The sequence below is a fragment of the Flavimobilis soli genome, assembly GCF_002564025.1.
Lineage (GTDB): Bacteria > Actinomycetota > Actinomycetes > Actinomycetales > Cellulomonadaceae > Flavimobilis > Flavimobilis soli.
In genome coordinates this window covers 459,681-517,351 of the sequence record NZ_PDJH01000001.1, presented here as the reverse complement: position 1 = coordinate 517,351, position 57,671 = coordinate 459,681, and the positions used below count along the sequence as shown (strand labels likewise).

General features: G+C 72.9%; 50 protein-coding genes, 2 tRNA genes and 1 pseudogene (2 of these 53 cut by a window edge). 42 read left to right on the top strand and 11 right to left on the bottom strand.

The genetic code is table 11. The features are described from left to right. A protein-coding gene (locus ATL41_RS02345; protein WP_098457032.1) for a carboxylate-amine ligase crosses the window boundary here: on the top strand, positions 1-587 show its 3' portion. Its footprint begins 529 nt before the window's first position; the window shows 587 of its 1,116 coding nt (coding positions 530-1,116); its start codon lies off the left edge, out of view; its stop codon occupies positions 585-587. A 43-nt stretch (positions 588-630) separates the two neighbouring features. On the opposite strand, the gene ATL41_RS02340 is transcribed toward ATL41_RS02345, so the two are convergent. Together ATL41_RS02340 and ATL41_RS02335 are read right to left on the bottom strand one after the other, a co-directional pair. After that, a complete protein-coding gene (locus tag ATL41_RS02340; RefSeq protein WP_098457031.1) occupies positions 631-1,218 on the bottom strand; it encodes a GNAT family N-acetyltransferase in 588 nt (195 codons plus the stop codon). Continuing rightward, positions 1,215-1,742, bottom strand: a complete 528-nt coding sequence (locus ATL41_RS02335; protein WP_098457030.1) for a YbhB/YbcL family Raf kinase inhibitor-like protein — start codon at positions 1,740-1,742, stop codon at positions 1,215-1,217. Before ATL41_RS02335 ends, ATL41_RS02340 begins: the two co-directional genes overlap by 4 nt. A 131-nt stretch (positions 1,743-1,873) precedes the next feature. Between ATL41_RS02335 and ATL41_RS02330 the strand changes: the two genes are divergently transcribed. The 6 genes from ATL41_RS02330 to ATL41_RS02305 all read left to right on the top strand — a co-directional run bounded on the left by ATL41_RS02330 (position 1,874) and on the right by ATL41_RS02305 (position 10,409). Continuing rightward, on the top strand, positions 1,874-2,674 hold the full coding sequence (locus ATL41_RS02330; RefSeq protein ID WP_098457029.1) for a hypothetical protein: 801 nt from the start codon (positions 1,874-1,876) through the stop codon (positions 2,672-2,674). Continuing rightward, on the top strand, positions 2,671-4,272 hold the full coding sequence (locus ATL41_RS02325) for a DNA polymerase Y family protein (protein WP_098457028.1): 1,602 nt from the start codon (positions 2,671-2,673) through the stop codon (positions 4,270-4,272). Before ATL41_RS02330 ends, ATL41_RS02325 begins: the two co-directional genes overlap by 4 nt. Then, positions 4,265-7,702, top strand: a complete 3,438-nt coding sequence (locus ATL41_RS02320) for an error-prone DNA polymerase (protein ID WP_098457027.1) — start codon at positions 4,265-4,267, stop codon at positions 7,700-7,702. Before ATL41_RS02325 ends, ATL41_RS02320 begins: the two co-directional genes overlap by 8 nt. A 134-nt stretch (positions 7,703-7,836) precedes the next feature. Further along, positions 7,837-8,505, top strand: a complete 669-nt coding sequence (locus tag ATL41_RS02315) for a calcium-binding protein (protein ID WP_169924480.1) — start codon at positions 7,837-7,839, stop codon at positions 8,503-8,505. Between the two features lie 238 nt (positions 8,506-8,743). Then, the gene (locus ATL41_RS02310) at positions 8,744-9,160 is read left to right on the top strand and encodes a spore germination protein GerW family protein (RefSeq protein ID WP_098457025.1); all 417 of its coding nucleotides are present in this window, start codon (positions 8,744-8,746) and stop codon (positions 9,158-9,160) included. Between the two features lie 22 nt (positions 9,161-9,182). Then, positions 9,183-10,409, top strand: coding sequence for an ADP-ribosylglycohydrolase family protein (locus ATL41_RS02305; RefSeq protein WP_143556552.1), 1,227 nt, complete (start codon positions 9,183-9,185; stop codon positions 10,407-10,409). A gap of 83 nt (positions 10,410-10,492) precedes the next feature. Here ATL41_RS02305 and ATL41_RS02300 read toward each other — a convergent pair. Further along, positions 10,493-10,577 (bottom strand) — tRNA-Leu (locus ATL41_RS02300). A 239-nt stretch (positions 10,578-10,816) separates the two neighbouring features. Between ATL41_RS02300 and ATL41_RS02295 the strand changes: the two genes are divergently transcribed. Genes ATL41_RS02295 through ATL41_RS02285 form a run of 3 tightly spaced genes read left to right on the top strand, consistent with a single transcriptional unit; the run spans position 10,817 to position 16,073 of the window. Continuing rightward, on the top strand, positions 10,817-12,568 hold the full coding sequence (locus ATL41_RS02295) for a GAF domain-containing SpoIIE family protein phosphatase (protein ID WP_098457023.1): 1,752 nt from the start codon (positions 10,817-10,819) through the stop codon (positions 12,566-12,568). 35 nt (positions 12,569-12,603) lie between these two features. Continuing rightward, entirely contained in the window at positions 12,604-14,676 is a 2,073-nt protein-coding gene (locus tag ATL41_RS02290) for a M3 family metallopeptidase (protein WP_098457022.1), read from the top strand. 53 nt (positions 14,677-14,729) lie between these two features. Next, positions 14,730-16,073 carry a M20/M25/M40 family metallo-hydrolase gene (locus tag ATL41_RS02285; protein WP_098457021.1) on the top strand — a complete coding sequence of 448 codons (1,344 nt, stop codon included), beginning with the start codon at positions 14,730-14,732 and terminating at the stop codon, positions 16,071-16,073. Positions 16,074-16,112: 39 nt separating this feature from the next. On the opposite strand, the gene ATL41_RS02280 is transcribed toward ATL41_RS02285, so the two are convergent. Then, positions 16,113-16,349 carry a DUF5703 family protein gene (locus tag ATL41_RS02280; RefSeq protein ID WP_098457020.1) on the bottom strand — a complete coding sequence of 79 codons (237 nt, stop codon included), beginning with the start codon at positions 16,347-16,349 and terminating at the stop codon, positions 16,113-16,115. A 93-nt stretch (positions 16,350-16,442) separates the two neighbouring features. Between ATL41_RS02280 and ATL41_RS02275 the strand changes: the two genes are divergently transcribed. Next, positions 16,443-16,793, top strand: a complete 351-nt coding sequence (locus ATL41_RS02275) for a primosomal protein (RefSeq protein WP_098457019.1) — start codon at positions 16,443-16,445, stop codon at positions 16,791-16,793. Between the two features lie 19 nt (positions 16,794-16,812). Here ATL41_RS02275 and ATL41_RS02270 read toward each other — a convergent pair whose 3' ends face one another. Further along, positions 16,813-17,775 carry an aldo/keto reductase gene (locus ATL41_RS02270; RefSeq protein ID WP_098457018.1) on the bottom strand — a complete coding sequence of 321 codons (963 nt, stop codon included), beginning with the start codon at positions 17,773-17,775 and terminating at the stop codon, positions 16,813-16,815. Positions 17,776-17,912: 137 nt separating this feature from the next. Between ATL41_RS02270 and ATL41_RS02265 the strand changes: the two genes are divergently transcribed. Continuing rightward, entirely contained in the window at positions 17,913-18,776 is an 864-nt protein-coding gene (locus ATL41_RS02265; protein WP_098457017.1) for an undecaprenyl-diphosphate phosphatase, read from the top strand. Between the two features lie 51 nt (positions 18,777-18,827). Beyond that, positions 18,828-20,108: a cysteine--1-D-myo-inosityl 2-amino-2-deoxy-alpha-D-glucopyranoside ligase gene (gene mshC, locus ATL41_RS02260; RefSeq protein WP_098457016.1), complete on the top strand. Its 1,281-nt coding sequence runs from the start codon at positions 18,828-18,830 to the stop codon at positions 20,106-20,108. Positions 20,109-20,197: 89 nt separating this feature from the next. On the opposite strand, the gene ATL41_RS02255 is transcribed toward mshC, so the two are convergent. Beyond that, a complete protein-coding gene (locus tag ATL41_RS02255; protein ID WP_098457015.1) occupies positions 20,198-21,145 on the bottom strand; it encodes an LLM class F420-dependent oxidoreductase in 948 nt (315 codons plus the stop codon). A 221-nt stretch (positions 21,146-21,366) separates the two neighbouring features. Continuing rightward, positions 21,367-22,167, bottom strand: a pseudogene (locus ATL41_RS02250) (PAC2 family protein); the annotation flags it as partial. A 168-nt stretch (positions 22,168-22,335) separates the two neighbouring features. Between ATL41_RS02250 and ATL41_RS02245 the strand changes: the two are divergent. Then, positions 22,336-23,070 carry an HAD family hydrolase gene (locus ATL41_RS02245; protein ID WP_098457013.1) on the top strand — a complete coding sequence of 245 codons (735 nt, stop codon included), beginning with the start codon at positions 22,336-22,338 and terminating at the stop codon, positions 23,068-23,070. A gap of 24 nt (positions 23,071-23,094) precedes the next feature. On the opposite strand, the gene ATL41_RS02240 is transcribed toward ATL41_RS02245, so the two are convergent. Then, complete coding sequence (locus ATL41_RS02240) at positions 23,095-24,006, bottom strand: RecB family exonuclease (RefSeq protein WP_281253852.1); 912 nt, start codon at positions 24,004-24,006, stop codon at positions 23,095-23,097. Positions 24,007-24,106: 100 nt separating this feature from the next. Between ATL41_RS02240 and ATL41_RS02235 the strand changes: the two genes are divergently transcribed. The 10 genes from ATL41_RS02235 (at position 24,107) to hisF (ending at position 34,705) form a co-directional block, all read left to right on the top strand. Then, positions 24,107-25,273, top strand: a complete 1,167-nt coding sequence (locus ATL41_RS02235) for a site-2 protease family protein (protein WP_098457012.1) — start codon at positions 24,107-24,109, stop codon at positions 25,271-25,273. A 46-nt stretch (positions 25,274-25,319) separates the two neighbouring features. Beyond that, positions 25,320-26,423, top strand: coding sequence for a tRNA (adenine-N1)-methyltransferase (locus tag ATL41_RS02230; RefSeq protein ID WP_098457011.1), 1,104 nt, complete (start codon positions 25,320-25,322; stop codon positions 26,421-26,423). Between the two features lie 139 nt (positions 26,424-26,562). Beyond that, positions 26,563-28,149: a proteasome ATPase gene (gene arc / locus ATL41_RS02225; RefSeq protein WP_245854864.1), complete on the top strand. Its 1,587-nt coding sequence runs from the start codon at positions 26,563-26,565 to the stop codon at positions 28,147-28,149. Positions 28,150-28,188: 39 nt separating this feature from the next. Beyond that, on the top strand, positions 28,189-29,796 hold the full coding sequence (gene dop / locus ATL41_RS02220; protein ID WP_098457009.1) for a depupylase/deamidase Dop: 1,608 nt from the start codon (positions 28,189-28,191) through the stop codon (positions 29,794-29,796). Positions 29,797-29,873: 77 nt separating this feature from the next. Beyond that, positions 29,874-30,065, top strand: coding sequence for a ubiquitin-like protein Pup (locus tag ATL41_RS02215; RefSeq protein WP_098457008.1), 192 nt, complete (start codon positions 29,874-29,876; stop codon positions 30,063-30,065). A gap of 7 nt (positions 30,066-30,072) precedes the next feature. Beyond that, positions 30,073-30,900 (top strand): proteasome subunit beta, encoded by an 828-nt coding sequence (gene prcB / locus ATL41_RS02210; protein ID WP_098457007.1) that lies wholly within the window; start codon positions 30,073-30,075, stop codon positions 30,898-30,900. After that, positions 30,897-31,592, top strand: coding sequence for a proteasome subunit alpha (gene prcA, locus ATL41_RS02205; RefSeq protein ID WP_098457006.1), 696 nt, complete (start codon positions 30,897-30,899; stop codon positions 31,590-31,592). The genes prcB and prcA overlap by 4 nt, the downstream gene beginning before the upstream one ends. Beyond that, entirely contained in the window at positions 31,589-32,962 is a 1,374-nt protein-coding gene (gene pafA, locus ATL41_RS02200; protein WP_098457005.1) for a Pup--protein ligase, read from the top strand. The genes prcA and pafA overlap by 4 nt, the downstream gene beginning before the upstream one ends. Positions 32,963-32,970: 8 nt before the next feature. Next, entirely contained in the window at positions 32,971-33,921 is a 951-nt protein-coding gene (locus ATL41_RS02195; RefSeq protein WP_098457004.1) for an FKBP-type peptidyl-prolyl cis-trans isomerase, read from the top strand. Positions 33,922-33,934: 13 nt separating this feature from the next. Continuing rightward, positions 33,935-34,705, top strand: a complete 771-nt coding sequence (gene hisF / locus ATL41_RS02190; RefSeq protein WP_098457003.1) for an imidazole glycerol phosphate synthase subunit HisF — start codon at positions 33,935-33,937, stop codon at positions 34,703-34,705. A gap of 6 nt (positions 34,706-34,711) precedes the next feature. On the opposite strand, the gene ATL41_RS02185 is transcribed toward hisF, so the two are convergent. Then, positions 34,712-35,410 (bottom strand): TIGR03085 family metal-binding protein, encoded by a 699-nt coding sequence (locus tag ATL41_RS02185; protein ID WP_169924479.1) that lies wholly within the window; start codon positions 35,408-35,410, stop codon positions 34,712-34,714. Between the two features lie 67 nt (positions 35,411-35,477). On the opposite strand from ATL41_RS02185, the gene ATL41_RS02180 reads away from it, so the two are divergent. The 15 genes from ATL41_RS02180 to pyk all read left to right on the top strand — a co-directional run bounded on the left by ATL41_RS02180 (position 35,478) and on the right by pyk (position 55,216). Next, complete coding sequence (locus ATL41_RS02180; protein ID WP_245854574.1) at positions 35,478-37,322, top strand: ABC transporter ATP-binding protein; 1,845 nt, start codon at positions 35,478-35,480, stop codon at positions 37,320-37,322. Beyond that, positions 37,319-39,166, top strand: a complete 1,848-nt coding sequence (locus ATL41_RS02175; RefSeq protein WP_098457002.1) for an ABC transporter ATP-binding protein — start codon at positions 37,319-37,321, stop codon at positions 39,164-39,166. Before ATL41_RS02180 ends, ATL41_RS02175 begins: the two co-directional genes overlap by 4 nt. A 25-nt stretch (positions 39,167-39,191) precedes the next feature. Further along, positions 39,192-39,614 carry a phosphoribosyl-AMP cyclohydrolase gene (hisI, locus tag ATL41_RS02170; protein ID WP_098457001.1) on the top strand — a complete coding sequence of 141 codons (423 nt, stop codon included), beginning with the start codon at positions 39,192-39,194 and terminating at the stop codon, positions 39,612-39,614. Continuing rightward, entirely contained in the window at positions 39,611-41,197 is a 1,587-nt protein-coding gene (locus ATL41_RS02165) for an anthranilate synthase component I (RefSeq protein ID WP_098457000.1), read from the top strand. The genes hisI and ATL41_RS02165 overlap by 4 nt, the downstream gene beginning before the upstream one ends. Further along, positions 41,194-41,772 carry a Trp biosynthesis-associated membrane protein gene (locus ATL41_RS02160; protein WP_098456999.1) on the top strand — a complete coding sequence of 193 codons (579 nt, stop codon included), beginning with the start codon at positions 41,194-41,196 and terminating at the stop codon, positions 41,770-41,772. Before ATL41_RS02165 ends, ATL41_RS02160 begins: the two co-directional genes overlap by 4 nt. Positions 41,773-41,895: 123 nt before the next feature. Next, complete coding sequence (locus tag ATL41_RS02155) at positions 41,896-42,153, top strand: HGxxPAAW family protein (protein ID WP_098456998.1); 258 nt, start codon at positions 41,896-41,898, stop codon at positions 42,151-42,153. Between the two features lies 1 nt (position 42,154). Continuing rightward, entirely contained in the window at positions 42,155-42,766 is a 612-nt protein-coding gene (locus ATL41_RS02150) for a DUF4190 domain-containing protein (RefSeq protein WP_098456997.1), read from the top strand. Continuing rightward, a complete protein-coding gene (locus tag ATL41_RS02145) occupies positions 42,756-43,217 on the top strand; it encodes a DUF2752 domain-containing protein (protein WP_098456996.1) in 462 nt (153 codons plus the stop codon). Before ATL41_RS02150 ends, ATL41_RS02145 begins: the two co-directional genes overlap by 11 nt. A 131-nt stretch (positions 43,218-43,348) precedes the next feature. After that, the gene (trpC, locus tag ATL41_RS13265; protein ID WP_098458876.1) at positions 43,349-44,176 is read left to right on the top strand and encodes an indole-3-glycerol phosphate synthase TrpC; all 828 of its coding nucleotides are present in this window, start codon (positions 43,349-43,351) and stop codon (positions 44,174-44,176) included. Between the two features lie 84 nt (positions 44,177-44,260). Continuing rightward, positions 44,261-45,508 carry a tryptophan synthase subunit beta gene (gene trpB, locus ATL41_RS13260; RefSeq protein WP_098456995.1) on the top strand — a complete coding sequence of 416 codons (1,248 nt, stop codon included), beginning with the start codon at positions 44,261-44,263 and terminating at the stop codon, positions 45,506-45,508. Next, positions 45,505-46,347, top strand: a complete 843-nt coding sequence (gene trpA, locus ATL41_RS02130) for a tryptophan synthase subunit alpha (protein WP_098456994.1) — start codon at positions 45,505-45,507, stop codon at positions 46,345-46,347. The genes trpB and trpA overlap by 4 nt, the downstream gene beginning before the upstream one ends. Further along, positions 46,344-47,483 (top strand): prolipoprotein diacylglyceryl transferase, encoded by a 1,140-nt coding sequence (gene lgt / locus ATL41_RS02125; RefSeq protein ID WP_342744404.1) that lies wholly within the window; start codon positions 46,344-46,346, stop codon positions 47,481-47,483. The genes trpA and lgt overlap by 4 nt, the downstream gene beginning before the upstream one ends. A gap of 184 nt (positions 47,484-47,667) precedes the next feature. Then, on the top strand, positions 47,668-52,242 hold the full coding sequence (gene gltB, locus ATL41_RS02120; RefSeq protein ID WP_098456993.1) for a glutamate synthase large subunit: 4,575 nt from the start codon (positions 47,668-47,670) through the stop codon (positions 52,240-52,242). After that, complete coding sequence (locus ATL41_RS02115) at positions 52,235-53,710, top strand: glutamate synthase subunit beta (RefSeq protein WP_098456992.1); 1,476 nt, start codon at positions 52,235-52,237, stop codon at positions 53,708-53,710. Before gltB ends, ATL41_RS02115 begins: the two co-directional genes overlap by 8 nt. 72 nt (positions 53,711-53,782) lie before the next feature. Beyond that, positions 53,783-55,216, top strand: coding sequence for a pyruvate kinase (gene pyk, locus ATL41_RS02110; protein ID WP_098456991.1), 1,434 nt, complete (start codon positions 53,783-53,785; stop codon positions 55,214-55,216). Positions 55,217-55,274: 58 nt separating this feature from the next. Here the strand turns inward: pyk and ATL41_RS02105 are convergent. Continuing rightward, positions 55,275-55,348 (bottom strand) — tRNA-Leu (locus ATL41_RS02105). A gap of 140 nt (positions 55,349-55,488) precedes the next feature. Between ATL41_RS02105 and ATL41_RS02100 the strand changes: the two genes are divergently transcribed. Together ATL41_RS02100 and ATL41_RS02095 are read left to right on the top strand one after the other, a co-directional pair. Continuing rightward, positions 55,489-56,163 (top strand): ANTAR domain-containing response regulator, encoded by a 675-nt coding sequence (locus ATL41_RS02100; protein ID WP_098456990.1) that lies wholly within the window; start codon positions 55,489-55,491, stop codon positions 56,161-56,163. 116 nt (positions 56,164-56,279) lie between these two features. Then, positions 56,280-56,966 (top strand): GNAT family N-acetyltransferase, encoded by a 687-nt coding sequence (locus ATL41_RS02095; protein WP_143556551.1) that lies wholly within the window; start codon positions 56,280-56,282, stop codon positions 56,964-56,966. A gap of 28 nt (positions 56,967-56,994) precedes the next feature. Here the strand turns inward: ATL41_RS02095 and ATL41_RS02090 are convergent, their stop codons facing one another. Beyond that, entirely contained in the window at positions 56,995-57,444 is a 450-nt protein-coding gene (locus tag ATL41_RS02090) for a PaaI family thioesterase (RefSeq protein WP_098456988.1), read from the bottom strand. Between ATL41_RS02090 and polA the strand changes: the two genes are divergently transcribed. Then, positions 57,443-57,671 carry the start of a DNA polymerase I gene (gene polA, locus ATL41_RS02085; protein WP_098456987.1) on the top strand. Its footprint extends 2,480 nt past the window's final position, so 229 of the gene's 2,709 nt are visible here — the first part of the coding sequence; the start codon lies at positions 57,443-57,445; its stop codon lies off the right edge, out of view. The two genes, ATL41_RS02090 and polA, sit on opposite strands and share 2 nt — an antisense overlap.

Genomic DNA, 57,671 nt, shown 5'->3' with positions numbered 1-57,671 from the left:
AGAGCTTCCGGTCGCAGGTGTGGTCGCGCTGGCCCACGGCCGGCCCCTCGCGGGAGTTCGGCAGCGCTCAGGCGTACCGAGACGCGGTCGCGTCGCTCGTCGCGACCGGTACCGTGCTCGACGACGCGATGATCTACTTCGACGCGCGCCTGTCGCAGCGGTACCCGACAGTCGAGATCCGCGTCGCGGACGTGTGCCTCGACCCGCGCACACCCGTGATCGTCGCCGCGCTCTCACGCGCTCTCGTCGAGACGGCCGCACGTTCCGCGTCCGCGGGCGAGCCGGCTCCGGGGATACCGACGGAGCTGCTGCGCACCGCGTCGTGGCGCGCCGGCCGGTCCGGCCTGTCGGGCGACCTGCTGTCGCCGACGGACATGCGACCGCGCCCGGCTCACGACGTCGTCGGGCAGCTCGTCACGCACGTGCGCGACGCTCTCGTCGACGCGGGCGACCTCGACCTCGTGACCGACCTGCTCGGCGGCCTGTGGTCGACCGGCAACGGCGCGCAGCGCCAGCGGGCATGGTTCGCCGAGGCGGGCGACCCGGCCGAGGTTGTCGCGCGGGCGCGCGCCGTCACGCTCGAGTGAGCCGGTTCGCGGCCGCCCCGCGAGGCGACCGTCGGCACGGCTGTCAGGAGGTGACGGTGCGGCACATGACGAAGTCGTCGTGCGTCTGGCTGCCGACCACCATGTGCTTGGTGCCCACGACCGTGAAGCCGTTCTTCGCGTAGAAGCGCTGGGCGCGCACGTTCTGCTGGTTGACCCCGAGCCACACCGAGCGCACGCTGCGCGCGGCCGCCTCGGCGACGACGGCCTCGACGAGAGCGGACGCCGCGCCCGTGCCGTGGGCGTCCGGGTGCGCGTAGCACTTGCTCAGCATCACCGTGGGGGTCGGCACCTGCCCGTCCGTGGGCGGTGGGGCCTCGGTCCACACGAGCAGCGCGTACGCGATCAGCGGCAGACGTCCGGTCTCGGCACGGCCGTCGTCTCCCTCGGCGGCGCCCGGCTCCGCGACGAGCACCGTCGTCAGCGGGGACAGCAGGTGCTCCGCGAAGTGGGCCGCCGTCAGGTTGCTGCGGCAGAACTCCTCCACGTCACGCGGGTCGCTGCCCGGCGGGCAGGCGAGCGGGAACGTCAGCTGCGCGAGCTCCGCGACCGCGTCCGCGTCGGCGAGGATCGCGCGCCGGACCCGGGCGACCGGGACCTGGAGGTCGGTCATCGCGCGAACGTCGGCGTGAGCACCGCACGCGCGATCGTGTGGAACAGCGCCGTGAACGCGACCTTCGTCGGGCTGTCCTCAGGGTCGAGACCCAGCGTGTCGACGTCGAGCGCGTGCACTGCGAACACGTACCGGTGCGGGCGGTCGCCCGCAGGAGGCGCGGCACCCTCGTAGCCGAACGTGCCGCCGTCGGCCCGGACGTGGAAGGCCGCCCCCGAGAGCATGAGGTCGCTCTCGCCGTCGCCCTGCTCGAGCGACGTCGTCGTCGCCGGGAGGTCGACGACGGTCCAGTGCCAGTAGCCCGCCGGCGTCGGTGCGTCCGGGTCGAAGCACGAGACGACGAAGCCCTGGGTCTCCGCAGGGAAGCCGCTCCACGCGAGGTGGGGCGACGTGCCGCCGCCGTCCGCGGTGTGCAGCAGCGGGAGCGTGCCGCCGTCGACCATGTCGTCGCTCGTCAGGGAGAAGGAGGGGACGGGCGGGAGCGAGGCGTACGGGTCCGGTGCAACGGGTCGCGTGAGGTCCATGCCTCCATCATGCGTCCTCCGCGCGTCAGGGGCGGGGGCGACAGGCGCACCGGTTCTTCGTTGTCAGGAGCGACGCGTATCATCGAACATGTGTTCGATAGCGTGGCGACGGTCCGGGGAGGTGGTGCGCGATGACTGCGCAGGCGACGGTGGCACCGGACCTGGGACGTGCGGCGCGGGCGCTCGCGGCCCTGCGCCAGGCAGAGCATGCCACAGGCGCTCGCCGCGTCGAGATGCCGGACCGCGCGGCCGCCCCGCTCGGCGTCAGGACGCGCGAGCGCCCCGCCCTGCCGGTCCCGCCCGAGCTCTCCGCGCTGCTCCCGCACGGACTGACCCGGGGCAGCGTCACCGAGGTCACCGGGTCGCTCGCGCTCGTCCTGTCGCTGCTCGCCGAGGCGTGCGGGCGCGTCGACGAGCTGGGGGAGGAGCCGTGGGCCGCGGTCGTGGGGCACCCCCGGGTCGGGCTGCTCGCGGCGGCGCACCTCGGCGTCCCGCTCGACCGTCTCGTCCTCGTCCCCGAGCCGGGTGACGGTGCTGCCGCTGCCGTGGCTGCCCTCGTCGACGGGATGGACGTCGTCGTGCTCGGGGACCTCGCGCTCCTCGATGCCGACCGGAGGCGCCTGACGGCGCGCGCACGCGAGCGGGGCACCGTCCTGCTCAGCACCGCGCCGTGGCGCGGGGCGAGCGCGGTGATCCGCGCGACCGGGGTGCGGTGGCGCGGGCTCGGGCAGGGGACCGGCCGGGTCGTCGCCCGCGAGCTCACGGTCGAGCGCGCGGACCGCGTCCGCGCGCGGATCGACGTCGTGCTGCCGTTCGGCGACGAGCCTGTCGCGGTTCCTGCCGCCAGGCCTGCTGCTGCGCACGTCCCGACGGCTGCGCCGCAGGCCTCGCCCGTCGCCGCTGAGCAGCCTGCGCTGAGGCTGGTCGGATGAGCACCCGCACCACGGCCGTGTGGGTGCCCGACTGGCCGGTCGTCGCCGCGGCGACGGCCGCGGACGTGCCCGCGCACCTGCCCGTCGCGGTGCAGGACGCCCACGCCGTCGTCGCGGTAGGTGCCGTCGCCCGGCGTGCCGGGGTCCGCCGCGGCATGCGGCGGCGCCAGGCGCAGGAGGCGTGCCCCGGGCTCGTCCTCCTGCCCGTCGACGAGCTGCGCGACGCCCGCTTCTTCGAGCCCGTCGCCGTCGCCGTCGAACGTGTCGTCGCCGGGCTCGAGGTCGCGCGCCCCGGACTGCTCCTCATGCCCGCGAGCGGGGCCGCCCAGTTCCACGGCTCGGAGGAGGCGCTCGCGGCAGAGATCGTGACGCAGGTCGCGGACGCGACCGGGCACGAGTGCCAGGTGGGCGTCGGCGACGGCATCCTCGCGGCCGTCCTCGCCGCGCGCGAGAACCGCGTCGTCCCGGCAGGGGAGAGCCGCACGTACCTCGCGTCGCGCCCGCTGGGCGACGTCGTGCACGTCGCGATGAGCCGCGACCGCGTCACGCAGGTGCGTGACCTCGTCGACCTGTGGGACCGGCTCGGGCTGCGCAGCGCGAAGGACCTCACCGCGCTCGACCTCGGCGACGTCGCCTCCCGCTTCGGGGAGCCGGGCGTCTGGGCGCACCGCCTCCTCGCCGGGGAGGACCTGCGCCCGCCCGCGCGCCGCAGGCCGGAGGACGACGTCGAGGCGGCGTGCGAGCTCGACCCGCCCGCGTACCGCGTCGACAGCGCGGCCTTCGCCGCGCGCCGGCTCGCCGAGCAGCTGTACGCCGAGCTCGTCGACCGCTCGGCGTCCTGCACCCGCCTGCGCATCTCCGCCCGCACCGAGGACGGCCGTGAGCACGTGCGCACGTGGCGCACCGACGCCGCAGCGCTCGGCGGCCTCACCGTCGGGCGCCTCACCGACCGTGTCCGCTGGCAGCTCGAGGGGTGGCTCGCCGAGGGCGGACGCTCCGAGTCGGCCGACGGCGGCCTCGTCAGGCTCGTGCTGACCGCCGAGGACCTCGTCGACGTCGGCACCCAGCAGGGCGGTCTGTGGGGCGGTGCCGAGGGCGCGCACCTGCGCGCGGCCCGCGCGCTCGAGCGCGTCCAGGGTCTGCTCGGCGCCCGGTCCGTGCTGTCGGTCCGCCTCCAGGGAGGGCGCGGCCCACGCGACCAGGTGCACCTCGTGCCGTGGGGCGAGGAGGACCCGGTCCGCCGCGACACCACGCCACCCTGGCCCGGACGCCTGCCCGACCCGCCCCCGAGCGAGGTGCTCCCCGAGAAGGCCCCGGTGCGGCTCCTCGGCCCGGCGCAGGAGCCCGTGCTCGTCGACCGCCGGCTCGCGATGAGCGCCGCACCGACCCTGCTCGCCCCGGCGCCCGGAGAAGGCGGCGCGGTGTCCGCCGTGCGCGCCTGGGCCGGGCCCTGGCCGCTCGCGCAGCGCTGGTGGCGCGAGGACGGGGAGCGCAGCGTCTACCTCCAGGTCCTCGTCGAGGAACCCGCCGGGACGAGCCGCGCCCTCCTGCTGTCGAGCGCACGCGGGAGCTGGTACGTCGAGGCGAGCTATGACTGAGCACGTGCCCTACGCCGAGCTGCACGCCCACTCGGCGTTCAGCTTCCTCGACGGGGCGAGCCAGCCCGAGGAGCTCGTCGCCGAGGCGGTCCGGCTCGGCCTCGACGCGCTCGCTCTGACCGACCACGACGGGCTCTACGGCGTCGTCCGCTTCGCCGAGGCCGCGCGCCGCGCCGGCCTGCCCACCGTGTTCGGCGCCGAGCTGCACCTGCCCACGACCGAGGACCTGCTGCGCGGCAGCGACGTCCCCGAGGAACCGACCGGCACCCCGGACCCGCGTGCGACCCACCTGCTCGTGCTCGCCCGCGGGCCGCGCGGCTACCGCTCCCTGTCCGCCGCGATCGCCGACGCGCACCTCGCCGGGGGTCGCAAGGGCGTGCCCCGCTTCGACCTCGAGGATCTCGCCGCGCGCGCCGACGGCGACTGGCTCGTGCTCACCGGGTGCCGCAAGGGCGCCGTGCGCCAGGCGCTGCGCGGCGAGGACTGCCCGCAGCCGGCGCACGCGCCAGCGCCCGTGCCGCGCAGGCGGCGCGCCCAGCCGTGCCCCGTGCACGGGACAGAACCCTGCACGACAGCCCGCACCCGCGACGCCCGCCGCGAGCTCGACCGGCTCGTCGACCTCTTCGGGGCCGGCAACGTCGCAGTCGAGATCACTGACGTCGGCGACCCGTACGACGGGGAGCGCAACGACGCGCTCGCCGAGCTCGCCGCTGCCGTGGGCGTGCCGCTCGTCGCGACGGGCAACGTCCACCACGCCCGCCCGCAGGACGGAGAGCTCGCCGCAGCGCTCGCCGCCGTCCGCGCCCGCCGCTCGCTCGACGACATGGACGGCTGGCTCCCTGGCGCCGCGACCGCCCACCTCAGGTCCGGCGCCGAGATGCTCGCCCGGCACAGGGCTCACCCCGAGGCCGTCGCCACCGCCGCACGGCTCGCCGCCGAGTGCGCGTTCGACCTGCACCTCGTCGCGCCCAGCCTGCCGCCCTACCCGGTTCCCGAGGGCCACGACGAGGGGTCCTGGCTGCGCGAGCTCGTCCAGGTCGGCGCGCGGGAGCGGTACGGGCCGCCCGAGGACGAGAAGGTCGCGGGCGCGTGGGCGCAGATCCACCACGAGCTCGACATCATCGAGACGCTGGGCTTCCCCGGCTACTTCCTCATCGTCTACGACATCGTCGAGTTCTGTCGGCGCAACGGCATCCTCGCCCAGGGACGCGGCTCGGCCGCCAACTCGGCCGTCTGCTACGCCCTCGGCATCACCGCGGTCGACGCGGTGCGCCACGGGCTGCTCTTCGAGCGCTTCCTCGCGCCCGAACGCGACGGGCCGCCCGACATCGACGTCGACATCGAGTCCGCGCGTCGCGAGGAGGTCATCCAGCACGTCTACGAGAGGTTCGACCGCCGGCACGCCGCCCAGGTCGCGAACGTCATCTCCTACCGGCCCAAGTCCGCCGTGCGCGACGCCGCTCGCGCCCTCGGGTACGACGTCGGGCAGCAGGACGCCTGGAGCAAGGGGATCGAGCGGTGGGGCACCCTGCGCGGCACCGAGCCCGACAGCCCCTGGTGGACGATCTCCCGCGCCGGGGCTGTCGCCGCCCAGCCCGCCCCCGAGCCCGCCCCCGAGCCCGTCGCCGGGTCCCGGATGAGCGAGGACGGACGCGACGTCGTGCCCGAGCACCGCCCGCCGTCCGTGCAGGAGGAGGGGAAGGTCCCCGAGGCCGTCATCGACCTCGCGGAGAAGATGCTGCGCCTGCCGCGGCACCTCGGCATCCATTCCGGAGGCATGGTCCTGTGCGACCGGCCCGTCGTCGAGGTGTGCCCCGTCGAGTGGGCCCGCATGCCTGGGCGGACCGTGCTGCAGTGGGACAAGGACGACTGCGCCGACGCCGGCCTCGTGAAGTTCGACCTCCTCGGCCTCGGCATGCTCACCGCGCTGCGCATCGCCTTCGAGCACGTCCGCGAGCACGAGGGTGTCGAGCTCACGCTCCACGGCCTGCCCCCCGACGACCCAGGCGTGTACGACCTGCTGTGCGCCGCCGACACGATCGGCGTGTTCCAGGTCGAGTCGCGCGCCCAGATGGCGACCCTCCCGCGGCTGCAGCCACGCACCTTCTACGACATCGTGATCGAGGTCGCGCTCATCCGCCCCGGACCGATCCAGGGCCAGTCCGTGCACCCCTACATCGACCGCGCTCGCGGCCGGCAGCCCGTCACGTACCTCCACCCGCGGCTCGAGAAGTCGCTCGCCAAGACGCTCGGCGTGCCCCTGTTCCAGGAGCAGCTCATGCAGATGGCGATCGACGTCGCGGACTTCACGCCCGCCGAGGCCGACCAGCTGCGCCGCGCGATGGGCTCCAAGCGGTCGACCGAGCGCATGGAGGCGCTGCACGCGCGCCTCATCGACGGGATGGAGGCCAACGGCGTCGCCACGGACGTCGCCGAGCAGATCTACGACAAGCTCAAGGGCTTCGCCGACTTCGGCTTCCCCGAGTCGCACGCCTACTCCTTCGCCTACCTGGTGTACGCGAGCGCCTGGCTCAAGGTGCACCATCCCGCCGCCTTCTACGCGGGGCTGCTCGCCGCGCAGCCCATGGGCTTCTACTCGCCGCAGTCCCTCGTCGCCGACGCCCGCCGCCACGGCGTGACGGTCCTGCGGCCCGACGTCCAGCTCTCCGGGGTGCAGCCCGTCCTCGAGCCGTTGCCCGACGGTGACAGCACCGCGAGGCCCCGCCGGGACCTCGCGGTGCGGCTCGGCCTCGGCGGCGTGCGCGGCGTCCGCGAGAACGTCGCCGAGCGGATCGTCGCGGCCCGCGCCGACGGTCCGTTCCACAGCCTGCGCGACCTCGCCCGCCGGGTCGATCTCACGGTCGCCCACCTCGAGGCGCTCGCGACCGCCGGCGCGCTCGACTGCTTCACCGGCGCCCGGCGCCCCGCCCTGTGGGCCGCGGCCGCCCTCGCCCAGGAAGGCCCCGACACCCTGCCCGGCGTGAGCGTCGGCGTCGAGGCACCCACGCTCCCTGGCATGGACGACGTCGAGACGTCCGTCGCGGACGTCTGGGCGACCGGCATCTCACCCGAGTCCTACCCGACGCAGTTCGTGCGCGAAGGGCTTGACGCCGCCGGCGTCCTCACCGTCGCGGAGGCGACCGTCCACGAGGCCGAGCGGCGCGTCGCCGTCGCCGGGGTCGTCACCCACCGGCAGCGCCCGGGCACCGCACGCGGCGTCACGTTCCTCTCCCTCGAGGACGAGACCGGCCTCCTCAACGTCGTGTGCAGCCCCGGGCTGTGGTCGCGGTTCCGGCAGGTCGCCCGCACGAGCGCAGCGCTCGTCGTCCGCGGCCGGCTCGAGCGGGCCGACGGCGCCACCAACCTCGTCGCCGAGCACCTCGCCCCGCTCTCGCTCCAGGTGCCGACCAGGTCCCGCGACTTCCAGTGACCCGGCGTGCCGCCGGCACGAGCGGGGTGACGATGAGAGAGGTCTCATCCCGCTCTCCCGAAGACGCAACCTCGCCACGGTCTCCTGGAAGCAGGCGCGGCCGACCGGACCGGCCGCACGACGAGAGGAACACCATGACAGCTCGCCAGCACAAGGTCGCAGCAGGAGTCGTCGCGCTCATGACGGCGTCAGCGTCCGCGCTCCTCGCCCTCCCGGCGCAGGCCGCGACACCGACCGCCGCGAAGGTGCCCACCTGCCACGGGCTGCCCGCAACGATCGTCGGCACGTCCGGCGACGACGAGATCGTCGGGACCGCGGGAAGCGACATCATCGTCGGGCTCGCCGGCGACGACGAGATCGACGGCCGCGGCGGCAACGATGTCATCTGCGGCAACAGCGGCGACGACGAGATCGAGGGCGGCGCCGGCAACGACACCATCTTCGGCGGCGCCGGCCACGACGAGATCGACGGGGAGTCCGGCAAGGACAAGCTCTACGGCGGCTCCGGCTGGGACGAGATCGACGGCGGCCGCGGTGCCGACAAGATCTGGGGCGGCGCTGGCAACGACCAGATCGAGGGTGGCTCCGGCAACGACCGCATCTCCGGCGGCTCCGGGTCGGACCACCTCGAGGGTGAGGCGGGCAAGGACAAGATCTGGGGCAAGAGCGGCCAGGACCTCATCGAGGGTGGGCTCGGCGCTGACCGCCTGTCCGGCGGCAAGGGCAAGGACACGGTCTACCGGCGCCACGCCCCGGACCGCGTCGAGGACCGCTGGGAGCGTGCGCACGGCTTCGACGACTGACGAGCCTTCGACGACTGACGAGCCACGAAGCGCGACGGGACCACGAAGTACCGGGGCACGAAGCGCCGGATGTGAAGCACCGGATGTGAAGCACAGGGCCATGGACCACGGGGCCGGGACGACCGAGGGGTCGCTCCGGCCTCGTGCTGTCCCGTGGCACAAGGGACGGACCCTCGTCGACCTCAGGCTGTCGGTGCGTCAGGATGAGAGGGCGGACGGACAACCGGAGGAGCGATCCATGGCGAACGACGACGAGGTGACCCCTGCGGTGGAGGCGGCGAGTGACGCGCTCACGGTCCGCCGCGCGTTCGGCGAGCCGTACCAGGTCGACGGCGCGACCGTGATTCCTGTCGCGAAGGTTCTCGGCGGTGGCGGGCAAGGACACGGGCACGGCGGCGGCTCCGCGCCAGACCGCCCTCGCAGAGGCTCGACGGCCACCAACGACGGCGCGAGCACGGCCCGCTCGGCGGAAGCCTCCGGCGGCGGGGGCGGCTTCGGCGTCCGCGTCCGTCCCGTCGGTGCGTACGTCGTCAGCGGGGGCGCGGTCACGTGGCGCCCCGCCCTCGACCTCAACCGTGTGATCCTCGCCGGACAGGTGACGTCCGTCGTCGTGGCGCTCGCGGCGATCGCCGCCCTGCGCGCCCGCCGTCGGTGACGAGGACGAAGGCGCACGGACGGTGAGGGTGCTGGGATCGAAGGTCGCGGCCCGCCTGCGTCGCAGGCGACGCGACGTGGGCGACGACGCGCTCCCGGTGATCGCCGAACCTGTCTCGGACCCGGACGACGGCGGTCTCGTCGATCTCGAGCCGGGACCGGTGCCGGACGACGCCGGCCCGGTCGACCTCGCACCGCCGCCGCCCGTGCCTGCGCCGACAGAGGCACAGCTGCGGCGTGCTGTCGGAGCCGTCGTCGCGGCGTCGGCCGGTGACGCGCTCGGCGCGGGGTACGTCGGCAGCGGACCGCTCGGGCCGACCGCCCCTGTGACGATGATCGCGTCGTCCGGCGAGGAGCCGGGGGAGTGGAGCGGGGCGACGGAGCTCGCGACCCCCGTCCTCGAGGTGCTCGCGCGCGGCGGTGACGTCCTCGACAGCCGCGAGCAGGACACGATCGTCATGTCGTGGCTCGACGTGCTGCACGGCGGCCAGCCGCTCGACCCTGCGACGACGGCCGTGCTGCGTCTCGTCTCAGAACAGCTCGAGAGGTCGCCCGGGCTGCCTGCCGCGCAGTGCGCCCGACGCAACGCGCGGCGTCGGCACGAGCGCGAGCGCGGACCCGTCACGAGCGCCTGCATCGTGCCTGCTGCGGCCGCGGCGCTCGGCTTCCTCGGGCCCGAGGACGCGCCCCGCCTCACGCGGGCGGTCAAGATGCTGGTCACGACTCTCCACGGCAGCCCGGAGGCCCTCGCTCCCGCGATGCTGTGGGCGCACTCGGTCCGATCGGTGATCCTCGACGGCCCGGCCCCGCTCGACGACAGCCTCACGCACGTGCCTGGGCACCTGCGCAGGCGCTGGGAGGACCACGTCGCGGAGGCGGCGAGCGCGTCGCCGACCTTGTTCGAGAACGACGGTCTCGCGGTCGAGGCCGTCCAGGTCGCGTGGGCGGCGATCGTGTCGACGGCGAACGACCGGGGCGGCACGCACCTCGAGCGGGCGCTCGTGGCAGCGGTCCGGGCCGGCGGCGACACGGCGACGACGGGCTGGGTCACGGGCGCGCTCGCCGGGGCGCACTACGGCGCGTCGGCGCTGCCGGACGACTGGGGGGACCTGATCCACGGCCGGCTGGGGCGCAGCGGCGCCGACCTGGCGAGGCTTGCGAAGCAGGCCGTGCTCGCAAGCCACGAGCGCGCGGTGTCGCGCCTCGCGGGCCTCGACCAGGCCGAGGCGGAGGGCGGGGAAGCCGGGTGAACGTGACGTACGACACGTGCTGCCTCGCGTTCGTCCCGGGAACGACGAAGGCCCAGGATCCGTGGATCCTGGGCCTTCTGCGGTGTCCGGAGGGGGACTTGAACCCCCACGCCCGATAAAGGGCACTAGCACCTCAAGCTAGCGCGTCTGCCATTCCGCCACCCGGACGAGTGGAACCTTCTGGGCCTTGGCCCGTCTGGCTGCGGGAAGAAACATAGCACGGCTGGAGCCCGAAGTTCACATCGGCAGGAACACGGGCCTCCCGACACCCGATTGGCGGCCCGAGCGGCGACGAGCGCCCGGGCAGGTGGGCGGCGTCCGTGATCCTTCAGGGCGTGCTCAGCGATCTGCCAGGTCCCCGGCGGGGCACCGTCGACCTGGGACTGTGCATCGTGGACAATGGTCGGATGATGACCGACGAGCGGAGCCTCCGCGAGCCGACGGAGGCCGGTGCCCCCAGGGTGCTCGCCGACGAAGAGCTCGACCGCATCGCGGCGATCGCTGCTTCCGTCTCGGGTGCGGACGCGGGCGTCGTGGCGCTCGAGACCCCTGCTGGCTATGCGCTCCCTGGCCTCTACGGCCTGAGGGAGTCGCTCGCCACGACGCGCGAGGTCACCGTCGAGGCCGCGATGACCGACGCCGTGGTGCGCACCGCCGCACCCCAGGTCGTCAACGACGCCGAGGCCGACGAGAACCTGGCGCGACGCGGGTGGGCCCAGTACTGGGGCTTCCGCTCGTACGCCGGGGTCCCGGTGCGTGACGTCCACGGGCACGTCGTCGGCGCGTTGAGCATCATGTCGCGCGAGCCGCGCGACTTCGACAACACGACGGTCGCCCGCCTCACCGAGCTTGCCGCCGTCTGCTCCGCCCGCGTCGTCGCGCGCGAGATCCTCGAGCGCCTCAGCACGGCCGAGCGCAGCGCGAGCACGGTCGACCGCATCAACCGCGTGCTCCTCACCTTCAGCGAGGGGCTCGGTGCGACCGCGACGGCCCAGGACGTCGCGCGGGTCGTGACCGAGCTCGCGAGCGCGCAGCTCGACACCGCGTACAGCGCGGTGGTCGTCCAGGTCGACGGCCGCTTCGACGCTGTCGAGGGCTCGCACCTCCCCGAGGACCTCCCGATGGAGTACTCGGAGCTGCAGCCTGCGGCGGACCACCCGGGTCCGCACTCCGTGGCGGACGGCCAGGCGCGCTTCTACCCGACGCGCGCCGAGCTCGTCCAGGAGTACCCGCACCTGTCGGGGCACACGTCCGCGAACGTGGACGGCGAGGTCTACCTGCCGTTCCGTGTCGAGCGGGCCGACGACGCGCCGCTCGACGGGTGGCTGTGGCTCGGTTGGTCGGACGAGCACGTCACGACGCCGCAGACCCAGCGCATGAAGCGCGCGGTGACGACGTACGTCGCACGCGCGCTCGAGCGTGCCGAGCTGCTCGCTGCCCGCGCTGCCGTCGCCTACACGCTCCAGTCCGCGCTGCTCACGAAGCTGCCCGAGGTCCCCGGCCTCGAGCTCGCCGCGCGGTACATCCCTGCGAGCCGCGGCGAGCAGGCCGGCGGTGACTGGTACGACGCGATCCACGTGCACGGCGCGACGACGCTGATCATCGGCGACGTCGTCGGGCACAACATCGCTGCAGCCGCCCAGATGGGCAACCTGCGGTCCATGCTGCGCGGTTTCGTCGCCGACGCGCTCGAGGCGCCGTCGCGGCTGCTCAACCGGCTCGACGACGCGAACCTCCGCCTGTCGACGCGAACGATGGCGACCGCCGCCGTCGCGCAGGTCACGCCGCCCTTCGTCGAGGGCGGCCCCGCCCGCGTCGTGTGGTCGAGCGCCGGGCACCTCTCGCCCGTCGTCGTCGGGCCCGAGGGCGACGTCAAGGTGCTCGACGGCCGCTCCGACCTGATGCTCGGCGTCGCGCCGGGTGCGACGCGCGCCGACCACGAGCACGTCCTCGAGCACGGGGCGACGATGCTGCTGTTCACCGACGGTCTCGTCGAGCGACGCGGCCGCCCGATGGCGAGCTCGCTCCTGCAGCTCGCGGAGATCTTGTCCGACCTCGCGCAGGCGCCGCTCGAGCACCTCGTCGCGGACATGGTCGAGCGCATGGGCGCGGCGAGCGAGCGCGACGACGTCGCCGTCCTGGCGGTCCGGCTCGTCTGACGCTGAGCGGGTGAGGGCGGTGTCAGACTGTCCCGGTGACAGCGCCGAGCCTCGACCCTGACAACCCGTTCGCGGCTCCGTCGAGCCTGCCGTACGGCCTGCCCGACTTCGCGCGCACCCGCGTCGAGCACATCGCTGCCGCGGTGCGCGTCGGCATCGCCCAGGAGGTCGCCGAGGTCGAGGCGATCGCCGCCGAGACGACGCCCGCGACGGTCGAGAACGTGCTCGACGCCCTCGAGGCGACGGGCGACCTGCTCGACCGGGCGCTCACCGTCATGTCGACGCTCCTCGACGCGGACCCGAGCCCGGAGCTCGAAGACCTCGAGGACGAGCTCACCGCCGAGCTCTCCGCGCACGACGACGCGATGGCGATGCACGCGGGCGTCCACGTGCGGCTCGTCGAGCTCGGCGACCGCGTGGCGCGGGGCGAGGTCGAGATCGACGCGGCAGGACGGCGGCTGCTCGACGAGCGGTTGCGCGACGTCCGACGGTCCGGCGCGGACCTGCCGACCGAGCAGCGCGACGAGCTCCGACGCATCAACGCGCGGCTCGCCGAGCTCGAGTCGGCGTTCTCGCGGGCGGTCGTCGCGGCGTCGAACGCCGCCGGCGTGCGCGTCTCGGACCCGGCCCGGCTCGTCGGCCTGACCGAGGACGAGGTTGCGTCCGCCCGCGCCGCGGCCGAGGACGCGGGTCTTGAGGGCTACCTCCTCGAGCTCGGCTCGCCGACGCAGCAGGAGGTGCAGGCGAGGCTCGCGGACCGCGGGCTTCGCGAGGAGGTGCACCGCGCCGCGACGACCCGCGGCGCCTCGGGTCAGCACGACACCCGCCCGCTCGTCGTCGAGATCGCACGGTTGCGCTCCCGCCGGGCCGCGCTGCTCGGGTTCCGTGACCACGCGACGTACGTCACGCAGGTCGTGACGGCCGGCACGCCGGACCGCGTCCGGGAGCTGCTCGCCCCGCTCGTCCCCCGTGCGGTCGCGAACGCCCAGACCGAGCTCGAGGCCGTGCAGGAGGTGCTCGATGCCGCCGACGGCCCCGTCGCGCCGTGGGACGTCACGTGGGCGACCCAACGGCTGCGGCTCGCGCGGTACGCGATCGACGACGCCGTGCTGCGTCCTTACCTCGAGCTCGACCGCGTCCTCGAGCACGGCGTGTTCGCGGCGGCGACCGCGCTCTACGGCCTCACGTTCCACGCGCGCCCCGACCTGCAGGGCTACCACCCCGAGGTGCGCGTCTGGGAGGTGAAGCACGACGACGGGACCGGGCTCGGGCTGTTCCTCGGCGACTTCCTCGCGCGCCCGACCAAGCAGGGCGGCGCGTGGTGCACGACCCTCGTCGACCAGTCGCACCTGACAGGCGCGCGACCGGTCGTCCTCACCGTGCTCAACGTCGCCCGGCCTGCGCCCGGCCAGCCGACGCTCATGACCTGGGACGACGTCGTCACGGCGTTCCACGAGGCGGGGCACGCGCTCCACGCGCTGCTCTCCGACGTGCGCCGCCCGTCGCAGTCCGGGACGGAGGTGCCGCAGGACGTCGTGGAGGTTCCCTCGCAGGTCAACGAGACGTGGGCGTGGGACCCGGCGCTGCTGCGCCGCTATGCGGTGCACCACGCGAGCGGCGTGCCGCTCCCGGACGACATGATCGACCGGCTGCGCCGCGCGCAGCAGCACGGTCAGGGCGTCGCGACGACGGAGATGCTCGCTGCGACGTTCCTCGATCTCGCCTGGCACTCGATGACGGAGAGCGAGCTCGAGGCGGCGCTCCCGGGCGGGGCGCGCGACGTCGAGCGGTTCGAGCAGGCAGCGCTCGCCGCCGTCGGCCTCGACGTGCCGTGCGTGCCGCCGCGCTACCGCTCGACGTACTTCGCGCACGTCTTCGGCGGTGGCTACGACGCGGCCTACTACGCCTACCTCTGGTCCGAGGTGCTCGGTGCGGACCTCGTCGAGTGGTTCCACGAGAACGGCGGGCTGGGCCGCGAGACGGGAGAGGTCTTCCGACGCGAGCTCCTCGCCGTCGGGGGCTGCGTCGAACCGATGGTCGCGTTCGAGCGGCTCCGCGGGCGACCCGCGTCGCCGGCCGCGCTGCTCGCCCGGCGCGGCCTCGCCTGACGGCTCCCGGACGGTTCCCGCCGCGGTCGCCCGCGCCCGGTAGCGTGGGGCGCATGACCTCCCAGCACGTCCCCGCCGCCCCCTCCGTCGTCCCTCAGGCCGAGGACGAGGTGGTGACGATCTGCCGTGAGCTGCTGCGCATCGACACGTCGAACTACGGCGACGGCTCGGGGCCTGGCGAGCGCACGGCGGCCGAGTACGTCCAGGGGCTCCTCGAGGAGGTCGGCCTCGAGACGACGTTCTTCGAGTCCGCACCCCGGCGGGCGAGCGTCGTCGCGCGCCTCGAGGGCGCCGACCCCACGCGCCCCGCGCTCGTGCTGCACGGCCACACCGACGTCGTGCCCGCGCACGCGCCCGACTGGACGGTCGACCCGTTCTCGGGGGAGGAGATCGACGGCATGCTGTGGGGTCGCGGCGCCGTCGACATGAAGGACATGGACGCGATGATCCTCGCGGTCGTGCGACAGATGGTGCGCGAGGGACGCAAGCCTGCGCGTGACGTCGTGCTCGCGTTCTTCGCGGACGAGGAGGCGGGCGGCCCGTTGGGCGCGGGGTGGGCGGTCGACAACCGCCCCGAGCTGTTCGAGGGGGCGACCGAGGCGATCAGCGAGGTCGGCGGTTTCTCGGTCGAGCTCGGCGGACGGCGCGCGTACCTCCTGCAGACCGCCGAGAAGGGGCTCGGCTGGCTGCGGCTCGTCGCAGACGGTCGCGCCGGGCACGGCTCGCAGATCAACCCCGACAACGCCGTCGCGCACCTCGCCGGCGCCGTCGCACGGATCGCGGCGCACCCGTGGCCGCTCACGCTCACGCCTACCGTCCAGGCGCTCCTGCGCGGCGTCGCCGACCTCACGGGCCTGCGCTACGACGTCGAAGACCCGCACGTGATCGACGAGCTCGTCGCGGCCCTCGGTTCGACGAGCCGCTTCGTGGGCGCGACGCTGCGCAACACCGCGACCCCGACCCAGCTCGACGCCGGGTACAAGGCCAACGTCGTGCCGGGCACCGCGACCGCGGTGCTCGACACGCGCTTCCTCCCTGCTGAGCGGGACTCGATGCGGGCCGTCCTCGAGGACCTCGCCGGCCCGCACGTGCGGATCGAGACGATCCACGAGGACATCGGCCTCGAGGCGCCGATCACCGGCGCGCTCGTGGACCGCATGGTCGACGCAGTCCTCGCCGAGGACCCGGGCGCCGTCGTGCTGCCCTACATGCTCTCCGCCGGCACCGACAACAAGTCGCTCGCGCGCCTCGGCATCACGGGCTACGGCTTCGCGCCGCTGCAGCTGCCGCCCGAGCTCGACTTCGCGGGGATGTTCCACGGCGTCGACGAGCGTGTGCCCGTCAGCGCCCTGCGCTTCGGCGTCCGGGTCCTCGACCGGCTGCTCGCCCAGGGCTGACGGGCCTGGCGGGCGCGGCCCTTCCCGGCGCCGGGCGTCTCAGTCGAAGATGCCCAGCGTGTTGCGCGCCCGGATGATCCGACGCCGCAGCATGACCCGACGCTCCCCACCGACGTAGAGGCTCGACGTCGCGAGCTCCCACCTGCCGTACTCGGCCTCTTCCGCGAGCATGCGGGCGGCGTCGTGGCGCGAGACGTCGCGCGCGATCGACACGGTGCGGTACTCGTACTCCCCGTGGCGGGGGACAGGCGTGCGGCGGTCGGAGCGAGCGGTCATCGGGCAGTTCCTCCCGGTCGGCGGTTCGGTCGGACAGCGGCGGGACGACCCGCCGACTGCCATTGTGCACGCGAGAGGGATACCGTTGCTGCCATGACCGTCGAACCACGCGCTGCACTTGACCGTCTCGTCGCCGCCTTCGAGGCCCACCTGAGCGCGATCGTCGGCCGTCGTGGGGATGACGACCCTGCGGTCGACGAGGCGTACTACGTCCTCGCGGACGCCTTCGACGTCTACGACGAGGCGATCGCCTCGACGTACGGCGAGGCGCTCCCGTTCTACGTCGCCGAGGAGGACGACGAGGACGACGACGATGACGAGGACGACGAGGACGACCTCGACGACGAGGACCTGGACGACATCGACGAGGACGACCTCGACGACGACGAGCTCGAGGGACTGTCCGAGGACGAGGTCGAGGAGCTCGCGAAGCGCGAGCGGTGACCTGTCCGCGAGCGCCTGGTCAGCGGCGCTCGGGGTAGCCGGTCGCCGGGGCGCTGACCTCGTCGAGCGCGGCGCCGACCTCCGGTGGCAGCTCGAGATCGAGAGCAGCGAGCGACGTGCGGAGCTGACCCGGCGTGCGGGCACCGACGAGGGCGCTCGAGACGCCGGGGCGGGCCCGCAGCCACGCGAGGGACACCTCGAGCACCGAGCGGCCGAGGCCCTCGGCAGCGATCGCGACGGCCTCGACGATCGCGCTCGACTCCTGGTCGAGGTACGGCTGCACGAACCCCGACAGATGGGTCGACGCCGCCCGCGAGTCGGCGGGGATCGTGCGCCGGTACTTGCCGGTCAGTACACCGCGCCCGAGCGGCGACCATGCGACGAGGCCTGACCCGAGGGCGAGAGCCGCGGGCACGACCTCGCGCTCGACGCCGCGCTCGAGCAGCGAGTACTCCATCTCGACGGCCGCGAGCTCGAGGCCGGCCTGCTCGAGGAGGGTCGCGGCGCGGGCCTGCTGCCAGGCCGCGTGGTTCGAGAGGCCCACGTAGCGTGCGCGGCCCGAGTCGACGGCTCGCTGCAGCGCCGAGAGCGTCTCCTCGAGCGGGGTGCGCGGGTCGGGGTTCTGCACGAGGAAGAGGTCGACGTGGTCGGTCCCGAGACGCTGCAGCGAGGCGTCGAGCGATCCGAGGACCGCGCCCCGGGACGCGTCGAGCATGTTCCCGCGGGACGTCGAGCGGACGCCGGCCTTGGTGCAGATGACGACGTCCTCGCGGCGCACCTCGGTCAGCAGGCTGCCGACGACCTCCTCACTCGCGCCGTCGGCGTACGACGCCGACGTGTCAATGAGAGTGCCGCCCGCGTCGAGGAAGTCCCGGAACTGCTCCGCCGCGTCGATCTCGTCGGTGTCCCGCCCCCATGTCATCGTCCCGAGCCCGAGCTCGGAGACGCGCATCCCGGTCGTGCCCAGCTGCCGCAGCTCCATGCGGGCAGGTTACCTGGCGGGACGGGCCGGGTCGGCGCAGGCGCGGCGGCGTCGGCACGCGGTCGCCACATGATCCGCACGGGACACCCGGGCCCGGCCGGTCGCCCCGTCCGGGCCGACCCGTAGAGTGTCCGCTTGTGAATGTCTGGGAAGCGATCGTCCTCGGCCTCGTCCAGGGCCTCACCGAGTTCTTGCCGATCTCGTCGTCGGCGCACCTGCGCATCGTCGGCGAGCTGATGTCGTCCGACCCGGGCGCCGCGTTCACCGCGATCACGCAGATCGGCACCGAGCTCGCGGTCGTCATGTACTTCCGCAAGGACATCGTCCGGATCTGCGTCGCGTGGTGGCGCGCGCTGACGGGCGCGCACGGCACCGGCTGGCGGGAGCGCCTCGGCGCGGGCGACCCGGACGCGCGCATGGCGTGGTGGATCGCGCTCGGCTCCGTGCCGATCGTCGTCGGCGGGCTGTTCCTCGAGGACGCGATCGACGAGACGTTCCGCAACCTCTACCTCACCGCGCTCACGCTCGCGGTGTTCGGCGTCCTGCTGGGCGTCGCCGACCGCTTCGCGCGGCAGGAGCGGACCCTCGACACGATCGGCCCCCGCCACGCGGTCCTGTTCGGCATCGCGCAGGCGATGGCCCTCGTCCCGGGCGTCTCGCGCTCGGGCGGGACGATCACCATGGGGCGCCTGCTCGGATACACCCGTGAGGCGGCCGCCCGCTACTCGTTCCTCCTGGCGATCCCCGCGGTGCTCGGCTCGGGCTTCTACAAGCTCGTCAGCTCGTTCGACGAGCTCGGGACGCCGGGCACGCCGGGGCTCCTGCCGATCCTCGTCGCGACCGTGACGGCGTTCGTCGTCGGCTACGTCGTCATCATCTGGTTCCTCAAGCTCGTGTCGACGCGTTCCTACCTGCCGTTCGTCGTCTACCGCCTGGCTCTCGCCGTGGTCGTCGTGATCCTGCTCGGCGCAGGTGTCGTGACGGCGAACGGCGTCGCCTAGCAGCCGCCCGTGGCGAGCGGCCGGGCGCCGCTCGCCCGCTAGGCTGGGGCGGTGCACGCCTGGCCCAGACCGCAGATCCCTGTCCTCCCCGACGCCGACGGCGTGATGCCGTCGCTCGTCGACTCGTCGACCGGCGAGCGTGTCCAGCCCGTGCCGGGCGACAGCGCCGGCCTGTACGTCTGCGGCATCACGCCGTACGACGCGACGCACATCGGCCACGCCGCGACCTACGTCTCGTTCGACCTGCTCGTGCGTGCCTGGCTCGACGCCGGTCGCACGGTCACCTACGTGTCGAACGTGACCGACGTCGACGACCCGCTGCTCGAGCGCGCGAACGCGACGGGCGTGGACTGGCGCGACCTGGCGCGCGACCAGATCGCCCTGTTCGCCGCCGACATGACGGCGCTCGGCGTCGTCCCGCCGGACGTGTACCTCGGTGCCGTCGAGACGGTCCCGCAGGTCGTCGACGCCGTCGAGCGGCTCGTCGCGGCGGGCGCCGCGTACCGCGTCCCGAACGAGCCGGGCGCGGGCGGGGACCAGCCTGACCTGGGCGACGTGTATGCCGACGTGAGCGTCGACCCGTCCTTCGGTGACGTCGCGCGGCTCGACCGCGATGAGATGACCGCGCTGTTCCGCGAGCGTGGCGGCGACCCGGAGCGCGTCGGGAAGCGCGACCCGCTCGACCCGCTGCTGTGGCGACGGGAGCGCCCGGGCGAGCCGGCATGGGACGGCGGGAGCCTCGGCACCGGCCGGCCGGGCTGGCACGTCGAGTGCGCCGTGATCGCCCGCCAGGGGCTCGGCAGCGGGTTCCACGTGCAGGGCGGCGGCGTCGACCTGCTGTTCCCGCACCACGAGATGAGCACGTCGCACCTGCGCCTCCTCGCGGACGGCGAGCGCGCGACGGCGCACCTGCACGTCGGCCTCGTCTCCTACCAGGGCGAGAAGATGAGCAAGTCCCGCGGCAACCTCGTGCTCGTGTCGCGCCTGCTCGAGCAGGGCGTCGACCCGATGGCGATCCGGCTCGCGCTCCTCGACCACCACTACCGCTCGGAGTGGGAGTGGTTCGACGACGACCTCGTGCGCGCACAGATGCGCCTCGCGCGCTGGCGTGAGGCCGTGTCGGGCAACGGAGGTCCCGAGGCTGCGACGACGCTCGCGGCGATGCGTGCGGCCCTGCGTGACGATCTCGACGCCCCGACCGCGCTGCGTGCCGTCGACGCGTGGGCCGAGCGTGCGGTGACGGAGTCGAGCCGTGACGACGTCGTCGTCCACGAGGGTGCGCCCGGCGTGATCGCCCGTGGTGTCAACGCGCTCCTGGGCGTGCGGATCTGACGTCGGACGTGCCGGAGCGGCACCGCTCGCCGGGGCCTGCAGACGACTGAGCGGGGCCGGGCACAGCCCGGCCCCGCTCTGCGTGCGGGTCAGCCGACCTGCGGGATGATCTGCGACGCGACGAGCTCGAGGTGGTCGAGGTCGTGCAGGTCCAGGACCTGCAGGTAGAGGCGCTCGACGCCCGACTCGCGCAGGGCACCGATCGTCGCGACGGCCTCGCTCACCGTCCCGGCGACACCGTTGCGCCGCAGCTCCTCGGGCTCGCGGCCGATCGCCGCGGCACGGGAGCGCACCTGAGCCTCGTCGGTGCCGACGCACAGGACGAGCGCAGCCGAGCGCTTGAGGGTGGACACGTCGCGGCCAGCGGCCTCGCACGCCGCGTTCACGACGTCGAACCGCTCACGGATCGTGTCCTTCGCGGGGAACGCCTGGTTGTACTCGGTCGCGAAGCGCGCGGCGAGCGCCGGCGTCTTCGACGGGCCGCCACCACCGATGATGATCGGCACGCCCGCGCGCCCGGGGTGCAGCGGGTCGTGCTGGACCGGCTTGGGCAGCGCGGGGGAGTCCTCGAGCGTGTAGACCTCACCCTCGTGCGAGAACGTCTCGTCGAGCGGCGTGCCCCACAGGCCGGTGAGGATCTCGAGCTGCTCGGTGAGCATCCCGAACCGCTTGGCCGGGAAGGGGATCCCGTACGCCTCGTGCTCCCGCGTGAACCAGCCGGCACCGAGGCCGAGCTCGACACGCCCGCCGGACATCTGGTCGACCTGCGCGACCTGGATCGCCAGGACGCCCGGGTGGCGGAACGTGGCGGACGTCACGAGCGTCCCGAGGCGGATCGTGCTCGTCTCGCGGGCGAGACCGGCGAGGGTCGTCCACGAGTCCGTCGGTCCGGGCAGGCCGGAGCCGTCGCCCATGCGCAGGTAGTGGTCAGAACGGAAGAAGGCGTCGAAGCCCAGGTCCTCGGCGGCGCGGGCCACCGCGAGCTGGTCGTCGTACGACGCGCCCTGCTGAGGTTCGGTGAAGATGCGGAAGTCCATGTCACCAAGCCTCGCACGGCCAGCGTGCGCGCCGTCGCCGGTCAGGCCTCCGGGCCTGCGTCCTCGCGCCCGTCGGCGCCCGGCTCGTCCGGTCCGTCCGCCTCGGGCGCGGCCGGCACTTCGGTGTCCGGGGAGGAGGGGCCGGCGACGTTCCCGCGGGGCGTCCCCGCGTGCCCGCCGCCGTCCTTCGACCCCGGCCGTCCACGCCGAGCCTCGCCAGGCTGGTCGCCGCGCTCGCGGCGGCGCAGGTAGCGCTCGAACTCGCGCGCGATCGCCTCTCCTGACGCCTCGGGCAGCTCGACCGTGTCCTTCGCCTGCTCGAGCTGCGCGACGTACTGGGCGATCTCCTCGTCCTCCTCGGCGAGCTCGTCGACGCCGTGCTCCCAGGCTCGCGCGTCGTCGACGAGGTCGCCGAGCGGCACGTGGACGCCGATCAGGTCCTCGAGCTTCACGACGAGCGCGAGCGTGGCCTTGGGCGAAGGCGGGTGCGCGACGTAGTGCGGCACGGCCGCCCACAGGGACAGCGCGCGCATCCCACCCTCCTGGGCGGAGTGCTGGAGCACCCCGACGATCCCGGTAGGGCCCTCGTACGAGCTCTGCTCGACGCCGAGGAGCGCCTGCACCGCCGGGTCCTCGGACGTCGCCGAGACCGGGATGGGCCGGGTGTGCGGGACGTCGGCGAGCAGACCCCCGACGGTGATGACCGTGCGGACACCGAGCCTCGTGGCGATGCCGAGCAGCTCCTTGCAGTAGGTGCGCCACCGCATCGACGGCTCGATACCGTGCACGAGCACGAAGCGGCGGCCGTCGAGCTCGGCGACGCTGACCGTCGTCGTCGGCCACGTCAGCACGCGCCGCCCGTCGTCGTCGGTCGACACGACGGGACGGTTGACCTGGAAGTCGTGGTAGTCCTCCGGGTCGAGCTCGTCGACCTTGTGGCCGCCGAGCACCTCCGTGAGGTGCAGGACGGCGGAGGTCGCCGCGCTGCCGGCATCGTTCCAGCCCTCGAACGCGGCGATCATCACGGCCCCGTGGTCGGGGCCGGTCGTGTTCTCGCTGGCAGGCGAGCCGTCGATCGCGGGCGTCAGGTCACCGAGGTCGTCGGGGAGTTCCGGGAGGATCGGTTCGTCCATCTCTCCAGCCTATTGCGTCCGGACGGACAGGCTCGTCGGATGGGGCACGATGGAGGCATGCCTTCTTCCTTCTCCCAGCAGACGTGCGCCCCCGTCGACCCCGTGTCGGGGCGCGCGCTGCCCGCCGCCGTCCTGTGGGACATGGACGGCACGCTGATCGACACCGAGCCCTACTGGATCGCCGCGGAGACGGCCCTCGTCGTCGAGTCCGGCGGGACGTGGACCCACGAGGACGCGCTCTCGCTCGTCGGCTCGGACCTGCTCGCGGCGGCTCGCGTGCTCCAGGAGCGTGGCGGTGTCCGGCTCGAGCGCGCGGAGATCGTCGAGCGCCTCGTCGCCTCCGTGAGCGACGAGATGTCGCGCGAGATGCCGTGGCGCCCCGGCGCGCGGGAGGTCCTCGAGCGGCTGCGCGAGGCGGGCGTGCCGTGCGCGCTCGTGACGATGTCCTACCAGGTGCTCGGTGAGCGTCTCGTGGCGGCCGTCCCGGCCGGGACGTTCGCCGCCGTCGTGACGGGTGACCAGGTGACCCGCGGCAAGCCGGACCCGGAGCCGTACCTCGTCGCCGCCGCGCGCCTCGGCGTCGACCCTGCGTCCTGCGTCGCGTTCGAGGACTCGCCGCCCGGGCTCGCGTCCGCGACCGCGTCGGGCGCCCGGGTCGTGGGCGTGCAGTCGGTCCTGCCGCTGCCGCAGCGCGCGGACCTCAGCCGGGTGCCGAACCTCGAGCCCGTCGACCTGTCGATGATCGCGGCCGTCGCCGCGGGGGAGACCTTCGACCTGCTGGCCGACGGCTGACGCGCTCCGCCCAGGCGGGAGCGCTCAGGCCAGACCGAGGTTGAGACGGATCGCCCCTTCGGGGATCTCGGGGACCTGACCGCCGAACGCGGGGCACAGCGACCGGTGCGCGCACCAGTCGCACAGGCGCGACCTGCTCGGGCGGAAGTCCTCCGCCTCCGCGTCCCGCACGATCGACGACCACACGGAGCGGATGCGCGTCTCGGTGCGTTCGAGGTCGCCGGTCGTCGGGGCCGAGCGGAGCACCTGCCCGTCACCGAGGTACATGAGCTGCAGCATCGCGGGCAGCGTCTCGCGCGTGCGCCACACGACGAGACCGTAGAACCGCATCTGGAACGCCGCCGACCCGCCGTACTGGGGCCGGGGCGCCTTGCCCGTCTTGTAGTCGACGATCCGCACCGCGCCGTCGGGCGCGACGTCGACGCGGTCGACGATGCCCCGCAGCCGCGGCCCGTCCTCGAGCTCGACCTCGACGAGGAGCTCGCGGGCGCGAGGCTCGAGCCGGTTCGGGTCCTCGAGCGTGAAGTACGTGTCGATCAGGGAGCCGGCCGTGCCGAGCCACCGCTGCGCCTCGTCCGCGTCGGCGAACATCGTCGAGTACTCGGGCCGCTCCTGCAGCAGGCGGTCCCACGCCCCGGGCACGAGCGAGTGCGCGGCCGCGGCGGTGCGCTCACCCGCGGGAGCGTCGAACAGGTCCTCGAGCACCGCGTGCACGAGCGTGCCGCGCGCTGCGGCCTGGCTCGGCGGCTCGGGGAGCCGGTCGACCGTCCGGAACCGGAACAGCAGCGGGCACTGGACGTAGTCGTTCGTGCGCGACGGCGAGAGCGCAGGAGCGCGCCGCGGCCTGCCCGGCTCGCCGGGCGCACCGCCGTCCGTCGCAACCCCGGGGGCGGCGGCGGGAACGGCAGGGACGGCAGCCAGGATCTGTTCGGTCACCCGTCCAGGGTAGGCGGGGGGACCGACATCGCCGTCACCCTAGGCTGTCCCTGTGGACCATGCCGACGCACGCACCCCAGCCCCGGGCCGGAGGTGGCGCGTGGGCAGCAGGCACCCCCAGGGCGTCGTCGTCGCGAGCCTGAGCGCCACGCCCGTCGTCGTCGCACCCAGCTGGGTCGTCGGCGCCGCCGTCGTCGCCTTCCTGTACGCGCCGACCGCCCGTGCCAACCTCGCGCTCCTGCCGAGCCTCGCCGCCGACACCGGTTCCCTCTCGCGCCTCGTGGTCGTCGTGTGCGCGGCGATGGTCGTCGTGCTGTTCGGCTCCGTCCTGCTCCACGAGCTCGCGCACGCCTGGACGGCGCGTCGCAGCGGCCACCGCGTCGACGTCGTCGTCCTGTCCGTCTGGGGCGGGCACACCTCCTTCGAGGCGCGTGACGCGACGCCGCGCAGCCACCTCGTCGTCGCGGCGTCCGGACCTGCGACCAACCTCGTCCTCGCGGGTGCGCTGTGGCTCGGCTACCTCGCGCTCGACGGCCCCGTGACGGGGGTCCCGCACCTCGTCACGCTCCTGCTGCTGTACTCGGGCGCGTGGGCGAACCTCCTCGTCGGGGCGTTCAACCTGCTGCCCTCGCTGCCGCTCGACGGCGGCATGATCCTCGAGTCCGCGGTGTGGTGGGCGACAGGGCGCCGCCATGCCGGCACCCGCGTCGCTGCGTTCCTCGGTCGCGCGCTCGCGATCGTCGTCGTCCTCCAGCTCGTCCTGCGGCCCTTCGTCGAGGGCCGCGGCGGCCCCGACCCCGTCCTCGCGATCCTGGCCGTCATCATCGCGATGACCCTGTGGCGCGGGGCCGACGCCGGGGTCGCCTCCGCCCAGCGTGCGGAGCGCGTCCTCCGCCTGCGCGCCTCCGACTTCGTGCGGCCCGCAGTCGCCGCACCCGTCTCGGCGACGGTCGCGGCCGCGCTCGCGGTGGTCGAGCGCGAGGAGGTCGACGGCGTCGTGCTCGTCGATCCGGCGGGCCGTGCGGTCGCCTACGCGACGGGGGAGGCGCTGCGCGCCGTCCCCGCCGAGCTCCACGACCTCGAGGCGCTGACGGCGGCCACGACGCTCGCGCCCGCGCCGACGGTCGACGTCGCGCTCGAGGGCGCGGAGCTCTTCGCAGCGGTCCGCGCCGCGAGCGTCGCGCCCGTCATGGTCGCGACGCGCGGTCGTGTCGTCGTCGGCACCGTCCACGTGCCCGACGTCGTCGCGGCGCTCGAGCGGCGCTGAGCCCGCGCGGGCCAGCAGGGCCGCGCACGACCTAGACTTGCCCCTCGTGACCCAGAGCCAGCCCGCTGCGCCGAGCAGCCCCACGCCCGCCCCCGACACGTCGGCCGACGCCGCCGCGCGCGACGACGCTCCGCCCGCGGTCAGGGCGCTCGTCCGCCCGACGTCCGAGCCTCGACCCGAGGCGACCGGCGCCGCCGTACGACGCGGCCCGTTCCGCGTCGGCGAGCGCGTCCAGCTCACGGACCCGAAGGGCAAGCTCCACACGATCGCGCTCCAGGAGAACGCGACCTTCCACACGCACCGCGGCTACTTCCGCCACGACGACATCATCGGCCAGCCCGAGGGTTGCGTCGTGCGGACCACCTCCGGCATCGAGTACCTCGCGCTGCGCCCCCTGCTGAGCGACTACACCCTCTCCATGCCGCGCGGCGCCGCCGTCGTGTACCCGAAGGACGCGGGCCAGATCGTCGCGATGGCCGACATCTTCCCGGGCGCGCGCGTGATCGAGGCGGGCGTCGGCTCCGGCGCCCTCACGCTGTCGCTGCTGCGCGCCGTCGGTGACTCCGGCTCGGTCCACTCGATCGAGCGGCGCGAGGACTTCGCCGCGATCGCCCGCGGCAACGTCGAGTCGTTCTTCGGCGGTCCGCACCCCGCGTGGTCGCTCAGCTGCGGCGACCTCGCGGACGTCCTGCCCCAGGTGACCGAGCCCGGCACGGTCGACCGCATCGTGCTCGACATGCTCGCCCCGTGGGAGAACCTCGACGTCACGGCGACGGCGCTCACGCCGGGCGGTGTCCTCGTCTGCTACGTCGCGACGACGACCCAGCTGTCCCGGCTCGCCGAGGACCTGCGCGACCACGGCGGCTTCGCCGAGCCCGAGGCCTGGGAGACCATGGTGCGCGGCTGGCACCTCGAGGGTCTCGCCGTCCGTCCGAACCACCGCATGGTCGGCCACACCGGCTTCCTCCTCACCGCGCGCCGCATGGCCGACGGCGTCGAGGCTCCCGTGCGCCGCCGTCGCCCGTCGAAGGGCAACTACCCGACGACCGAGGAGTGGACGCCCGAGGACCTCGGCGAGCGCACCGTCTCCGACAAGAAGGTGCGACGCGTCCGCCGGGATGTGGGACAGGCCGCGAACCCCGAGGCGTAGACGCGTAGGGTCGAGGTGACGAAGGTCGAGCGCGGCCGTCCGGCCGCGCCGTGACGAGGAGGCGACCATGAGCCACGACGCGAGCCACGGACCGTCCGACCCGCACGGCGACGCGAGCGCCGAGGACCCGCGTCTGACCATGCTCGCTGCGCGCAACGAGCGCCTCGTGGAGGCGCTCACCGCGGCGCGGAACCAGATCGTCACGCTGCGCGACCAGCTCGACGACCTCGCGCGCCCACCGGGCGGCTACGCGACGTTCCTCGCGGCGCGCGACGACACGACGGTCGACGTCCTGTACTCGGGCCGCAAGATGCACCTCGCGGTCAGCCCGACCGTGGCCGTGGCGAAGCTGCGGCCGGGCCAGGAGCTGCGGCTCAACGAGGCGATGGTCGTCATCGAGGCGGGCGGGTACGAGCCCGTCGGGGAGACGGTCACCGTCAAGGAGCAGCTCGACGAGGAGCGCGTCCTCGTCGTCGGCCGCTCCGACGACGAGCGGGTCGTGCGGCTCGCGGGCTCCCTCGACGGGACGCGCGTGCGCGTCGGCGACCTCCTCGTGGCCGACTCGCGCAGCGGCTTCGTCTACGAGGTCGTACCGCGCAGCGAGGTCTCCGAGCTCGTGCTCGAGGAGGTCCCCGACATCGCGTACGAGGACATCGGTGGTCTGGGCCCGCAGATCGAGCAGATCCGCGACGCGATCGAGCTGCCCTTCAACCACGCCGACCTCTTCCGCGAGCACGGCCTGCGCCCGCCGAAGGGTGTGCTGCTGTACGGCCCGCCCGGCTGCGGCAAGACGCTCATCGCGAAGGCGGTCGCGAGCTCGCTCGCCCGCATGGTCGCGGCGCGCGACGGGTCGAGCTCACAGATGCGCAGCTTCTTCCTCAACATCAAGGGTCCCGAGCTGCTCAACAAGTACGTCGGCGAGACGGAGCGGCACATCCGCTCGATCTTCGCGCGGGCCCGCGAGAAGGCGTCCGACGGTACGCCCGTCGTCGTGTTCTTCGACGAGATGGAGTCGCTGTTCCGCACGCGCGGCACTGGCCTGTCCTCCGACGTCGAGACGACGATCGTGCCGCAGCTCCTCGCGGAGATCGACGGCGTCGAGCGCCTCGACAACGTCATCGTCATCGGTGCGTCGAACCGCGAGGACATGATCGACCCCGCGATCCTGCGGCCCGGCCGCCTCGACGTGAAGATCAAGATCGAGCGGCCCGACGCCGAGGGTGCGCGCGAGATCTTCGCGAAGTACCTCACGCCCGACCTGCCGGTCCACGCGGACGACCTCGCCGAGCACGGCGGCGACGCGACCGCGGCGGTCGACGCGATGATCCAGCGCACGGTCGAGCGCATGTACTCCGAGGACGACTCGAACCGCTTCCTCGAGGTCACCTACGCGAGCGGCGACAAGGAGGTGCTGTTCTTCAAGGACTTCGCCTCCGGCGCGATGATCCAGAACGTCGTCGACCGCGCGAAGAAGCACGCGATCAAGGACTTCCTGTCGACCGGCGCCCGCGGCCTGCGCGTCGACCACCTGCTGCAGGCGTGTGCCGAGGAGTTCAAGGAGAACGAGGACCTGCCCAACACGACGAACCCGGACGACTGGGCGCGCATCTCCGGCAAGAAGGGCGAGCGCATCGTCTTCATCCGGACGATCGTCCAGGACGTCAAGCAGGGGAGCAGCGCGAGCCGCACGATCGACACGGTCGGCTCGACAGGTCAGTACCTGTAGCGGCGCGGCTAGGCTGGCGCCGTGACAGTGCGGCGTGTGATGGGCATCGAGACGGAGTACGGCGTCGTGACGCCGGGCAACCCGAGGGCGAACGCGATGCTCATGTCGTCGCAGGTCGTCAACGCGTACCGGGCGCTGTCGGCGCAGCGCCGGCCGGCGCGCTGGGACTACGGCGACGAGGACCCGCTCGCGGACGCACGTGGCTTCCGCCTCGACCGGGCCGCCGCGCACCCGTCCCTGCTCACGGACGACCCGTCGCGTCCCGCCCCGAGCGGACCCGCGTACCCGGACCCGGACGCCGGCGACGCGGCCGTGCAGTCGGTCCCGGTCGAGCGCCCGAGCGTGCCGGAGTACGACGACCCGAGCGCGGCGAACGTCATCCTCACGAACGGGGCGCGCCTGTACGTCGACCACGCGCACCCCGAGTACTCGTCGCCCGAGGTCATGTCGCCGCACGACGGCGTCGTGTGGGACGTCGCGGGTGAGCGCGTCGTGCGCGCCGCGGCGCGCGAGCTCGCCAAGGTCGGTGTCGACGTCGTGCTCTACAAGAACAACGTCGACGGCAAGGGTGCGAGCTACGGCACGCACGAGAACTACCTCGTCGACCGTGCCGTGCCGTTCTCGACGATCACGGACCTGCTCACGAGCTTTCTCGTGACGCGCCAGGTGTTCAGCGGCTCGGGCCGCGTCGGCCTCGGCCAGACGGGGCAGGAGGCGGGGTTCCAGCTCTCCCAGCGCGCGGACTACATGGAGGCCGAGGTCGGCCTCGAGACGACGCTGCGGCGCCCGATCGTCAACACGCGCGACGAGCCGCACGCCGACCGCGCCCGCTGGCGACGTCTGCACCTGATCATCGGTGACGCCAACCTCCTCGAGACGGCGACCTACCTCAAGCTCGGCACGACGAGCCTCATGCTGTTCGTCCTCGAGAACCTCGAGCGTCTCCCGGGGGCCGCAGCCCGCCTCGACGCGCTGCGGCTCGCGGACCCGGTGCCCGACGTCGCGACCGTGAGCCGCGACCTCGACCTCGCCGTCCCGCTGCTTCTCGCCTCGGGCGAGCGCCGCACCGCGCTCGAGATCCAGACGGAGCTGCTCGCGGTCGCCCGTGACGCGTGCCGGGCCCTCGGCTCGGCCGACGCGGAGACAGTCGACGTCCTCGACCGCTGGGAGGACGTCCTCGCGCGGCTCGGCCGTTCGACCTCCGAGTGTGCGCGCGACGTCGAGTGGGTCGCGAAGCTCCGGCTCCTCGAGCGCATGCGCGAGCGCGAGAACCTCGCGTGGGACCACCCGCGGCTCGCGGCGTTCGACCTGCAGTGGAGCGACGTGCGTCCCGAGCGCGGCGTGTACCAGCGGCTGCTCGCGGCGGGCGCCGTCGACAGGGTGACGGCCGACGAGACCGTCGAGCGCGCCGTCGTGCACGCACCCCTCGACACCCGCGCGTACTTCCGTGGCGGCGTCATGGAGCACTACGCCGACTCGGTCAACGCCGCGAGCTGGGACGCGGTCGTCCTCGACGTGCCGGGCGCTGCCTCGCTCCAGCGCGTGTCGATGCTCGACCCGCACCGCGGCACCGCGGCGCACGTCGGCCCGCTGTTCGCGGCGCACGCCCACGACGTCGTCGGATTCCTCGCCGAGCTGACCTCCTGACCGCTGCCCGGTCGCGCCTCACTGCCGCGTCCGCGATGGGGTTAGATGGAGTGGAGCACCTGGACGAAGGAGGAGTCATGGCCGGTCAGGAACGTGTCAACCAGTCCCACGACGACGCAGCCCCGGAGAACGAGCCGGCCCCGCCCGCAGCGCCCGCGGCGCAGTCGCGCGACGCGGAGGTGGACGCCCTCCTCGACGAGATCGACGACGTCCTCGAGACGAACGCCGAGTCCTTCGTCCGCGGGTTCGTCCAGAAGGGCGGCGAGTGATCCGCCGATGAGCGCTGACGCAACGGGAGGACTGCCGGCGTCCTTCATGCGGCCGGGCTCGTCGTCGTTCGTCGACTTCCTCGCCGACCACGCCCCGCACCTGCTGCCCGGGTCGCGGCAGGGCGGCGTCCCGCACGACGCCGGCGTGCCGCACGCGACGACGATCGTCGCGCTGCGCTTCGACGGCGGCGTCGTCATGGCGGGCGACCGCCGCGCGACCGCGGGCTCGCACATCGCGAGCCGCGACATCGAGAAGGTCTTCCCCGCGGACGAGCTGTCCGCGGTCGGGATCGCCGGCACGGCCGGCCTCGCGGTCGAGCTCGTACGGCTCTTCCAGCTCGAGCTCGAGCACTACGAGAAGATCGAGGGGACGCTCCTGTCCCTCGACGGGAAGGCGAACCGCCTCGCGACGATGATCCGCGGCAACCTCGGCCTCGCGATGCAGGGTCTCGTCGTCGTGCCGCTGTTCGCGGGCTACGACGCCGACCGCGGCACGGGTCGGATCTTCTCGTACGACGTCACGGGCGGCCGCTACGAGGAGCAGGACTTCCACGCCGTCGGCTCGGGCGCGATGTTCGCGCGGGGCTCGCTCAAGAAGGAGTGGCGGCGGGGCCTCGGGCGTGACGCCGCCGTCCGCGCCGCCGTGGGCGCGCTGTTCGACGCCGCCGACGACGACTCGGCGACCGGCGGTCCTGACTCGCTGCGCGACATCTGGCCGGTCGTCGCGGTCGTGACCGCGGCCGGCTACGAACGCGTCACCGACGCGGAGCTCGAGGCCGCGACGACCGCGATCGTCGCGGACCGCCGCGCCCGACGGACGGAGATGCAGCCATGACGATGCCGTTCTACGTGTCGCCCGAGCAGCTCATGAAGGACCGGGCGGACTTCGCGCGCAAGGGCATCGCGCGCGGTCGCAGCGTCGTCGTCCTCGGGTACGACGACGGCATCGCGTTCGCGACGGAGAACCCGTCGCGCGCGCTGCACAAGATCTCGGAGATCTACGACCGCATCGCGTTCGCCGCGGTCGGCAAGTACAACGAGTTCGAGAACCTGCGCGTCGCCGGAGTCCGCTACGCGGACCTGCGCGGCTACTCGTACGACCGCAGCGACGTCCAGGCGCGCGGCCTCGCGAACGCCTACGCCCAGACGCTCGGCACCGTCTTCACGACCGAGTCCAAGCCGCTCGAGGTCGAGATCGTCGTCGCCGAGGTCGGGGAGTCGTCCGCGACCGACCAGATCTACCGCCTGTCCTACGACGGGTCTGTGACCGACGAGCACGACCACGTCGTCATGGGCGGGGACGCCGAGGAGCTCGGCGCAGCCGTCGCTGACGGCTGGCGCCCGGGCATGACCCTCGCCGAGGTGACGTGGCTGGCGGCGGCCGTCCTCGCGAAGGGCGACGACCGCGACCAGGTCGCGGCGGCCCAGCTCGAGGTCGCCGTGCTCGACCGGCGCCGACCGCGTCGCGCCTTCCGGCGGATCCTCGCGAGCGAGCTCGCGACGCTCATCGAGGGAGACGCACGATGACCGACGCGACCAGCACCCGCCGCATCTTCGGCCTCGAGACCGAGTATGGCGTCACGTGCGCGACGACGGGCGACGACCGCCTGAGCGCCGACGAGGTCGCCCGTCACCTGTTCCGCAAGGTCGTTGCGTGGGGGCGCTCCTCGAACGTGTTCCTCACGAACGGCTCCCGCCTCTACCTCGACGTCGGCTCGCACCCCGAGTATGCGACCGCGGAGTGCGACGACCTGCGCCAGCTCGTCACGTACGACCGCGGTGGCGAGCGCATCCTCGAGGGTCTCGTCGAGGACGCGCAGCAGCGTCTGGCCGACGAGGGCGGCTCGGGCACGATCCACCTGTTCAAGAACAACACCGACTCCGCGGGCAACTCGTACGGCTGCCACGAGAACTACCTCGTGCGGCGCAAGGGCGACTTCGCGAAGCTCTCGGACCTGCTCGTCCCGTTCCTCATCACGCGGCAGGTGCTCACGGGAGCCGGCAAGATCCACAACACGCCGCAGGGCGCGCAGTTCTGCCTGTCCCAGCGCGCCGAGCACATTTGGGAGGCGGTCTCGAGCGCGACGACCAGGTCGCGCCCGATCATCAACACGCGCGACGAGCCGCACGCGGACGCCGAGCAGTTCCGTCGACTGCACGTGATCGTCGGTGACTCGTCGATGTCGGAGACGACGACGATGCTCAAGGTCGGCGCGACGGACCTCGTGCTGCGGCTGATCGAGTCAGGGGCCCGGCTGCGCGACCTCGCTCTCGACAACCCGATCAGGTCGATCCGCGAGATCAGTGCGGACGTGTCCGGGCGCGCGCCGGTCGAGCTCGCGAGCGGTCGCGTCGTCACCGCGATCGACCTGCAGGAGGAGTACCTCGAGAAGGTTGTCGCCCACCTCGACGAGAACGGAGCGTCCGCGACCGACCGCAAGGTCGTCGACCTGTGGACGCGCGGCCTCGCAGCGCTGCGCGACGGCGACATGACGCCCGTCGAGCGCGAGCTCGACTGGGTCATCAAGCACAAGCTGATCGAACGGTACCGCGCGAAGCACGGGCTGAGCCTCGGCGACCCGCGCGTCGCGCGGCTCGACCTCGCGTACCACGACATCTCCCGCACCGAGGGGCTCTACAACCTCCTCGCCGAGCGCGGGCTCGTCGAGCGCGTGACGACCGACGCCGAGATCCTCGAGTCGACGTCGGTCCCGCCGCAGACGACGCGTGCGAAGCTGCGCGGCGACTTCGTCAAGGCCGCCCAGGAGGCGCGCCGTGACTACACGGTGGACTGGGTCCACCTCAAGCTCAACGACCAGGCGCAGAAGACCGTGCTGTGCAAGGACCCGTTCGTGAACGTCGACGAGCGGGTCGAGCGTCTGATCGAGTCCATGTGAGGAGTTCTGTGTTCGTTCCGCGTGCCCTGCGCCGCGCCTGCTCCACCGTCGTCGTCGCCTCGCTCGCCGCAGCGTCCCTCGTCGCGTGCTCGTCGCTCGAGGAACCCGACCGCACCGTGACGGTCTCGGGGGCGTTCGGCGGCGTCCCCCAGCTCGAGTACACGAAGCCGCTCGTCGTGACCGAGCCGTACGTCGAGGTCGTGTGGGAGGGCGAAGGCCCGAAGGCGGTCGAGGGGTCGACCGTCCTGCTGAACCTCTTCGGGCAGGACGGCCGGGACGGCACGCAGATCGTCGACACGTACGACGAGCTGCCGCGCGTCCACGAGGTGACGGTCGACTCGCTCGGGGGACGCCTGCACGACGCGCTCCTGGGCCACGAGGCGGGCGCCCGCGTGCTCGTCGTCGAGGAGGTGGACGAGACCCCTGTCGTCCTCGTCGCGGACCTCATCGCCGGCCGCGCGGTCGGGGACGATGTCGACGTGCCCGAGGGGCTCCCGTCCGTCGCTCTCGACGACGACGGCACCCCGACGGTCACGCTCCCGGACTCGGGCCCGCCCGAGCAGCTCGTCGTGCAGCCGCTCGTCAAGGGCGTCGGCGACCAGGTGAAGCCCGGTCAGACGGTCATCGTGCAGTACAGCGCGGTGGCCTGGTCGTCGGGCGAGGTCATCGACTCGACGTGGCCGGAGGGAAGGGCGCCGTTCACGACGATCGTCGGCGACTCGCGCCCCGTCGCGGCGTGGGACGAGGGGCTCATCGAGCAGACGGTCGGCTCCCAGGTGCTCGTCGTCGCGCCGCCCGCATGGGCGTACGGCGGCACGGACTCCGCGTGGGCCGAGGAGACGGTCGTGTTCGTCGTCGACATCCTGTACGCCGGTACGCTTGCGGCGCCCGGGGACACCGGGGAGCAGGGGAGCGACGAGGGGACCGACGGCGACGAGCCGTCGTCCGAGGACGAGTGAGGGAACAGCTTCGATGAGCGTGTCGATCAGGGTCATCCCGTGCCTGGACGTGGACCAGGGCCGCGTGGTCAAGGGCGTGAACTTCGAGAACCTGCGCGACGCGGGCGACCCCGTCGAGCTCGCCCGGCGCTACGACGCGGAGGGCGCCGACGAGATCACGTTCCTCGACGTCTCCGCGTCGTCGGGCAACCGCGAGACGACGTACGACGTCGTGCGCCGCACGGCCGAGCAGGTGTTCGTCCCGCTCACGGTCGGCGGCGGGGTGCGCAGCACGGACGACGTCGACCGCCTCCTGCGGGCCGGCGCCGACAAGGTCGGCGTCAACACCGCGGCGATCGCGCGCCCCGAGCTCATCAGCGAGATCGCGGCGCGCTTCGGCTCGCAGGTCCTCGTCATCTCGGTCGACGCGCGCCGCTGCCAGGACGGCACGCGCACCGAGTCGGGCTACGAGGTCACGACCCACGGCGGCCGCCGCGGCACCGGTATCGACGCGGTCGAGTGGGCGACGCGTGCTGCGGAGCTCGGCGCGGGCGAGGTGCTCCTCAACTCGATGGACGCCGACGGCACCACCGCGGGCTTCGACCTCGACATGCTGCGCGACGTCCGCAGGACGGTCTCCGTGCCGCTCATCGCGAGCGGCGGCGCCGGAGAGCCCGCGCACTTCACGCAGGCCGCCCAGGCGGGTGCCGACGCGGTGCTCGCGGCGAGCGTCTTCCACTTCGGCACCCTGACGATCGGTCAGGTCAAGGACGACATGCGGGCGGCGGGCATCCCGGTCCGCTGACGGACGTCAGGGGAGCGGGCAGCGCGCGGCGATCGCCGCGACGTCGTCCGCGTCGCCCTCGACCGTGACGCGCGTGCGCGCGCCCCGGCGGAACGCGTGCAGCACGAGGTCGCCGAGCTCGCCGCGCACGACGACCGTGCCGTAGCCCTCGCGCGGTCGGTGCACGACGGCGCGCGGCCCGTCGTCGCGCACGTACACCAGGCCCGCGGGCACGCGAAGCAGCATCATCGGCGCCGCGCGGCGCAGCGCCTGCCAGATCGTGTCCGCGTGGTCGGGCGACAGCGCGCGGCTCGGCGGCAACGGTCCCGGCTCGGGCGCGCCGGGCTGGGCGAGCGAGCCGTCCTGGGCGAGCGCCCCGGCGCGCCGGACGTCCTCGCCGTGCACGAAGAACTCGAGCAGGTTGACCGAGTCGCCGGCGAAGCTCCACGGGCTCCACGCGGCGGGCGCCTGCGCGAACTCGTCGATCGTCGCGGCGTACTCCTCGGGGTCGAGGCACCGCTCGACCGCGGCCTCGAACGCCTCGGAACCGACCCGGCCGACCGGCCCCGGCACCGCCCTGAGATGGCTGAGCGCCGCGGACTCGCGGTGCAGGAGGTGGACCGCGAGATGGCGGGACCGCCATCCCTCGCACAGCGTGGGCGCGTCCGGGCCGACGGAGAGCAGGAGTGCGGCCAAGGTCTCGCGTTCGTGCTGGTGCCAGGTCATACGTTCATCGTGGCACGGCTCGTGACACGATGACGTTCGTCGGGTCGTCATCGAGGGGAGCGTCTGCATGCGTCGTCCGCACGCCCTGCCGGGCTCCCGGGCACGGCAGTCGATCGTGCTCATGGCGCGCGGCATCCGCGACGAGTGGCGCACCTACGTGCTCGCGATCGGCATCTCCGCGATCGGCGGCGCGCTGACGGTCGCAGTCTCCGTCGTGCTCGGCCGCGCGACCGACTCCGTCGTGGTGCCCGCGCTGTCGGGAGCCGACGTCACGCCGGGCGACGTGTGGCGTGCGGGGGCCGCGATCGCCGCAGCCGCGCTCGCGCTGGCGCTCTCCGTCGCCGGGCGGCGCATCTTCGCGGGGATCGGCTACGCGAAGCTCGGAGCCAACCATCGCCGTGCAGTGACGCACCGTTTCCTCGAGCTCCCCGTGTCGTGGCACCGTTCACAGCCGACCGGCCAGCTCCTCGCGCACGCAAGCTCGGACGCGGAAGCCGCGACGGGCGTGTTCAACCCCCTGCCGTTCGCGCTTGGCGTCGCGGTCATGCTCGTCGTCGCGACGGTCCAGCTGTTCGCCGTCGACGCGTACCTCGCGGTCGCCGCCCTGGTCGTGCTGCCGCTCGTGCTGGCGGTCAACGTCGTCTTCCAGCGGCGCATGACGCCGGCCGTCACGGCTGCGCAGCAGCTGCGCGGCGCTGTGTCCGACACCGCGCACGAGAGCTTCGAGGCCGGCCTCCTCGTCAAGGCTCTCGGCACCGCCGAGCGTGAGGAGCGCCGGTTCGACGCCGTCGCGCAGGAGCTGCGTGCCGCGAACGTGCGCGCGGGTCGTGTGCGCGCCTACTTCGACCCGCTGATCGAGCTGCTGCCGTCCCTCGGCACGCTCCTCGTCCTCGGGGTCGGCGCGTGGCGTGCGAGCACGGGTGCCGTCGGCACGGGCGAGATCGTCGCGGCGGCGTACCTGCTGACGATGCTCGCGGTCCCTGTCCGTGCGTTCGGCTGGGTGCTTGGCGAGCTGCCCCGCGCTCTCGTCGGGTACGAGCGCATCAGCCGCGTGATCGACGCGGACGGCGACCTCGTGCCCGGGACCGGCGCCCTGCCTCCCCGAGACAGCCTGGGCGTCGCCGTCGACCTCGACGGCGTGAGCGTCGTCGTACCGACGGGCCGCGGGCCGGTGAAGCTCCTCAGCGACGTGAGCCTGCACGTCGACCCCGGCACGGTCGTCGCCGTCGTCGGGCCGACCGGCGCCGGCAAGACGACGCTCGTCTCGCTCCTCGCACGTCTCTTCGACCCGACGGACGGGACGGTCCGCCTCGACGGCGTCGACGCGCGGGACCTGAGCACGGAGCAGCTCACGTCAGCGGTCGCCCTCGTCGGGCAGTCGACGTTCGTCTTCGAGGACACCGTCCGCGCGAACGTCACGCTCCAGGATGCCGACGACCCGTCCGCGCCGTCGGACGACGCCGTGTGGGCCGCCCTCGACCAGGCGCACGTCGGTGACGTCGTGCGCGCCCTGCCCGGCGGCCTCGACGCGCCGCTCGGCGAACGCGGCGCGAGCCTCTCCGGCGGGCAGCGCCAGCGGCTCGCCTTCGCCCGCGCCCTCGTACGCCGGCCGCGCCTGCTCGTGCTCGACGACGCGACGTCCGCGGTCGACCCGCGCGTCGAGGGCGACATCCTCGGCTCCCTCCGGGGCGCAGGATCTCGGGACGACCACCCCACGGTCGTCATGGTCGCCTACCGGATGTCGAGCGTCGCGCTCGCAGACGCCGTCGTGCACGTCGCGGGCGGCCGCGTGGTCGACACCGGCACGCACGCCGAGCTCATGCAGCGCGACCCGGGCTATGCGGCGCTCGCGACCGCGTACGAGGACGAGGCCGCACGTCGCGCTGACGAGCGCGAGGGGGAGGGATCGTGAGGGCCGGGGCACGCAGCGCGGAGCAGGGACCGACGACGGACGCGACCGGCAGGATCGCCGCAGCCAGCTCGCTCGGCGTCTGGGCCACTCTGCGCGCGGGCGTGCGCACGTCGCCCGAGATCGTCGACGGGATCGTCCTCACGCTCGTGCTCGCGGTCGTTGCGGCCGCCGGCCGCGTCGTCGTCCCGGTCGCGGTGCAGCAGGCGATCGACACGGGGTTCGGCGGCCCGGACGGCGTCGACGTCGGGCGCGTCGCCGCGCTAGTCCTCCTCGCCGCGGTCCTCCTCGTCGTCGCGGGCGCCTGCTCGACGATCGTCAACGTCCGCCTGTTCCGCAGCACCGAGGCGGGCCTCGCGTCCTTGCGCGTGCGTGCGTTCCGGCACGTCCACGACCTGTCCGTCCTCACGCAGAACACCGAGCGACGCGGCGCCCTCGTCTCGCGCGTCACGAGCGACGTCGACACGATCTCCCTGTTCGTGCAGTGGGGCGGCGTCATGCTGCTCGTCTCGACGCTCCAGGTGACCGCCGCGACCGTCCTCATGGCGCTGTACTCGTGGCAGCTCGCGATCGTCGTGTGGCTCTCCTTCCTGCCGCTCGCCCTCGTGATCGGGCCGGCGCAGCAGCGCGTGGGCAAGGCGTTCGCCGTCGTGCGCGAGCGCATGGGGGCGATGCTCGGCGCGATCTCGGAGTCCGTCGTCGGCGCCGAGACGATCCGCGCCTACGGCGCGTCGGACCGGACGCGCCGTCGCGTCGACGAGACCGTCGCGGGCCACCGGGACGCAGCGGTCCGCGCGCAGGTGCGCGTCGCGGCCGTGTTCGCGAGCGGCACGCTCGTCGCGAACCTCGTGCTCGCCGTCGTCGTGGTCGTCGGCACGTTCCTCGGGCTCGCGGGCGAGGTGACGCTCGGCAAGCTCCTCGCGTTCCTCTTCCTCGTCCAGCTCTTCACCGGTCCCGTGCAGATGGCGACCGAGGTGCTCAACGAGATGCAGAACGCGGTCGCCGGCTGGCGCCGCGTGCTCGCCGTCCTCGAGACGCCGCTCGACGTCGTCGACCCGTCCGACGGCGTCGAGAGCCCGCGCGGCCCCGCGACGGTCGAGCTGCGCGGCGTGGGCTACGCGTACCCCGGCGGTCCGCCGGTGCTCCGCGACGTCGACCTCGTCGTCCCTGCCCGCACGCGTGTCGCGGTCGTGGGCCGCACCGGCTCGGGGAAGACGACGCTCGCCCGGCTCGTGGCCCGTCTCATGGACCCGACCGAGGGTGAGGTCCTGCTCGACGGCGTCGATCTGCGGCGTCTGACGCTCGCGTCGCTGCGTGAGCGCGTCGTCATGGTGCCGCAGGAGGGGTTCCTGTTCGACGGGACGCTCGTCGAGAACATCGCGTACGGCCTGCGGGCCGGCGCGGAGGACGACGTCGTCACGCCTCAGGCGCGCGCAGCGGTCGAGGCAGCGGTCGCGGAGCTCGGGCTCACCGAGTGGGCCGAGGCCCGGCCGCAGGGCCTCGACTCGCCCGTCGGGCAGCGCGGCGAGTCGCTGTCGGCGGGGGAGCGGCAGCTCGTCGCGCTCGCGCGGGCGCACCTCGCAGGAGCTGACCTGCTCGTCCTCGACGAGGCGACGTCTGCTGTCGACCCGGTCGCCGAGGTGCGCATCGCGCGGGCGCTCGAGTCGCTGACCCAGGGACGGTCCACGATCACGATCGCCCACCGCCTGTCGACCGCGGAGGCGAGCGACCTCGTCGTCGTCGTCGACGAGGGGCGCGTCGTCGAGGTGGGGAAGCACGACGAGCTCGTGGCCGCGGACGGCGTGTACGCGCGCATGCACGCCGCCTGGATCGCGCAGACGCGGTGACGGTCGAGCGTGCGATGATCGGCCGGTGAACGACTCGACCCCTGACCCCGCGCCCGTCCTCGACCCGGCGATCGCCGCCCGGCTCAAGCGCGACCAGGCCGGCCTCGTGGCCGCGATCGTGCAGCAGCACGACACGCATGAGGTCCTCATGCTCGGCTGGATGGACGACGAGGCGCTGCGCCGCACGCTCACCGAGGGGCGCGTGACGTTCTTCAGCCGTTCGCGGGACGAGTACTGGCGCAAGGGCGACACGTCGGGTCACGCGCAGTACGTGCGGTCGGTCGCGATCGACTGCGACGGCGACGCCCTGCTGGTCCAGGTCGAGCAGGTCGGCGCGGCCTGCCACACGGGCGAGCGCACGTGCTTCATCACCGGCGGCGACCTGGGAGCGGTCGTCGGAGAGGTCCCCGGGCAGGCCGGGGGAGCGAGCGAGGAGGAGACGCGATGACTGCGGCTGACGAGCGCACGGTGACGGGACCTGGCGAGGCCCTGCCCTGGGGCACGACGTGGCCGTCGGCGGAGGGCTTCTCCTGGCTCGCCGCGCAGCACCGTCGCGTCATCCCGGTCGTGCGCCGGCTCCTGGTCGACGACGTCACGCCCGTCGGGCTGTACCGCACGCTCGCAGGCAGCCGACCGGGGACGTTCATCATGGAGTCCGCCCCGCTCGACGGTGGCTGGTCGCGCTGGTCGTTCGTCGGCGTGCGCTCGCGCGCGACGCTGTCGGTGCTCGACGGCGCTGCGCGCTGGACGGGCGACGTGCCCGCGGGCGTGCCGACCGACGGTGACGTGCTCGAGGTCCTCGCGCGCACGCTCGACGTCCTCGCGACGCCGTCCTTCGACGGGCTGCCGCCCTTCACGGGCGGCCTCGCGGGCGCGCTCGGCTGGGACGTCGTGCGCCACTGGGAGCCCACCCTCCCGTCGTCCGCGCCGGACGAGCTCGACGTCCCCGAGGTCACGCTGTGCCTCGCGTCCGACGTCGCCGCGGTCGACCACCTGACCGGGTCGGTGTGGCTCATCGCGAACGCGATCAACTTCGATGCGACCGACGAGCGGGTCGACGAGGCGTACGCGGACGCCGTCGCACGGCTCGACGCGATGCAGCGCACCCTCGTCGAGGGGCGCGGGGCCGACGCGGCGAGCGTCGCCGTCACGCTCGGCGACGCGCCCGAGCCCGTGCTCGAGTTCCGCTCGGAGCGCACGGACTACGAGGCCGCGATCGAGGCAGGCAAGGAGGCGATCCGCGACGGCGAGGTGTTCCAGGTGGTGCTCTCGCAGCGCCTCGACCTGGACTGCCCTGCGTCGCCGCTCGACGTCTACCGGGCGCTGCGCACGATCAACCCGAGCCCGTACATGTACTACTTCCAGCTGCAGGACGCCGCGGGCGGCGACTTCGCGGTCGTCGGGTCGAGCCCCGAGACGCTCGTCAAGGTCGAGGACCGCCGCGTGGTGACGTTCCCGATCGCTGGCTCGCGCCCGCGCGGCGCGACGCCCGAGGAGGACGTCGCTCTCGCGGAGGAGCTCCTCGCGGACCCGAAGGAATGCGCCGAGCACCTCATGCTCGTCGACCTTTCCCGCAACGACCTCGTCAAGGTCTGCTCGCCGACGTCGGTCGAGGTCATCGAGTTCATGGCGGTCCGCAGGTTCAGCCACATCATGCACATCTGCTCGACCGTGGTCGGGCAGCTGCGGGCGGACGCGACCGCGGTCGACACGCTCAAGGCGACGTTCCCGGCGGGCACTCTGTCGGGTGCGCCGAAGCCGCGGGCGATCGCGCTGATCGACGAGCTCGAACCTGCGTCCCGCGGGATCTACGGCGGCTGTGTCGGGTACTTCGACTTCGCCGGCGACATGGACATGGCGATCGCGATCCGCACGGCGCTCCTGCGCGGCGGGAGAGCGAGCGTCCAGGCGGGCGCAGGCATCGTCGCGGACTCCGTCCCGGCGACCGAGTACGAGGAGACGCGCTCGAAGGCGGCTGCCGCTGTGCGCGCGATCCAGCTCGCCGCGCGCCTGGCGGACGCGGGCGCATGACCGTGCGCGGGCTATCACGCCGGGCGGCCGTGCTCACGTGCGTGCTGCTCGGCGGTGCCCTGCTCGGCACGGGGCTCCTGGGGTGGGTGCGTGCCGAGGGCACGAGCGCGCTCAGCGGCCGAGTGCCGGTCGAGGTCGTCGGGTCCGTCGCCGCTCCTGCGGTCACGGCTGCGGGCCTCGCGGTGCTCGCGGCAGGCGTCGCTGCGCTGCTCGTGGGGACGGGCGGCCGGTTCGTCGTCGCGGCGGCCCTCGGTGCGGCCGCGGTGGTCGTCGTCGCGACCTCGCTCGGCGTCGTCGGCGACCCCGCGGCTGTCGCCTCGTCCGAGGCAGCGCGCCTGACAGGCGTCCCCGTCCTGTCGGCCGAGGCCACGGTGACGTCCGCGCCCTGGCTCGCGACCGCGCTCGGGGCAGCGGCGTTCGTCGCCGCCCTCGCGCTGCTGCCCGGCGGAACCGGCTGGCAGCGACGCTCGGACCGTCACGAGCGGCCCGCGTCGCCCCGGACGGGCGACGCAGCGCCTGCGGACGACGTCGCTGCGCTCTGGGACGAGCAGTCGCGCGAGCGCGACGCCGGGTAGTGGGCGCGCCGCCGCCCTGACGAGGACCGTCGGCTAGGCTCTGATGTGCTGGGCGCACCGCGAGGGGCGGCCGTGACACAACGAGCGGTCCGCAGGGCCGCGTCTCGCGAAAGGGCATGCACGATGGCTGAACCGATCGAACCGACGCGGGAGACGATGTACCTCCCGCCGGCCGCTCCCAACCACAACCACGGCCACACGACCGCTGCGTGGACGACGACGATCGTCGTCCTGCTCGGGGTCGTCGTGGCTGCCGGCGCGGTCGTCGCCGCGCTCCCGTGGCTGTTCTGGGTCGGCATCGGCGTGGCTGCGCTCGGCGTCGTGCTCGGCAAGGTGCTCGCCGTGCTGGGCTACGGCCAGCCCGACCCCGCGGAGCGCTGACATGTCCGACAACCGACCGCCCTCGGACGACCCGTACGCCACCCCGTCGGGCAGCTCGCCCTCCGGCCCCGCGCCGACCCCCGGTTCCGCTCCCAGCAGCGCGAACGTCTCGCCCTACGGTGGCTACGAGCCGCCCGCGGGCCAGTCGCCGTACGGCGCGCCGCAGCAGCCGCAGCAGCAGCCGCCCTACGGGGCGCCGCAGCAGCCCTACGGCGCGCAGCCTCAGCAGCAGCCCTACGGCCAGCAGCCGTACGGCCAGCCCTACCCCGGGCAGACGTACCCGGCGTACGGCGAGGTGCCCGACCGTTCGGGCAACCAGCTCGGTGTCTGGTCGCTCGTGCTCGCGATCGTCACGTTCTTCACCGCGTGCTTCCCGGCGTCGATCGTCGGCATCGTCCTGGGTGCCAAGGGGCGTCGCGCGGCTGACGAGGGTCGCGCGGACAACCGCGGTCTCGCGACGACCGGCTGGGTCCTCAACATCGTCTTCACGATCCTCACCGTCCTCGGCATCATCGCCTTCTTCGTGCTCGTGGCCGCTCTCGGCGGCTGGGAGGCCTTCCAGGAAGGCTGGGAGACCGGCTGGGAGGCTGAGCTCGGCGCGAATGCCGTCTGACACCACCGACGCGCCGGGAGCAGAGGCTCCCGGCGCGTCCGTGCGTCCGGGGGCAGGCCGCGGCAGGCGCCTCGCGACACCGCTCGGACTCGGTGCCGCCGCGATCGTCGGGACGACGGTCCTCGCGACGCGGTCGCCGCACGTGCCCGGCTCCTACGGCATGTGCCCGCTCCTCGCGCTGACAGGCCTTCAGTGCGCCGCGTGCGGGGCGCTGCGCGCGACGCACGACCTCGCCCACGGCGATGTCGCGGGCGCCTGGTCTCTCAACCCCCTGTGGGTCGCCGCCGCCCCTGTCCTGGTCCTGCTCTGGATCGGCTGGGTCCGTCGGGCGTGGCGCGGGGACCGCGCGGGGAGGTTGCTCGGCTCGACCGCCCTCCCGGTCGTGACCGGCGCGGTGCTCGTCGTCTACTCCGTCCTGCGCAACGTCGTGCCGGGGCTCGCCGCCACCTGACGCGCCGTTGCGCCCGCTCCGGGGCGCAGATGCTTCCCGCCAGTCGGACGGTGGTCAAGGGCCCTTCGGGACCCGCCTACGATGGGACGGTCATCACACGATGGTCAGACGTCGGGGGAGGGGTGGACCAGATGCCCGCACAGGAGCGCACCGTGCTCGAGGACATCGTCGCTGGGGTCTGTGAGGACCTGGCGGTGCGTCAGGCGCAGACCAGCCTCGACGACCTCAAGGAGCGTGCCTCGCGCATGCCAGGCGCGATCGACTGCGTCCCGCGCCTGCGCCTCGAGGACTCCGTCTCTGTCATCAGCGAGGTCAAGCGCTCGAGCCCGTCCAAGGGCGAGCTTGCGTCGATCTCCGACCCCGCGGCCCTCGCCGCGGAGTACGAGGCGGGCGGCGCCTCGGCGATCTCCGTGCTCACCGAGCAGCGCCGGTTCAAGGGCACCCTCGAGGACCTCGCCGCCGTGCGCGCCCGCGTCGACGTCCCGGTCCTGCGCAAGGACTTCGTCGTCACCCCGTACCAGGTCTGGGAGGCCCGGGCCTACGGCGCCGACATGGTGCTCCTGATCGTCGCTGCGCTCGAGCAGACGGTCCTCGAGTCGCTCGTCGAGCGCGTCCACTCGCTCGGCATGACCGCGCTCGTCGAGGTCCACACGGTCGACGAGGTCGCGAGGGCCGTCGACGCGGGCGCCCGCGTCATCGGCGTCAACGCCCGCAACCTCAAGACGCTCGACGTCGACCGGACGACCTTCGCCCGTCTCGCGCCGGCGGTCCCCGACGGGATCGTCCGGGTGGCGGAGTCCGGCGTCCGCGGTCCGCACGACGTGATGGACTACGCGAGGTCCGGAGCGGACGCCGTCCTGGTGGGCGAGGCGCTCGTGACGGACTCGTCGCCCCGCTCGTCGGTCGCGGCGCTCGTCGCGGCGGGCGCGCACCCGTCGCTGCGGGCGGTACGCCACTGATCCCTGGCGCTGACAGCGCCAGACCAACCCGCGAGAGCGGGACCAGAGCGCGGCCCGCCGCGCCATGCACGTGAGGAGAACGCCGTGGAGAAGTCCCTGCAGAGCCTGCCTGGCCCCTATTTCGGGGAGTTCGGCGGCCGCTGGGTCCCCGAGGCGTTGATCGCGGCCCTCGACGAGCTCGACCTCGCGTACACGCAGGCGAAGGCCGACCCCGCGTTCGCTGCGGAGCTGGCTGAGCTGCACCGCTCCTACTCGGGGCGGCCGAGCATCATCACCGAGGTGCCGCGCTTCGCCGAGCACGCGGGCGGCCAGCGCGTGATCCTCAAGCGCGAGGACCTCAACCACACGGGCTCCCACAAGATCAACAACGTCCTCGGTCAGGCGCTCCTGACCAAGCGCATCGGCAAGAAGCGCGTCATCGCCGAGACGGGCGCGGGCCAGCACGGCGTCGCCACGGCGACCGCGGCCGCGCTCTTCGACCTCGACTGCGTCGTCTACATGGGCGAGGAGGACACGCGACGGCAGGCGCTCAACGTCGCGCGCATGCGGCTCCTCGGCGCCGAGGTCATCCCCGTCTCGACAGGCTCGGCGACGCTCAAGGACGCGATCAACGAGGCGCTGCGCGACTGGGTGACGAACGTCGACTCGACCAACTACATCTTCGGCACCGCCGCAGGCCCTCACCCGTTCCCCGCGATGGTCCGGGACTTCCAGCGGATCATCTCGGTCGAGGCACGCCAGCAGGTGCTCGACCTCACCGGCAGCCTCCCCGACGTCGTCACGGCGTGCGTCGGCGGTGGGTCGAACGCGATCGGCATGTTCGACGCGTTCCTCGACGACGAGTCCGTGCGGCTGGTCGGCTTCGAGGCCGGGGGAGACGGGGTCGAGACGGGCCGGCACGCGTCCTCGATCACCGGCGGCGCGCCCGGCGTGCTGCACGGCGCCCGGTCCTTCCTGCTCCAGGACGAGGACGGTCAGACGCGCGAGAGCCACTCGATCTCGGCGGGCCTCGACTACCCGGGCGTCGGCCCGGAGCACTCCTACCTCGCGTCGATCGGTCGCGCCGAGTACCAGCCCGTCACCGACGCCGAGGCGATGGAGGCGCTGCGCCTGCTGTCGCGCACCGAGGGGATCATCCCCGCGATCGAGTCCGCGCACGCCCTCGCCGGGACGATGCGCATCGGCCGCGAGCTCGCGGCCGCGGGCAAGACCGACGCGACCCTCCTCGTGAGCCTCTCGGGCCGCGGCGACAAGGACGTCGGCACCGCCGCGCGCTGGTTCGACCTGCTCGACGAGGGCGCCGACCTGTCTGCCGAAGGAGGGGACGCGTGAGCGCCACCGCTGACCGCATCGACCAGCTCCGCGCCGAGGGCCGAGCCGCTCTCGTCGGGTACCTGCCCGTCGGCTTCCCGACCGTCGACGAGTCCGTCCGCGCCGTCCTCACGCTCGTGGACAACGGCGTCGACATCATCGAGCTCGGGCTGCCGTACTCGGACCCGGTCATGGACGGGGAGACCATCCAGCACGCCGTCACGAAGGCCCTGCTCGCGGGGGCCCGTGTGCGCGACCTGTTCCCGGTCGTCGAGGCTGCCGCGTCGCGGGGCGTCCCGGTGCTGTCGATGACGTACTTCAACCCGGTGATGCGCTACGGCGTCGAGGCGTTCGCGCGCGACCTCGCCGGCGCGGGCGGCGCCGGGCTCATCACGCCCGACCTCATCCCCGACGAGGCCGAGGAGTGGATCGCTGCAGCCGACGCCCACGACCTCGACAAGGTCTTCCTCGTCGCTCCCAGCTCGACCGACGAGCGTCTCGCCCTCACGGCGGCTGCGTCGCGCGGCTTCGTGTACGCGGCGTCGACCATGGGGGTCACGGGCGAGCGCGCGTCCCTCGGCGCGCACGCGGAAGAGCTCGTCGCCCGGACCCGCGCCGCCGGCGCGGAACGTGTCTGCGTCGGTCTCGGCGTGTCGCGCCCCGACCAGGCGGCCCAGGTCGCCCGGTACGCTGACGGGGTGATCGTCGGCTCGGCATTCGTGCGCCCGCTCCTCGGTGACGGCTCGTTCGACGAGCGTCTCGAGGCGATGGGTGCTGTCGCGCGCGGCCTCGCCGAGGGCGTCCGCACCGCCCGGACCGCAGGAGCAGGCGTCGACGCGCCGCCCGGGAGCCGCGTGTGAGCATCGCCCTGGCGTCCGTCGTCGCATCGATCCCGAGCCCGTCACAGTCGGTGTGGCACCTCGGGCCGTTCCCGCTGCGCGCGTACGCACTGGCGATCATCATCGGCATCTTCGTCGCGGTGGCGATCACCAACCGCCGTTGGGCAGAGCGCGGGGGCCACCCCGACGAGGTCTTCACGATCGTGTACTGGGCCGTCCCCTTCGGGATCGTCGGCGGTCGGCTCTACCACGTGGTCTCGTCCCCGGACGCGTACTTCGGCGCCGGGGGGGACCCGGTGTCGGCCCTGTACATCTGGCAGGGCGGGCTCGGCATCTGGGGGGCCATCGCCCTCGGCGCGGTCGGCGCGTGGATCGGCGCACGCCGTGAGCGCGTCAGCTTCTCCGCCTTCGCGGACGCCGTCGCCCCCGGGCTCCTGGTCGCGCAGGCGATCGGTCGTCTGGGCAACTGGTTCAACCAGGAGCTCTTCGGCTCGCCGACGACGCTCCCGTGGGGGCTCGAGATCAACCCGGCCGTCGCCGCGCGCGTCGGTGACTTCCCGGTCGGCACGCTCTTCCACCCGACCTTCCTCTACGAGTTCTTGTGGAACCTCGCCGCGGCAGCGCTGCTGGTCGTCGTGGACCGCCGCAGGAAGCTCGGTCACGGGCGTGCCTTCTGGGGCTACGTCGCGCTCTACACGCTCGGACGCGTGTGGATCGAGTCTCTGCGCATCGACGACGCGCAGCTCGTCCTGGGCCTGCGCCTCAACGTGTGGACGTCGATCCTTCTCCTCGTCGTGGCTGTCGCCGCGTTCATCCTGCTCGGGCGAGCCCGTCCGGGCCGTCCGGAGACCGTCTACCTCGACCCCCAGGACTCTCGTCGCAACGGTGCGGCAGGGGCGTCGGCGGTCGACGACGGCACGGACGCACCTTCGGGCCCCGCGGCCCCCACCGATCTCACGGCCGACCTGGCCGTGCCCGGCGTCGAGGACGCCGACGACGACACCGACGCCGCACGAGGCGTCGTCCCCGGTGAGGCGGAGGACGTCATCCCGACCTCCGCCCTGACCGGACGCCGTGACGCCGCCGAGGCGCACGACACGAGCGCGCGCCGCGCGCAGCGCGAGGACAACGCGGGGGCCGACACAGGTCTTCCGTGACCTGTCTCGTCAGCGACGCCCCCCGACCGACCCGCGCCAAGGCGTGGAGCCGGTGCTCTCGTACCGTCAAGGGCGAGTAATATTGGTCCGCTCAGGGCCGAGGGCGTCCCACTCTTCCCCCCCGAATGAGACACGACCAGGTCGCCCCCACCTCCTGACCTGGTCAACAGTGAGGACGGTGTACATGAACAGGTCGCTTACCCGAGGCCCGCAGGGCATCTGGGGCGTACCTCCCGCCGCCCAGGGGCTCTACGACCCAGGGGCGGAGCACGACGCGTGCGGTGTCGCCTTCGTGGCGACCCTGCGCGGCACGCCCGGACGCGACATCGTCGACGCGGGCCTGACGGCGCTGCTCAACCTCGACCACCGCGGTGCGGTCGGTGCCGAGGAGAACAGCGGTGACGGTGCTGGGATCCTCACGCAGATCCCCGACGCCTTCCTGCGTGACGTCATCCACGTCGAGCTGCCCGCTGCGGGTCGCTACGCCGTCGGCATCGCATTCCTCCCGCAGGACGCTGCCGAGGCCGACGCCGCGGCTGCGGCGATCGAGAAGATCGCCGCCGAGGAGCGTCTCGACGTCCTCGCGTGGCGCGACGTGCCGGTCACCGCGGACCTCGTCGGCCCGACGGCGCGCGCCTCGATGCCGACGTTCCGCCAGATCGTCGTCGCAGCGCCCGGCCGCGACGTCGCGGGCATCGACCTCGACCGCCTCACCTACCGCCTGCGCAAGCGCGCAGAGAACGAGCTCGGCGTCTTCTTCGCGTCGCTGTCAGCGCGCACGCTCACGTACAAGGGCATGCTCACGACGGCCCAGCTCGAGCCTTTCTTCCCGGACCTGTCCGACCCTCGCTACGCGAGCGAGCTCGCGCTCGTCCACTCGCGCTTCTCGACGAACACGTTCCCGTCGTGGCCGCTCGCCCAGCCGTTCCGTCTCGTCGCCCACAACGGTGAGATCAACACCGTCCGCGGCAACCGGAACTGGATGGCGGCGCGACAGGGCACGCTCGAGAGTGACCTGCTCGGCGACCTCGGGCCGCTCATGCCGGTGTGCTCGCCCGGGTCGAGCGACTCGGCCAGCTTCGACGAGGTGCTCGAGCTGCTGCACCTCGGCGGTCGCTCGCTACCGCACGCCGTCATGATGATGATCCCCGAGGCGTGGGAGAACAACGACGAGATGGACCCGGACCGCCGGGCCTTCTACGACTACCACGCGAACCTCATCGAGGCGTGGGACGGCCCCGCGAACCTGAACTTCACCGACGGCACGCTCATCGGTGCGGTCCTCGACCGCAACGGGCTGCGCCCGGGTCGTTTCTGGGTCACGGAGGACGGTCTCGTCGTGCTCGCCTCCGAGGCAGGTGTTCTCGACATCGACCCGTCGACGATCGTCCGCAAGGGCCGTCTCGAGCCGGGCAAGATGTTCCTCGTCGACACCGGCGCGGGCCGGATCATCGAGGACGAGGAGATCAAGGCGCAGCTCGCTGCGGCCCGTCCGTACGCCGAGTGGGTCAAGGACAACGAGGTCTACCTCGACCAGCTCCCCGACCGCGAGCACGTCGCCCACAGCCCTGCCTCCGTGCTGCGGCGCCAGCGGGCGTTCGGCTTCACGCAGGAGGAGGTCAAGGTCATCCTCGCCCCCATGGGCGAGAGCGGTGCCGAGCCTCTCGGCGCGATGGGCTCGGACACCCCGGTGGCTGTGCTGTCGAAGCGGCCGCGCCTGCTGTTCGACTACTTCACGCAGATGTTCGCGCAGGTGACGAACCCGCCGCTCGACGCCATCCGCGAGGAGCTCGTCACGTCGATCGCCGGTGCGATCGGCCCCGAGCCGAACCTGCTCGCGGAGATCCCGGAGCACGCGCGCAAGCTGATCCTGCCGTTCCCCGTGATCGACAACGACCAGCTCGCCAAGATCGTCCGCATCGACCGCGACCCGAAGCTCGCCGGCGTCTTCAAGGCGGAGCGCGTGCGCGGCCTCTACCGCGTCGACGGCGGCGGTCCCGCGCTCGAGGAGCGCCTCGAGGAGATCTTCGACCAGATCGACGACGCGATCAGCGAGGGCGCCAACTTCATCGTGCTGTCGGATCGCGACGGCAACGCGCACATGGCGGCGATCCCGTCGCTCCTGCTGACGTCCGCCGTCCACCACCACCTGCTGCGCCGTCGTACGCGTACCCAGGTGTCGCTCGTCGTCGAGGCTGGCGACGTGCGCGAGGTGCACCACGTCGCGCTGCTGATCGGCTTCGGCGCGGCAGCGGTCAACCCGTACCTCGCGATGGAGACCGTCGAGCGGCTCGCGGAGGACGGCTTCATCAACGTCACTCCGCAGGAGGCCGTCGCGAACGTCATCAAGGCGCTCGGCAAGGGCGTGCTCAAGGTCATGAGCAAGATGGGCATCTCGACCATCTCGTCGTACCGCGGCGCGCAGACGTTCGAGGCGGTCGGCCTCGCGCACGAGCTCGTCGACAGGTACTTCACCGGGACCACGACGCGCCTCGGCGGGATCGGCATCGACACGATCGCGGCCGAGGTCGCGCAGCGGCACCAGGACGCCTACCCGGCGTCGGGCAACCCGCTCCCGCACGAGAACCTCGCGACCGGTGGCGAGTACCAGTGGCGCCGCGACGGCGAGGAGCACCTCTTCGACCCGGAGACCGTCTTCCGCCTGCAGCACTCGACGCGCACCCGCCAGTTCGACGTCTTCCGCGAGTACACGCGCCGCGTCGACGACCAGGCGGAGCGCCTCATGACGCTGCGCGGCCTGCTGACGTTCTCGCCAGACCGCGAGCCCGTCCCGCTCGAGGAGGTCGAGCCGGTCAGCGAGATCGTCAAGCGGTTCAACACGGGCGCCATGTCCTACGGCTCGATCTCGCAGGAGACGCACGAGACGCTCGCGATCGCGATGAACGCGCTCGGCGGTCGCTCCAACACGGGCGAGGGCGGCGAGGACCCGGAGCGCCTGCACGACCCGAAGCGTCGCAGCAAGGTCAAGCAGATCGCGTCGGGCCGCTTCGGCGTCACGTCGGAGTACCTGACGTTCGCCGACGACATCCAGATCAAGCTCGCCCAGGGCGCCAAGCCCGGCGAGGGCGGTCAGCTGCCCGGGCACAAGGTGTACCCGTGGGTCGCCAAGACGCGTCACTCGACGCCCGGCGTCGGCCTCATCTCGCCGCCGCCGCACCACGACATCTACTCGATCGAGGACCTCGCGCAGCTGATCCACGACGCGAAGAACGCGAACCCGCAGGCTCGCATCCACGTCAAGCTCGTGTCGGAGTTCGGCGTCGGCACGGTCGCGACGGGCGTCTCGAAGGCGCACGCCGACGTCGTCCTCATCTCGGGTCACGACGGCGGCACGGGCGCGAGCCCGCTGACGTCGCTCAAGCACGCGGGGACGCCGTGGGAGATCGGTCTCGCGGAGACGCAGCAGACGCTCGTCCTGAACAACCTGCGCGACCGGATCGTCGTCCAGGTCGACGGACAGCTCAAGACCGGGCGCGACGTCGTCGTGGCGGCGCTCCTGGGAGCCGAGGAGTTCGGCTTCGCGACCGCGCCGATGGTCGTGTCGGGCTGCGTCATGATGCGCGTCTGCCACCTCGACACCTGCCCGGTGGGCGTCGCGACGCAGAACCCGGAGCTCCGCGCACGGTTCACCGGCAAGCCTGAGTTCGTCATCAACTTCTTCGAGTTCATCGCGCAGGAGGTGCGCGAGCACCTCGCTGCGCTCGGCTTCCGGTCGATCGACGAGGCCGTGGGCCAGGTCCAGGCGCTCGACGCGCGCAGGGCCGTCAAGCACTGGAAGGCCGCGGGTCTCGACCTCGGCCCCGTGCTCGAGGTGCCGAAGCCTGTCGAGGGCTCGTCGCTGCGCTGCACGACGACGCAGGACCACGCTCTCGACCGTGCGCTCGACAACGTCCTCATCGAGAAGGCGCGCGGCGCCCTCGAGGACGCGATCCCGGTCAAGATCGAGGTGTCGGTGCGCAACGTCAACCGCACGATCGGCACGATGCTCGGGCACGAGGTGACGAAGCGCTACAAGGGCGCTGGCCTGCCCGACGACACGATCGACGTCACTCTCACGGGCTCGGCCGGGCAGTCGCTCGGCGCGTTCGTCCCGCGCGGCGTGACGCTGCGTCTCTTCGGCGACGCGAACGACTACGTCGGCAAGGGACTTTCGGGCGGGCGCATCGTCGTGCGCCCGGACCGCACCGCGGTGCTCGGCGGCAGCGCGAACGTGATCGCGGGCAACGTGATCGGGTACGGCGCGACATCGGGCGAGATCTTCCTGCGCGGGCTCGTGGGCGAGCGCTTCGGCGTCCGCAACTCGGGAGCGACGCTCGTGGCCGAGGGCGTGGGAGACCACGCGTGCGAGTACATGACCGGCGGTACGGTGCTGGTGCTCGGACCCACGGGACGCAACGTCGGTGCCGGTATGTCCGGTGGGACGGCGTACGTGCTGGACCTGCGCCGCGGCGCTGTCAACCGGGCCGCGCTCGCCTCTGACGAGCTGCAGCTCTCGTCGCTCGACGACGAGGACGCCGCACTCGTGGAGAAGCTCCTGCGCAAGCACCTCGACGAGACCGGCTCGCCGGTCGCCGCCGAGCTCCTCGCGGACTTCCCGGCCGCACGCACGCGCTTCACGCGCATCCTTCCGACCGAGTTCGCCCGGGTGCGCAGCGCCCTGGCACAGGCCGAGTCCGTCGGGCTCGACCCGGGCGCCCCGGGCGTCTGGGACCACATCCTGGAGGTGGCCCGTGGCTGACCCACGCGGATTCCTGAAGGTCCGGGAGCGTGAGCTCCCGGCCGACCGAGCTGTTCCCGTCCGCCTCATGGACTGGCGCGAGGTGCACGAGTACCGGGCGATGAACCCGGAGGACCAGCAGATGCTCAAGCGTCAGGCGGGCCGCTGCATGGACTGCGGCATCCCGTTCTGCCACCAGGGCTGCCCGCTCGGCAACCTCATCCCGGAGTGGAACGACCTCGTGCGTCGCGGCCAGTACCGCGAGGCGTCCGAGCGTCTGCACGCCACGAACAACTTCCCGGAGTTCACGGGGCGCATCTGCCCGGCTCCGTGCGAGTCGGCGTGCGTCCTGGGCATCAACCAGCCGCCCGTGACGATCAAGAGCGTCGAGGTCTCGATCATCGACGAGGCGTTCGCACGCGGTCTCGTCGAGCCCGTCGTGCCGCAGCGCCTCACCGGTCACACGGTCGCGGTCGTCGGCTCGGGGCCCGCCGGTCTCGCCGCAGCCCAGCAGCTCACGCGCGCCGGTCACACGGTCGTCGTTCTCGAGCGTGACGACGCGATCGGCGGCCTGCTGCGCTACGGCGTGCCCGACTTCAAGCTCGAGAAGCGGCACATCGACCGCCGCATCGAGCAGATGCGTGCCGAGGGCACCCGCTTCCGCACGGGTGTCGAGGTCGGCGTCGACATCACGTGGGCCGAGCTGCGCACCCGGTACGACGCGGTCGTCGTCGCGACCGGCGCGACCGAGCCGCGGGACCTTCCCATCCCCGGGCGCGACCTCGAGGGTGTCCACTTCGCCATGGAGTACCTCGTCCAGGGCAACCGTCTCGCGGCGGGGGGCGCCGTCGAGGACCCGATCAGCGCGAAGGACAAGCACGTCGTCATCATCGGCGGCGGCGACACGGGCTCCGACTGCCTCGGCACCGCGCTGCGCCAGCGCGCGGCCTCGGTCACGACCCTCGCGATCGGCAAGAAGCCGCCGACCGAGCGTCCGGAGAACCAGCCGTGGCCCACGACCCCGACGCTGTTCGAGGTGTCGAGCTCGCACGAGGAGGGCGGCGAGCGCACGTTCCTCGCGTCGACCGTCGAGTTCCGCGGCGACGAGAACGGGCACGTGACGCACCTCGTGCTCGCGACGACCGAGTACCTCCCGGACGGGCGGCGCGTGCCGACGCCCGGCACCGAGCGGATCATCCCGGCGGACCTCGTCCTCATCTCGATGGGCTTCACGGGTCCCGAGACCGCAGCGCTCACCGAGCAGACGGGAGCGGACCTCACGGGCCGCGGCGCAGTCGCGCGCGACGACTCGTACGCGACGTCGGTCCCCGGCGTGTTCGTCGCGGGAGACGCGGGTCGTGGGCAGTCGCTCATCGTCTGGGCGATCGCCGAGGGTCGCGCGGCGGCTGCCTCGGTCGACGCCTTCCTGCAGGGGGCGACCGAGCTCCCTGCCCCGATCCCGGCGAGCGCGGTCGCGCTTCGGCCGTAAGGGTGCGCGGCGACGCCGCGGCCTGACCATCGTCCTACCATTCGTACTTCGCTAGTGAACTAGGCTGGAGCCATGCGCAGAGCAAAAATCGTTTGCACCATCGGACCCGCGACCGCCTCGGCCGAGCAGATTCAGAATCTGGTCGACGCCGGCATGGACGTCGCCCGCATCAACCGGAGCCACGGAGCTCCCGAAGAGCACGAGCTCGTCTTCCACAACGTGCGTGCCGCCGCCGCCACGGCTGACCGGCCCGTCGCGATCCTGGTCGACCTCCAGGGCCCCAAGATCCGCCTCGGCAAGTTCGAGAAGGACGAGAAGTACTGGCTCGACGAGGGTGACATCTTCACCATCACGACCGAGGACGTCGTGGGCACCAAGGAGCTGTGCGGCACGACCCACAAGGGTCTGCCGAACGACGCTCGCGTGGGCGACCCCATCCTCATCGACGACGGCCGCGTGCTCGTCCGCATCGTCGAGGTCGACGGCCCCCGCGTCGTCACCCGCGTCGAGGTCGCTGGCCCCGTCTCCAACAACAAGGGTCTGAACCTCCCGGGCGTGGCCGTCTCGGTCCCCGCGATGTCCGACAAGGACGAGACCGACCTGCGCTGGGCCATCCGCCTCGGTGCCGACATCATCGCGCTCTCCTTCGTCCGTTCGGCCGCCGACTACGACGACGTCCGCCGGATCATGGAGGAGGAGGGTCGCATCCTCCCCGTCATCGCCAAGGTCGAGAAGCCGCAGGCCGTCGAGAACCTCGCCGAGATCGTCGACGCGTTCGACGGCATCATGGTCGCCCGTGGTGACCTGGGCGTCGAGCTCCCGCTCGAGCAGGTCCCGCTCGTCCAGAAGCGCGCCGTCGAGCTCGCCCGCCGCAACGCGAAGCCCGTCATCGTCGCGACGCAGGTCCTCGAGTCGATGATCTCCGCGCCGCGCCCGACGCGCGCCGAGGCCTCTGACTGCGCCAACGCCGTCCTCGACGGTGCCGACGCGGTCATGCTCTCGGGCGAGACGTCCGTCGGTGACTACCCGATCGAGGCCGTCCGCACGATGGCGCGCATCATCGAGAGCACCGAGGAGCTCGGTCGCGAGCGCATCGCGCCGCTCGGCTCGACGCCGGGCACGCGCGGCGGTGCGATCACCCGCGCCGCAGCCGAGATCGGCGAGACGCTCGGGGTCAAGTACCTCGCGACGTTCACGCAGTCGGGTGACTCGGCCCGTCGCATGTCGCGCCTGCGCTCGCCCATCCCGCTGGTCGCCTTCACGCCGGACCCCTCGGTCCGCAATGTGCTCGCGCTCAGCTGGGGCGTCCAGGCCGAGCTCGTCGACTCCGTCAAGGACACCGACGGCATGGTGAACCTGGTCGACCAGACCCTGCGAAGCAAGGGTCTCGGGGAGAACGGCGACTACGTCGTCGTCGTCGCGGGCGCGCCGGTCGGCGTCGTCGGCTCGACGAACTCCATCACGGTCCACAAGATCGGCGACGAGGCCAACGGCCGCATCGCCTGATCGGATGACGAGAGATGCCCCCCGACCGCTCGGTCGGGGGGCATCTCTCGTGCTGCGGTGCCCCGGGTGGGATTCGAACCCACACTGGATCGGGTTTGAGCCGAACGCCTCTGCCGGTTGGGCTACCGGGGCCGCGCCCACTATGGAACCACACGCACACGTCGAACTCCGCATCACCGCAGCGCGGCGGCCCGCCTGTGCCTCCGCGCACGTCGACGCCACCACGCACCGGGATGCGTGGTCCTACCAGCACGAGCAACTAGGATGACCCTGTGACCGACAACGACGAGACCACCCGTGAACCCCTCCAGCTCGACCTGCCGCCACTGACGGCCCCCGAGCAGGAGGCCCCCGCCGCCACGCCGTCCAAGGTGCGCCGCGCCGTGGTCGCCGAGGACGAGGCGCTCATCCGCATGGATGTCGTCGAGACCCTCCGTGAGGCCGGCTACGAGGTCGTGGGCGAGGCCGGCGACGGTGAGACCGCGGTCGCGCTCGCCATCGAGCACAAGCCGGACGTCGTCGTCATGGACGTGAAGATGCCCGAGCTGGACGGCATCTCCGCGGCTGAGCGCATCGGCAAGGCGCACGTCGCGCCCGTCGTGCTGCTGACGGCCTTCTCGCAGACCGAGCTCGTCGAGCGTGCCCGGGACGCCGGCGCGATGGCCTACGTCGTCAAGCCGTTCAGCCCGGCGGACCTGCTGCCTGCCGTCGAGATCGCCATCTCGCGGTACGCGCAGATCACCGCGCTGTCCGCGGAGGTCGCCGACCTGACGGAGCGCTTCGAGACGCGCAAGCGCGTCGACCGCGCCAAGGGCCTGCTCATGAGCAAGATGGGCCTCTCGGAGCCCGAGTCGTTCCGCTGGATCCAGAAGACGTCGATGGACCGTCGCCTGACCATGCGCGAGGTCGCGGACGCCGTCATCGACCAGGTGGGTGGCAAGGACTGAGGTCCCCGGAGGGGGAGTTGTGACCTTCCCGTTATCTGGGTACCTTGGTCTCGCTCTCCGCGCCTGAGGTGAGGGGAGCACATCCTTACGTGCAGGGGCTGCTGAAGGAGGTGTCCGTGGTGCGAGCCGTGATCGACGTCCGCCACGCTGGTGCAGCAGATCTCCTCGAGGTCGCGCAGCTGTGCTCGGCGGCGCGCGAGGAGACCGCCACGCCGTCGCAGATCTGCAGCGCCGACGTCGAGAAGCTTCGCAAGCACCTCGGCGTCCTCCTGTCGGTCCCCGGTGGTCGCGTCCTCCTCGCGACGCACGACTCGAACCCGGTCGGCTTCCTGCTGGCTCGCGTGATCGAGGCGAACGTCTACAACGACGCCCCCGTGCTCTACATCGAGGCCGTCTACGTCGACGGCACCTTCCGCCGCCGGGGGGTCGGTCACGCTCTCCTCAGCGCGGCTGCGGAGATCGCGGTCGGTGCGGGTGCCGAAGAGGTCTACTCCGTGCCGATCCCGGGCTCACGCGGGGTCCAGCGCTTCCTCGCCCGCATGGGCTTCGCGCCCGCCGCGGCGCACCGCGTCGTCCAGACCTCGGCGCTGCTGCGCAAGCTCGGCCCCGAGGGTTCGCTGCGCCGCCCGCCGCGCGCGCTCGAGGACCTCATCGCGCGCCGTCGCAAGGCCCGCATCGAGACGCAGTCCGGCCCGGTCGACCTGCGTGAGCTCCGTGCCCGCCTCGGTGAGGAGCCGGCGCCCGCCCGCGCCTCCCGCGGCGCACGTGTCGCGGGCACCGGCCGCATCTCGCACGCCGGCTGAGCCGAGGGCCTGCTCACCAGGCTCTGCTCTAGCGACCGTCCATGATCATGCACGTCAGGCGCGCGGTGCACAGGCGCTTGTTGTCGTCGTCCGACACGACGATCTCGTAGGAGGCGAGCGTCCGGCCGAGGTGCAGCGCGGTCGCGACCGCCGTCACCGTCCCGGAGCGGGCGCTGCGGTGGTGCGACACGCTCAGCTCGAGGCCGACCGCAGCCCGCCCCATGCCCGCGTGCGCGAGCGCGCCGTACGAGCCGACCGTCTCGGCGAGCGCAGCCGTCGCGCCGCCGTGCAGCAGCCCGGCCGGCTGCGTGTTCCCCTCGACGGGCATGGTTGCGACGACGCGCTCGGCGCTCAGCTCCATGACCTCGATCTGCATGCGCTCGATGAGCGTGCCAGCCTCCCTCTCCCTGATCATCTCGAGGAACCTGGCGAGGTCAGCGGGGGAGGACGTGGCGTCGAGCGGCGTCGTGTCGGTCATGGAAGATAGGTTGTCAGGTGTGAGTGACGACGCGCGACCCCGCCTTCTCCTGATCGACGGCCACTCGATGGCCTTCCGGGCGTACTTCGCCCTCCCGGTCGACAAGTTCTCGACGTCGACCGGGCAGCACACGAACGCCGTGCACGGCTTCGTGTCCATGCTCGCGAACCTCATCAAGAACGAGCAGCCGACGCATGTCGCGGTCGCGTTCGACGCCGGTTCGACGA

Coding starts and splice junctions, on each gene's coding strand:
- ATL41_RS02090 (WP_098456988.1), bottom strand. CDS start 57,444: ATGACCGACACGACGCCGCTCGACGCCACGTCCTCCCCCGCTGACCTC.
- ATL41_RS02325 (WP_098457028.1), top strand. CDS start 2,671: ATGAGCACCCGCACCACGGCCGTGTGGGTGCCCGACTGGCCGGTCGTC.
- ATL41_RS02155 (WP_098456998.1), top strand. CDS start 41,896: ATGGCTGAACCGATCGAACCGACGCGGGAGACGATGTACCTCCCGCCG.
- ATL41_RS02275 (WP_098457019.1), top strand. CDS start 16,443: ATGACCGTCGAACCACGCGCTGCACTTGACCGTCTCGTCGCCGCCTTC.
- ATL41_RS02150 (WP_098456997.1), top strand. CDS start 42,155: ATGTCCGACAACCGACCGCCCTCGGACGACCCGTACGCCACCCCGTCG.
- ATL41_RS02310 (WP_098457025.1), top strand. CDS start 8,744: ATGGCGAACGACGACGAGGTGACCCCTGCGGTGGAGGCGGCGAGTGAC.
- ATL41_RS02320 (WP_098457027.1), top strand. CDS start 4,265: ATGACTGAGCACGTGCCCTACGCCGAGCTGCACGCCCACTCGGCGTTC.
- ATL41_RS02185 (WP_169924479.1), bottom strand. CDS start 35,410: ATGACCTGGCACCAGCACGAACGCGAGACCTTGGCCGCACTCCTGCTC.
- dop (WP_098457009.1), top strand. CDS start 28,189: ATGGGCATCGAGACGGAGTACGGCGTCGTGACGCCGGGCAACCCGAGG.
- trpC (WP_098458876.1), top strand. CDS start 43,349: ATGCCCGCACAGGAGCGCACCGTGCTCGAGGACATCGTCGCTGGGGTC.
- pafA (WP_098457005.1), top strand. CDS start 31,589: ATGACCGACGCGACCAGCACCCGCCGCATCTTCGGCCTCGAGACCGAG.
- ATL41_RS02215 (WP_098457008.1), top strand. CDS start 29,874: ATGGCCGGTCAGGAACGTGTCAACCAGTCCCACGACGACGCAGCCCCG.
- prcB (WP_098457007.1), top strand. CDS start 30,073: ATGAGCGCTGACGCAACGGGAGGACTGCCGGCGTCCTTCATGCGGCCG.
- ATL41_RS02335 (WP_098457030.1), bottom strand. CDS start 1,742: ATGGACCTCACGCGACCCGTTGCACCGGACCCGTACGCCTCGCTCCCG.
- ATL41_RS02285 (WP_098457021.1), top strand. CDS start 14,730: ATGACCTCCCAGCACGTCCCCGCCGCCCCCTCCGTCGTCCCTCAGGCC.
- ATL41_RS02340 (WP_098457031.1), bottom strand. CDS start 1,218: ATGACCGACCTCCAGGTCCCGGTCGCCCGGGTCCGGCGCGCGATCCTC.
- prcA (WP_098457006.1), top strand. CDS start 30,897: ATGACGATGCCGTTCTACGTGTCGCCCGAGCAGCTCATGAAGGACCGG.
- ATL41_RS02270 (WP_098457018.1), bottom strand. CDS start 17,775: ATGGAGCTGCGGCAGCTGGGCACGACCGGGATGCGCGTCTCCGAGCTC.
- hisF (WP_098457003.1), top strand. CDS start 33,935: ATGAGCGTGTCGATCAGGGTCATCCCGTGCCTGGACGTGGACCAGGGC.
- ATL41_RS02315 (WP_169924480.1), top strand. CDS start 7,837: ATGACAGCTCGCCAGCACAAGGTCGCAGCAGGAGTCGTCGCGCTCATG.
- ATL41_RS02160 (WP_098456999.1), top strand. CDS start 41,194: ATGACCGTGCGCGGGCTATCACGCCGGGCGGCCGTGCTCACGTGCGTG.
- ATL41_RS02145 (WP_098456996.1), top strand. CDS start 42,756: ATGCCGTCTGACACCACCGACGCGCCGGGAGCAGAGGCTCCCGGCGCG.
- ATL41_RS02295 (WP_098457023.1), top strand. CDS start 10,817: ATGATGACCGACGAGCGGAGCCTCCGCGAGCCGACGGAGGCCGGTGCC.
- ATL41_RS02280 (WP_098457020.1), bottom strand. CDS start 16,349: ATGACCGCTCGCTCCGACCGCCGCACGCCTGTCCCCCGCCACGGGGAG.
- pyk (WP_098456991.1), top strand. CDS start 53,783: ATGCGCAGAGCAAAAATCGTTTGCACCATCGGACCCGCGACCGCCTCG.
- gltB (WP_098456993.1), top strand. CDS start 47,668: ATGAACAGGTCGCTTACCCGAGGCCCGCAGGGCATCTGGGGCGTACCT.
- ATL41_RS02245 (WP_098457013.1), top strand. CDS start 22,336: ATGCCTTCTTCCTTCTCCCAGCAGACGTGCGCCCCCGTCGACCCCGTG.
- ATL41_RS02165 (WP_098457000.1), top strand. CDS start 39,611: ATGACTGCGGCTGACGAGCGCACGGTGACGGGACCTGGCGAGGCCCTG.
- ATL41_RS02180 (WP_245854574.1), top strand. CDS start 35,478: ATGCGTCGTCCGCACGCCCTGCCGGGCTCCCGGGCACGGCAGTCGATC.
- ATL41_RS02255 (WP_098457015.1), bottom strand. CDS start 21,145: ATGGACTTCCGCATCTTCACCGAACCTCAGCAGGGCGCGTCGTACGAC.
- arc (WP_245854864.1), top strand. CDS start 26,563: ATGCTCGCTGCGCGCAACGAGCGCCTCGTGGAGGCGCTCACCGCGGCG.
- ATL41_RS02330 (WP_098457029.1), top strand. CDS start 1,874: ATGACTGCGCAGGCGACGGTGGCACCGGACCTGGGACGTGCGGCGCGG.